This window comes from Streptomyces sp. NPDC005566 (genome assembly GCF_040605575.1).
Lineage (GTDB): Bacteria > Actinomycetota > Actinomycetes > Streptomycetales > Streptomycetaceae > Streptomyces.
The window spans coordinates 1-51,979 of record NZ_JBEXDB010000031.1; the positions used below are offsets into that span (position 1 = coordinate 1).

The window sequence follows — 51,979 nt, forward strand, 5'->3', positions numbered from 1 at the left end:
TCCGGCGCATGGACGAGGGGCCCAACGCGTTGGGCCCCTCGTCCATGCGCCGGACGCTGTTCCGGCAGGCCGTCAGTCGATGCCGCGGCAGATGTGCGGTTCGCTCCCGTCGTCGTCCAGGTCCCCGGCCAGCAGCAGGGGGACCCAGGGGGGTGCCTCGTCCAGCGGTGCGGGTGGCAGCGGCAGGGGCAACTCCACCATGGCGCGGTCCAGCAGCATCGTCTCCATCGACGACTCCTCCTTCGGTAGTGCGCGGTGTGCGAGAGGTACGAGGTGTGCGAGAGGTACGAGGTGTGCGAGAGGTACGCGTGGCGCGGTGTGCGCCGTACGGTCAGGCGTGGCAGGCCGGCAGCCCTCCGTGGAAGGCGACCATCTCCTTGAAGGACGCCGCCACATCGATGCGGGCACCCGGGGCGAGGCCGTCGAGCTCCGCGTACGCGCGGTGCAGGTTCCCGACCAGCCGCTCGGAGTCCAGGAGCCCTGCGAACACCCCGATGTCCGCCTCGCGCGCGGCCTGCAGCGGGCCCACGCCGCGGCGCAGACCGTCCTGGGCGAGCCCCTGGAGCAGCCGGAGGTACGCCTCCGTCGCGTCGATGAGCTCCGTTCCGCCGACCGGGCCGTGCCCGGGGACCACCACCGCGGGCCCGAGCGCCCGCAGCCGCTCCAGGGCCCGCAGCGAACCGGTGACCGACCCCATCAGGATGTACGGGGTCACCCCCGACCAGACGACGTCGCCGGTGAACAGGACCGCGCGCTCGGGCACCCACGCCACGATGTCGTTCGCCGTGTGGGCGGGCCCCACGTGCAGGAGTTCGGTGCGCAGCCCGTCGCCGTGCAGCGTGAGTTCGTCCCGGAAGGTGAGGGTGGGCAGCGTCAGCGGGGTCTCGCCCCACTCCACGTCCGGCCACAGGTGGCGCAGGCCGAGGCCCGCCTCCCGGGTGTCGGCCCGCGTTCCCGCATGGGCCACGACCACCGCGCGGGGGGTGAACTGGCCGTTGCCGAAGGTGTGGTCGCCGTGGAAGTGCGTGTTGACGACGTAGTCCGGACCGCCGGGCACGATCCGGGCGACCTCCTCCCGCAGCCGCCGGGTGCGGGACTCGGTCGCCGCCGTGTCCACCAGGACGGAACGGCCCCCGCCGGCGACCAGGCCCGCGTTGTTGAGACACCAGCCGCCCTCCGGCTGGACGAAGGCGTACACGTCCTCGGCGACCGGCACCAGGGAGCCCGGCGGTGCCACCCGCGGGGCCTGGGCCGTCGTCACGCGCCCTCCTCCTTCGCGGCGGCGGGCAGCCGGCCGAAACGGCCCTGGTGGAAGAGGAGCGGGTCGGGGGCGGACAGGCCGCCGGACAGGGCGACCACCCTGCCGATGAGGAGCGTGTGGTCCCCTGCGGCGTACTCCGCGTCCAGGACGCATTCGACGTAGGTCTCCGCTTCAGGCAGTACGGCGTTGCCGGTGACGCCCTCCTCGGCGGACAGCCGCAGCATCGCCGCCCGGCCCTCGGAGCGGTCGGGGCGGCAGAACTCCTGCGCCAGGTCGCGCTGCGCCTCCGTCAGCACGTTCACCGCGAAACTCCCGGCGCGCGAGATCCGCGGCCGCATCCGGCCGTCGGCCTTCACGGACACCAGGATCAGCATCGGGTCGAGCGACACCGAGGTCAGACTGTTGAGCGTCATGACGATGGTGTCGTCGCCGCTGCCCTGGGTGAGCAGGGTGACGCCCGTGGGGAATCGGCCCATCGCGGTACGGAAGGCGGCCACGTCGGGTTCGGCCAGCAGTGCGCCGGTGGTCACAGCGGTCATGTCAGGTACTCCGATTCTGCTCGTGCCATCAGGGCCATGAGGGGGTACGGGCGGGCTCAGTAGTTGCCGAGTCCGCCACAGACGTTCAGTGCCTGGGCGGTGATCGATCCGGCGATGTCGGAGGCCAGGTAGCCGACCAGGCCGGCCACCTCCTCGGGGGTGGAGTAACGGCCCAGCGGGATCTTCGCGTTGAACTTGTCCTGGATCTCCTGCTCGCTCACCCCGTAGTGGCCCGCGTAGCCCTGGCGTACGCGCTGCGCCATCGGCGTCTCGACATAGCCGGGGCAGACGGCGTTCACGGTGATCCCGGTCGGGGCGAGCTCCTTGCCCACGGCCTTGGTGAAGCCGATCACGCCGTGCTTGGAGGCCGAGTAGGGCGCGGCGAGTTCGACGCCCTGCTTGCCGCCGGTGGACGCGATGTTGATGATCCGGCCCCAGTCGCCGTCCCGCATCAGGCCGGCCTTGAGCACCTCGCGGGTGACGCGGAAGGTGCCGTTCAGATTGGTCTCGATCACGTCGTCCCAGAGCGAGTCCTCCATCTCGGCCGTCACACCGCCGCCGCCCCGGCCCGCGTTGTTCACGAGGATGTCGATCCGCCCGTACTCGGCGACCGCGGCCCGAACGGCCTCCTGGATCTGCTCCAGGGACGTCACGTCGCACACCGTGCCGGCCACTTCGAGGCCCTCTTCACGGAGCTGCTTGACCACGGTGCGTACGCTCTCGGCGCTGCGTGCCACACCGAACACCGCGACCCCCTGCCGGGCGAGCAGCTCGGTCACGGCCAGGCCGATACCGCTGGTCGCACCGGTGACGAAGGCAACTCGTCGTCCCGCGTCTGTCATCGTGCTCTCCCCATCGTTCGTGTCGAACCTGTCCAGGAGTTCGAAGGTGGGCCCGTCTCCTTGCGGGGTTCTCGCACGCCGGTGGACCCGGGGTGGAGGCCCGGCCCTCCAGCCGAACTCGACACGGGGCCTAGCGCCGGCCGTCAGCGTGGGCGCCAATTCGATGCGGCGACCGGGCGGACACCCGGCTGGAGCGAGGAGGCCCCGTGCCCGAGCAGACGCAGACCCTGCCCGACGTCAGGAAGTCGGTGACCGTGGCGGCGACGCCCGACCAATGCTTCAAGGTCTTCACCGAGCGTCCCGTGGACTGGTGGCCGCCGAGCCACATCCTGGTGCGCAAGGAGCGGGCCGGCCTGGCCTTCGAGGCAGGCGTGGGCGGGCGCTACTACGAGTGGGACGTGGAGGGCACCGAGATCGCCTGGGGACGGGTCCTGGAGTGGGTGCCCGGCCGCCGTGTCGCCATGACCTGGCGGATCGACCCCAACTGGCAGTCCATCCCCACCGACGACGGGGCGAGCCAGATCGAGGTGGACTTCGAGGCCGTCGACGGGGGCCACACCAAGGTGTCGCTCGCGCACGTCAAGCTGGACCGGCACGGCCCGGGCGCCGAGCGGATCTTCAAGGCGCTGGACGGACCGAGCCCGGGCGAGACGCTGGAGCGCTTCGCGCAGGCCGTCGCAGACGGGGCCGGAGCATGAGCATCGACGGAAGCGTCATCGACGCCCCGGCCTCCCCTGCGGCCGCGGACACGGGCCTGGTCCCGGCAGCCGACCGGCTGCGGCTCCTCGCGGCGCTGCACGCGGCCGACGCGGACACCGGGCGCAGCCTGTCCCGTGAGGTCACCGACGCGATACGCGAGGCCGGGTTCGCCCGGCACTTCGTGTCCGCCCGCTTCGGCGGCACGGAGGGCTCCTTCGCGGAGCTGACCCGGGCCGTCGTCTCCGTCGGCGAGGGCTGTGCCGCCTCGGCCTGGTGTGCGTCGCTCGCCGCGTTCTCGGCGCGCTTCGCCTCCCACCTGCCCGAGGAGGGCCATCAGGCGCTGTGGGGTGTCGGCCCCGACACGGTCGTGGCGACCGGCCTGATGCCCGCGGGGCGGGCCAGGCCCGTGGACGGCGGCTGGCAGGTCACCGGCCAGTGGGCGTACGTCAGCGGCATCGACTTCGCGGACTGGGCGATGGTCTGCGCGGCGGTCGGAGGCGGTGAGGGCCCGCCGCAGCTGCGCTTCTTCACGATGCCCCGGGGCGCGTACACCGTGCGCGAGACCTGGGACAGCGTCGGCATGCGGGCCACCGGCAGCCACACGGTCGTCGTCGACGACGTGTTCGTACCGGCGCACCTGTCCTTCGACCGCACCGACATGCTCACCGGTCGCAACGCCACCTCCCAGGTGGCCTCCCACAACGTGCCCTTCCAGGCCGTGGGCGGGCTCACCTTCATCGCTCCCGTCGTCGGCGCCGCCACCGGCGCCCTGGCGGCGTGCGCGGGATCCATCACCGGCCGGCGGCGCAACCAGACCGCCGAACTGACCATGGTCCGGGCGTCCGGGCGGGTCGACGCGGCACGTCACCTCGTGGCGGAGAACGCCCACGTCCTGGACGAGCGGCTGTTCACCCCCGAGCACATGGCGCGCAACGAGCGCAATGCCACCTATGCCGCGGAGACCCTCCGCGAGGCGGTCGCGCTGCTGGTCGGCGCGGCCGGCACCGGGGGCCTCGGCGAGGGGCACGCCCTGCAGCGGATCTGGCGGGACATCACGTCGGCGACCAGCCACGTCGCGCTTCAGTACGACACGGCGGCCCGGAAGAACTACTCGGCCGTTCTGCTCGGCCCCGCCGAGTGAGCTGAGCCACCGCACGGCGGGAGGGGGCGTCCGGGTTGTTCCGGGCGCCCCCTCCCGCGTGTTCTCCGGGCCCCACAAGGCCCCGAAGGCATCTCGACGGACTCCAGTTCGGGGCGACTTGGCCTCCATCGGCGGTCCGTACGTTGAGGCCCGACCCGTAACGCCCCAAGCGGAGGTTTCGTCGTGACAGTCACCCAGGAGACAGCCACCCAGGAGACGGCGCCCCAGGGCACCGGCTGCCCGGTGGCCGGCACGTTCCCCTTCACCGGATCCAGCTACCGCGGCCCGGCTCCCGCGTACGGCCGCCTGCGCACCGAACAGCCGGTGGTGAAGGTGCCCACCGCGGGAGGTGTGGACGCCTGGCTGATCACCCGGTACGAGGACGTGCGCCGGCTGTCCGCCGACCCCCGGCTCAGCCGCGCCCAGGCCTGCGGCGAAGGCGCCCCCCGGGTGGGCGGCACGATGCACACCACCCCCGAGATGATCATTTCGCTGGACGCCCCCGAGCACTCGCGGCTGCGCAAACTGGTCGCCGGCGCGTTCACCATGCGGCGGGTCGAGCGCATGCGGGAGAACGTCCAGCGGGTCACGGACGAGCTCCTCGACGACATGGAGGCCAAGGACGGCGCCGTGGACCTCGTCCAGCAGCTGGCGGTGCCGCTGCCGCTGACCGTCATCGGTGAGCTCCTGGGCGTGCCGTCCGAGGACCTGCGGGAGTTCGAGCAGTGGGCCCGTGCCTTCGCGACCGTCGACGACCGGGCCGGCGGCGAGGCGTCCCTGCACGCCCTGGGCAAGCTCAGCGAGTACATCGTCGGGCTGATCGCCGAGAAGCGGGCCAACCCCTCCGACGACATGCTGTCCGAGCTCATCGCGGCCCGCGACGACGACGACCGGCTCAGCGAGCCGGAGCTGGTCACCTTCGGCTTCACCCTGATCGGGGCCGGTTTCGACACCACGGCCAACCAGCTGGCCAACTCCGTACTGGCCCTGCTGGTCGACCACCAGGAGCAGTGGCGCTACCTGGTCGAGGACCACTCCCGCATCCCGAAGGCGGTCGAGGAACTCCTGCGTCACGTCAACCTGTTCGCCACCGACACCTCCGGCTTCCCGCGCATCGCGGCGGAGGACATCGAGGTCGGCGACGTGACGATCCCGAAGGGCGACGCGGTCCTGCTCTCCCTCGCCTCGGCCAACCGGGACGCGGACGTCTTCGACGAGCCGGACCGGCTCGACCTGGGCCGTGAGCGCAACCCGCACATCTCCTTCGGCCACGGGATGCACTACTGCCTGGGCAAGCACCTGGGGCGCATGGAGATGGAGATCGCCATCGAGGGCCTCGTACGGCGCTTCCCGGACCTGAAGCTCGCCGTCCCGGAGAGCGAACTGCCCTGGCACACCGGGGAGATCAACCACACGCTGACCAGCCTCCCGGTCGTGCGGGGCAACTGACCCGGCAGACCCTCGGGAACGGCTCCGTCAGACAGTCCAGGAGCGGTCCCGGCCCCCTCATCCTCCTTCACGGACAGGAAGGAGGACGAGGGGGCCGGGACCGTTCCCGTATGCCCGCGCGCACGGTGGAACGACCCACGCCCGCCACCCCGCTCGCAGGAGCGGGAGGCGGGCGCGTGGGGGTGAGATGCGGGCTTCGCGGAAAGGCGGTCAGGAAGCCGGGGCCGCGGAGACCCGGGTCGCGGTGGAGTCGACGTTGATCGGGCCCTGCGGCGGACCGGCCTCGCTGACCGTGACGAAGGCGTAGGCGGAGGTGCTGAAGGTCCTGCCGGATATCCTGCCCATGTGGACGGCCTGGACATTGCCCAGAACGGCGCCGCCCTCCGCGCCCCCGTGGGTGATGTAGAAGGCGATGGTTCCGTCCTTCTTCTCCGTCCAGAAACCGGTGGCCTCGTACAGCGGCTCGCCGTTCTCGTCCGGCGGGCCCTCGGCCGACAGCTGGTGGTCCGCGCGGAAGACGAACCGCGGGGTGGTGGTGGACACACCGTCGGGCGCGTGGACGTTGACCGTGAGATCCCAGACCCCGGCCAGCGACAGCGGGGCACGCGGGTGGCGTGCGGTCTCACCGGCGGCCGCCGACGCGGTGCCGAAGCCGGCCAGGACCGCGAGCACGGCCAGCCAGACGCCGAGGACCTGCAGGGTGACCGGACGGGGGCGCCGGGACGGCGCGGGGAGCGTCGCGCCCGCGGGCGCCGACGTGGTTTCAGGCATGGACGGACAGCCTTTCCTGGGTGGTTGTGCGGGACGGTGAAGCCGTGGGGGTGGTGGTGCCGCGGGGGAGTCTCTTGAGGTCGAAGCCCGGCTCGCGGACGGTCTCGGGCGACAGATCGGTGCCGGCCGTGAGCAGCCGCCGGGCTATGCCGTGGTCCGCGGGGCGGTTCACCGACTCGACGCCGGTCAGGCGGCCCTCGCGGAAGCAGAAGACGGAGAACTTTCCGTCGGCGCGGTCGCCCACGGTGACCGTCTCGTCGTGGCCCGCCGTCAGCCCCGCGATCTGCAGCCGCAGCGCGTACTGCTCGGACCAGAACCAGGGCACGGCGGTGTACGCGTAGGGCTCGCCGCAGATCGCCGCGGCCACGCACTTGGCCTGGTCGGAGGCGTTCTGGACGGACTCCACCCGGACATGGCGGCCGGCGTGCGGGCTCGGGAAGCGCGCGCAGTCACCGAGGGCGAAGATGTCCGGGTCGCTGGTGCGCAGCTGCGCGTCCACGACGACGCCGTCACCGACGAGAAGGTCCGCGGCGAGGGCCAGTTCGATGTTCGGCAGGACACCGACGCCGACCACGATGAGGTCCGCGGCGATCCGCTCGCCGCCGTCCAGCTCCATGACCTGGACCCGGCCCTCCCCGTCGCCGAAGAGTGCGATCACCTCGCGGCCCAGCAGGACGCGTACGCCCCGCTCGCGGTGCTCGGCGACGATCCGGTCCGACACCGTGGGGGTGAGCGCGCGGGCCAGGGCCCGGGGCTGCGCCTCCACCACCGTCACCTCGTGGCCGAGGCCGCGGGCGGTCGCCGCCACCTCCAGGCCGATGAAACCGGCTCCGACCACGACGAGTCTGCGGGGCGGCCCGCTGAGCCGCAGCCGCAGGTCCTCGGCGTCGGCCAGGCCGCGCAGCGACAGCACCCCGGTCAGCGAGGCGCCGGGCACGGGCAGGGTGCGGGGCCGGGAACCGGTCGCCAGGACGAGGTTGTCGTACGGCAGCCGCAGTCCGGAGTCCAGGAGGACGGTGCGGCGCTCGCGGTCGAGGGAGGCCACCCGGTCGCCGGGCAGCAGCTCGATGTCCTGCTCGGTGTAGAACGACGGGGGCCGCAGCGCGATCTCCTCGGCCGGCACCGTGCCCGCCAAGTAGCCCTTGGACAACGGCGGCCGGTAGGACGGCCCGGGCGGCTCGTCGCCGATGAGCGTGATCCGGCCCCGGAAGCCCCGGCTGCGCAGGGCGCAGGCGGTGTCGAACCCCGCCTGGCCCGCGCCGACCACGACGACCGCGTGCGCGGCCATCAGCTCTGCGCCTCGGGCAGGTGGACCAGCAGTCCGTCGATCTCGTCACCGACGGGCAACTGGCAGCTCAGCCGGCTGAACTCGGTGCGCTCGCAGGCCGTGCCGTACAGCACGTCGTCCTCGACGGAGTCCATCTCGGGGAGCGGCAGTGTGTTCGCCTCGTCGACGTACACATGGCAGGTGCCGCACTGGGCGGAGCCGCCGCACTGGGCCTCGATGCCCTCGACGTTGTTGAGCTTCGCACCGCGCATGACCGTGTTGGGCGCCTGGACGTCGACGATGGTGACGGTACCGTTCGGATGCTTGTAGGTGATTTTGGCCATGGCGAGCTCTCCTCGTGGAATGTCGGCCGGCCGTGCAGAAGTACGGCTCCGGACTGTGGGATACGTCCCTGCAGTCCCGGTGGAGGGGATCTCGACCGCGCGGGCCCGCACGACCTCGGCGCCCCGCGGCCCGCACGACCTCGGCGCCACGCGGGGCGGACCGGCGCTCCAGCGCGCGTCGACACGCGGTCCGGCGGCAGTCCATCGACGGGGCGCAGCGTGCCCGCATGACTGTGACCGATCGGACGCGACAGACGCCCGCCCCGCCCGGCAGGGCCGCCCCCCGGACCGGGCTGGTGCTCGTCGCCTGCTGTCTGGGCCAGTTCATGAACGTGCTCGACGCCTCGGTGGTGAACGTGGCGCTGCCCGTCATCGCGGGCGACCTGGACTTCGACCGGCACAACCTGCAACTCGTCAACAACGCCTACACCGTGGTCGTCTGCGGCTTCCTGCTGCTCGGCGGACGGCTCGCGGACCTGTTCGGCCAGCGCAGGATCTTCCTGTGCGGAGTCGCCCTGTTCACGCTCGCCAGCGCGGTCGGGGGAATGGCCGACGCCCCGGGGACGCTGATCCTCGCCCGTGCCTTCCAGGGGCTCGGCGCCGCCGTCATGGCGCCCGCCACGCTCACCGTGCTCGGCACGACCTTCACCGAACCGGGCGCACGGGCACGGGCCTTCGGATGGTGGAGCGCCGTCTCAGGGACAGCAGGGGCGGTCGGGGTGCTCGCCGGCGGGGTCATCACCGAGTGGCTCTCCTGGCGGTGGATCTTCCTGATCAACGTCCCCATCGGGATCGCCCTGCTCGCCGCCGTCCGCTGGGTGGTACCGGAGACCCGGCCGCAGGGCGAGGGCCGCGCCCACCGCCGTCTCGACCTGCCCGGTGCCGTCACAGTCACGCTCGGGCTGATGAGCACCGTGTACGGGGTCTCGGAGTCGCACCTGCACGGCTGGGGTTCCGTACGGGTGCTCGGACCGCTGCTGACCGGCGCCGCGCTGCTAGCCGCCTTCCTGGTGATCCAGGCACGGTTCGCCCGGCACCCCCTGGTGCCGCTCGGAATCTTCCGCAACCGCTCCGTGGCCGCCGCCAACCTCGTCGCCTTCTTCGGCATCGCCGCCCTCTTCAGCACCTTCTACTTCTTCACCCTGCTGCTCCAACAGGTGCTCGGCTACAGCCCGCTGGTCACCGGCCTGAGCTATCTGCCCCTGTCCCTGGGTATGGCGCTCGGCGGCTGGGGCATCGCCTCCGTGGTACCCCGCACCGGGCCGCGCCCGGTCCTGCTCGGCGGCCTCGGGCTGTCGGCCGCCGCGCTGTTCTGGCTCGCCCGGCTGGACGCGGGCGCCACGTACACCGTGGACGTCCTGGGCCCGGCCGTGCTGCTCGGCTTCGGCATGGGCGCGGTGCTCAACGCCACGACGAACGCGGCCACCGCCGGGCTCCCCGCCCATCAGGCCGGGCTGGCCTCCGGGCTGCTCAACACCACCCGGCAGCTCGGCAGCGCGGCCGGCCTGGTGACCCTGGCCGCGCTGTCCGCGGCCCGTATCGACGCCCGCGTCGCCGCCGGGGCGGACACCACGGACGCCCTCGCCTCCGGCTACGGACTGGCGCTCACCTGCGCGGCCCTGTTCGCGGTGGCCGGGCTGGTGGCGGCCCTGTTCGTGCCGGTCCGGGAACGTTCCAGTACCCCTCGAGGCACACATAAGAGTCTGGCGGCCTGACGAGAACGGAGGTTTGCGGTGGTGAGCGAGTTCCACACACAGCGGCCGGCATGGTCGCCCGCACCGGACGACGACCGGACCGAGCACGCGACGATCGAGGTCCCCCGCGACTACACCGACCCGGGAGGCGAGCGGATCACACTCGCCCTCAGCCGCCGCCGCGCCACCGACAAGGCGCGGCGGCGCGGTGTCCTGCTGGCCGTCAACGGCGGCCCCGGCGGCGACTGGGGGCACGGCCTCGGCCTGCCCGGCAAGTTCGCCGGAACCCCGCTGGAGGAGGTCTACGACCTCATCGGCTTCGACCCGCGCGGAACCGCCGGATCGACCCGGCTGTACGCCGAAGTGGCCGTTCCCTCACAGCCGTTCGACTCCCGGCCGCCGGACGGCGTGTTCGCCGGACTGGCCGAGGACATGCGGCTGCGCGAGGAGGCCTGTGCACGGGGCGGCGGGGACCTGCGCCCGCACATCAGCACCCCCAACACCGCCCGGGACATGGACGTGATCCGTGCCGTCCTGGGCGAGGAGCGGATCAGCTTCGTCGGGTACGCGTACGGCGCCTACGTCGGGGCCGTCTACGGCAGCCTCTTCCCGGCCGGACTGGACCGGCTGGTCCTGGACTCCTGCGTCGGCCCGCAGTGGACGTGGCGCGAGCAGTTCCTCCAGCAGGGCGACGCCGTCCAGCACAACGTCGACCTGTGGGCCCGCTGGACCGGCGAGCGGCACGGCAGCTTCGCCGTCGGCGCCTCGGCCGAGCAGGTGCTCACCACCGTCGAGGAGGCGGTCGCCGCCCTGGAGTCGCTGCCCCAGGACGCCGTACGGCTGCGGACCCTGTTCGACGGGGCCGTGGGCAACCGGGCGGCCGACCGCGGCAAGTGGGCCTCCCTCGCCGTCCTGGTCGCCGGGGTGCACCGGGCGGCCAGGGAGGGCGACCCGGACGCCTGCCGCGAGCTGCTCGCCGAACAGGGCACCTGGCGGCCCGCGGACAGCGAGGGCGATCTGCGCGTCGGCGTCCTGGAGGCCATCACGCTGGAGCACGCCTGGCCGTCCGACCTGGAGGTGTACTACCAGGACATGCGGGAGTTCCGTAAGCGGTTCCCGTACGGCTACGGGGTGCTCAGGGCCTCGCCGTGGGTGGGCGCCTTCCGCGCGTTCGAGGCCGCCGAGGAGCCGGTGCGGATCACCCGCGACGGCTACGCCCCCGGCCTGATCGTGCAGGCCGACGGCGACCCCATGGACCACTACGACGGCGGCGTCGCCATGGCCGAGCTCGTCGGTCACCATCTGCTCACCGTCGAGGACTCGGGGGAGCACGAGGTGTACGTGCTGGGCGGCAACCCGCACGTCGACGCCGTCGTGCACCGCTATCTCGTGGACGGCACCCTGCCGCCCGCACGCTCCGCCGTCCCGGGCCGCACCCCCCGCCCGGACGTCCCGGCGGACGCGGCCTGAGCGGGTCGAGTCCGAAGCAACCCCGTGTCCAGCAGCGCCTTCTACGGTGCCGCGCAACCGTGTCAACTGTGGAGGTGCTGTTGTGTCCGTGACCGAGTACGGGAGCGAGTCCGTGACCGATGAGGGCCGGGACATGAAGGTGTTCCCCCTCGCCGGCTCGTCCTACCGCTGCCCCGCCCCGCAGTACGCCGGGCTGCGGGCCGGGCAGCCGGTCGTACGGGTGCGTACCGAGGGCGGCGTGGACGCCTGGCTCGTGACCGCCTACGACGAGGCCCGGGAGGCGCTGGCCGATCCCCGGCTGAGCCGGGCCGAGACCGTGAAGCCCGGTGCACCCCGGATCGGCGGGGCGATGACCTCGACGCCCGAAATGATCATTTCGATGGACGGGGCCGAGCACTCCCGGCTGCGCCGGCTCGCGGCCGGGGCGTTCACCGCCCGGCGCATCGAGCAGATGAGGCCGGGCATCCAGCGGATCGCGGACGGGATGCTGGACGACCTCGCCGGGTCCGGCGGACCGGTCGACCTGGTGGAGCGGTTCACCGTACCCATGCCACTGACCGTCATCGGTGAGCTGCTGGGCGTGCCGATGAGGGTCCTGCGGCTGTTCGCCGCCAACGCACGGGACTTCGTCACCGTCGACGACCAGGGCGAGGACTCGGACTCCGTCAACGGACTGGCCAAGCTCAACGAGTACATGGTCGAGGTCGTCGCGGAGAAGCGCGAGAACCCCACCCAGGACCTGCTGTCGGATCTGATCACGGCCAGGGACAGCGGGGACCGGCTCAGCGAGACGGAGCTGGTGACGTTCGCCTTCACCCTGATCGGTGCGGGCTTCGACACCACGGCCAACCAGCTCGCCAGTTCCGTCCTGGCGCTCATCGCGCACCACCGGGACCAGTGGAACTGGCTGGCCGAGGACCGCTCCCGGATCCCGAAGGCGGTCGAGGAACTGCTGCGGCACGTCAACCTCTTCTCCACGGACTCGGCCGGCAACCCGCGCATCGCCGTGGAGGACATGGAGCTCGGCGGGGTGAAGATCGCCAAGGGGGACGCGGTGGTCATCGCCATCTCGGCGGCCAACCGCGACGAGAGGGTCTTCCCCGACCCGGACCGCCTCGACCTCGGCCGCTCCCACAACCCGCATCTCTCCTTCGGCCACGGCATGCACCTGTGCCTGGGCAAGCAACTGACCCGGATGGAGCTGGAGATCGCCATCGACGGCCTGGTCCGGCGCTTCCCCGACCTCAGGCTCGCGGTGCCCGAGAGCGAGGTCCCCTGGCACCTGGGCGGGATCAACCACGCCCTGGAGACCCTGCCGGTCACCTGGGGATCCTGATCCGGGAACACAGCAGTCGAGCCCCTGCCCGGGAAGGGCGGGGGCTCGACTGCTGTGCGGGGCGACGCGGTCAGCCGGTGGGCGCGTCCTGCTGGACCTGGGTGGGGTCCGCCCCGGCGATCCAGGCGTCCATGGACGGCTTCATCAGGGTGTTGAGCAGCTCGACGCGGATGCCGCCGAGCCCGCGGTGGTAGACCCACATCAGGGTGCCGTCCGTCTCGGTGTCGTTGGAGGCCTCCACCTCGAAGCCGAGCTCCACGAGCGCCGCGGAGGTCGCCTCGATCCGGTCGTTCTCGGCCCAGTAGCCCACGTGGTGGGCCCCGTTGCTGCCGTCGGACACCCAGACGGTGCCCGGGATGGCCTCGACGAGTTCGAGCCGCGGCTCCTCCAGCGAGAGCACGAAGCGCTGGTCGCCGTGCTGGAGGCCGCCCGGGGTACGTGCCGTCACCTGGAGCTCCATCACGCTGGTCCAGCGGTAGCCCGCCAGTTCGCTCAGCGTCTTCATCGCCAGGTCCAGGTCCTCCACGACCAGACCGGTGTGGAACAGGGCCTCGGGGCTGAGCACCGGGCCCGGTGCGGGGCTGCCGTCCTGCCGGTCCACTGTCTGCGACATCGGTGTGCCGTCCTTTCCTTCTCCGTGTTCGGTTCGTGGGCCCGGGTGGGCTCAGACCTGCTTCGCGCGTACGAGATCGGCGCCGCCGTCCATCGTGAGGATCTGGCCCGTCATCCACGCGCTGCTCGGCGCGGCGAGCAGAGTGATCCACTGCGACACGTCCTCGGGGACGCCCGTCACACCCAGCGGCACGCTCTTCGCCGCCTGCGCGAAGAGCTCGTCCACCTGCTCGGGGGGCATGCCGTGGCTCTCGTACACCTCGGTACGCACCCAGCCGGGAGCCACCGCGTTCACCCGGATGCCCTTCGGGGCCAGCTCCAGTGCCCAGGAGCGGGTGAAGGTGTTCACCGCGGCCTTGCTCGCCGCGTACACCGAAGCCATCGGGGTCGGGTTGTGGCCGGCCGGACTGGTGACGAACACGATGCTTCCGCCCGGCGAACGGAGCGCCGGGAGCAGCCGGTTGGTGAGGATCACGGTGCCGAGCACATTGACGTCGAAGAGCGCGCGGGCCGCCTCGGTGTCGATGCTGCCGGCCGCGCCGATGGTGTGGATCCCGGCGTTGTGCACCAGGACGTCGAGGGATCCGCCCAGCGCGCCGACCGCCTCGGCGACCGCGTCCGCGCCGCTCTGCGTGCTCACGTCGGCGCGGACCGGGACGATGGCCGGGTGCAGTGCCGCCACCTCCGCCAGCCGGTCGGCACGGCGCCCGGTGACGATGACGCCGGCGGCGCCCTGCTTGGCGAAGTCGAGGGCGGTGGCACGGCCGATGCCGGTGGCACCGCCCGTGACCACGACGTACTGGTTCGTGAACGGATGGTTGGTCATGCTCCGTCCTTTCAGGTCGGCTCGGGAGAGGGGGGATCAGACGTAGATGGACTTCGACGTCCAGTCCGGGGCGGGCAGTGCCTTGCGGTCCGCCTTGCCGTTCCCGGTGATGGGCAGCTCCGCCAGCGAGACGAAGGCCGCGGGGATCATGTGCTCGGGCACGCGCTCGCGCAGGTACGAGCGCAGCGCACGCCGGTCGAGGGTGTCGGCCTCCTGCACGACCCAGGCCACCAGCCGGCGGTCGCCCAGGTGGCTCTCCCGGACGCCGACCGCGGCGCCGCGCACCTGCGGATGGGCGGCCAGGACGCTCTCGAGCTCACCGGGCTCGATGCGGAAGCCCCGCAGCTTGAACTGGTCGTCGTTGCGGCCGAGGAACTCGATGACCCCGTCGGGGCGCCGCCTGGCCAGGTCGCCGCTGCGGTAGTACCGCCCGGCCGCGCCGTCCCAGGGGGCGGTGACGAAGGCCTTGTCCGTGAGGTCGGGGCGCCGCCAGTAGCCCCGGGACACTCCCGCGCCGCCGATCCACAGCTCGCCGGGGGTTCCGTCGGGCAGCGGCAGGCCGGAGTCGCCGACGATCCGGACGTCGACGTTCTGCAGCGGGGTGCCGATCGGCACGGAGTGGCCGAGGTCCTCCTGTACGCCGATCCGGTGGCAGACGGCGAAGGTGGTGGTCTCCGTCGGCCCGTATCCGTTGACGATTCCGCAGCCGGGCACCGCGGCCTGCAGTTCGCGGATGTGCGGGACGGAGAGCACGTCGCCGCCGGCCAGCACCGTGCGCAGCCCGCCGAAGGCCTTCACGTCCACATCGATCTGCCGGTGGAAGAGCGCGGCCGTCAGCCAGAGCACGGTGATGCCCTCGTCGCGCAGCAGTGCGCCGAGCTCCTCGGCCTGGATCTGCCGCGGCGGGGCGAGCACCAGCCGGGCCCCGTTGAGGAGGGCGCCCCAGATCTCGAACGTGGCGGCGTCGAAGGCGACGGGCGCGAGCTGCAGGATCCGGTCCTCGGGTCCCAGGTCCACGTAGTTGGGGTCCGTCACCAGGTTCGTGATGTTGCGGTGCTCGACCATGACGGCCTTCGGGCGGCCCGTGGATCCCGAGGTGTACATCAGATAGGCGAGGTCCTCGGGGCGGACCGTGGAGGTCTCCGGCGGCAGCGGCAGGTCCGCCGCGGGGCGGGCCGATACCCGCAGGACCGGGACGCCGTACGGGGCGAAGCGGCCGGCGTCGTCCGGCTCGCACAGGACGGCACGCACCTCGGCGTCCGCGAACACCTCGGCCACCCGTGCGGCCGGGTCCTCGAGACCGATGGGCACGAACGCCGCACCGGCTCCCAGCACGCCGAGCAGCGCGGCGACGAGTTCGGGGGAGCGCTCCAGGCAGACCGCGATCCGGTCGCCCGCCGTCGCCCCCGCGCGGTCCGTGAGCTCCCGCGACACCTGGCGCGCCCAGCGGTCGAGCTCCGCGTAGGTCAGGTGGTCGTCACCGGCGGAGACCGCCACGGTGTCGGGGGCGTCGGCGGCCCGACGGCGAAACGCTGCGACTACCGATGTCATCGGCCTGTCTCCTCTCGAGGTGCCCGGGGCGGCAGGGTCTGCGAACCGGCTCGAATGCCGGTGGAACCGGCCGTGTCGCCACCCGGGTCGAGGCATGCGCGAGTGCGGCCCTGTTCACTGAATTGCCGGCTCCGCTTAGGGCCCGTCCGACCCTGATCCGCCGGACGGGCCCGCAGGAACGACGTTCTGCGTCGGCCACCCCACCATCCGGGCCGGTACCGCACTCGACGGGAGTACCACCGTGACCATTCTCGTAACCGGGGCACGCGGCAACGTCGGCCGCCGCGTCCTCGACCGCCTGCACTCCGCGGGCCACACCCTGCGCGCATCCGGCCGTACGCCCGGGGAGTTGAGCGTTCCGGCCGGAGTGGACACCGTCCGACTGGACCTGAACAGTCCGGACACCTTCGAAGCCGCCCTCCGCGGCGTCGACAAGGTGTTCCTGTACGCCGAGTCCGACGGTGCGAAGGACTTCTTCGCCGCTGCGGCCGGGGCCGGTGTCCGGCACGTCGTCCTGCTGTCCTCGTCCACGGTCGGCGGCCCGGACGCCGAGACCGACGCCCTGGCCCTGCTCCACGCGGCGGTCGAGGACGCGCTCGCCGCGTCGGCGCTGCCGGGCACCGTCCTGCGGCCGGGCGCCTTCGACGGCAACGCGTTCGGGTGGAGCGACGCCATCCGCAGGGGACAGCCCGTCGAACTGCCGTACGCGGAAGCCCAGATCGCGCCCATCCACGAAGGCGACATCGCCGACGTCGCCGCAGCCGCCCTGACCGACGAGACGCATCTCGGCCGCACCCTCACCCTCACAGGGCCGCAGTCGCTGACCTTCCGTGAGCAGATCGGCATCCTCGGGGAACTCCTCGGGCGCGAGATCCCGGTGCGAGAACTCACCCGGGACCAGGCGGTCGAGCAGATGGGCCGGTTCATCCCGGCGCCGATCATCGCCTCCCTCCTCGGCCAGTGGGCCACGGCGGTCGGGCAGCCGGCCGCGATCAACCACACCGTGGAGGACGTCACCGGCCGGCCGGCGCGGACCTTCCGTCAGTGGGCCGGGGAGAACCTCGGCGCGTTCGCCGCCCAGGACTGATCGAGCGGGTCTCAAGAAGAGACTGCGAAGGTGCCCTCAGATTGCTCCTAAGCCGGTGGGCCGGGCGTCGTCCGCCCGGCCCACCGTCGAACCGAGGGGCATGTCCGTGACTTGGAGGTCCGGAATGTACGACGTCATCGTGGTGGGGGCTCGCGTTGCGGGTGCCGCCTCCGCTCTGCTCCTGGCGCGGGCGGGCCATCGGGTGCTGCTCGTCGACCGGGCGCGGTTCCCCAGTGACACGCTCTCCACGCACTACATCCACCAGCCCGGGATCGCACGGCTCGCCCGCTGGGGGGTGCTCGACGCGGTCCGCGCCACCGGCTGCCCGGCGCTGGACAGGACCATCTACCAGGTCGAGGACGTCCGGCTGGACGGCGGCACCGTGCCGCACGAGGGACAGTCGGCCGCGTACGCACCGCGCCGGTACCTGCTGGACCAGATCCTGGTCGACGCGGCCGTGGCCGCCGGTGCGGAGTTCCGGGACGGCTGCTCCGTGTCCGGCCTCGTCTTCGACGGGGACCGCGTCGTCGGGGTCAAGTGCCGCTCGGCGGAGGGCAAGCCGGTCGAGGAGCGGGCCCGACTCGTGGTGGGTGCGGACGGGATGCGGTCGGCGGTGGCCAAGGCCGTCGACGCCCCGTACACGGTCCAGGACCCGCTGATGTCCTGCATCTACTTCACCTACTGGCAGGGCATCAAGTCCCAGTTCGAGCTGTACGAGCGGCCCGGCCGCTGGATCGGCGCGATACCGACCAACGACGACGCCACCCTGATCGCCGCGTACTTCCCGCAGGCGGAGTTCAACCGGGTGCGCGGCGACGCGCTGGAGCACTACCTGGAGAACATCCGCACCACCGCGCCGGACCTGTACGCGCGGGCGATGGACGGCGGCGAACGCGTCGAGCGGCTGCGCGGCACCGGTGACCAGCAGAACTTCTTCCGCACCCCGGCCGGCCCCGGCTGGGCGCTCGTCGGCGACGCCGCCCACCACAAGGACTCGATCACCGCGCGCGGCATCAGCGACGCCTTCCTGCAGGCCGATCTGCTGGCCGCGTCGGTCGGCGGCGTCCTCGACGACCCGGTACGGCTCGCCGAAGGGCTGCGGACGTACGGGGAGGAGCTCCAGGACGAGCTCTTCGAGGGCTACCGCAACACCCTGTTCGTGAGCCGCCTGGAGGTCACGCCCGACCGGATGGCGATGCTCCGCATGGTCAGCGGATCCGCGGACCTGACGGAGCGCTACTTCGCGGTGGCCGCTGGCGGCATGTCCGTCGACGAGTTGTACGACGAGGAACTGCACAACCGGCTCGAGACCGAAGCGGCATGACGCCGACCGCGCCCCCGGACCGGGGCCACCAACCGACGCAGAAGACAACGGAGGCACCAGTGACCGCAACGGAGTGGGAGAGGGAGCTTTGCCTGCTGTTCGGCGAAGTCCTCGGCATGCCCGACGTCGATGTGGAGGACAGCTTCTTCGACCTGGGCGGGCACTCCCTCCTGGCGTCCAAACTGACCCGGCGCGTCCAGGAGGCGTTCGGGATCAAGATCCCGGTACGCCGCATCTACCAGGCGCCCACCCCCGCGACCCTCGCGGCGTACCTCTACGCGTCCTGAAGGAGAGACTGACATGCGCTGGAACAACCTGTACGTCGCCGGTGTGGGTGCGTATCTGCCCGAGCGGATCGAGACCGCCGAGGAGGCGATCGCCGCGGGCAGTTACACGGAGCAGAAGCGTGCGCTGAACGGCTTCCGCTCGGTCCACGTGGCCGCCGAGAACGAGACCGGCCCCACGATGGCGGCGATCGCGGGGCGCCGGGCGGTGGCCAGGTCCGGACACGAACACGACGAGTTCGGCCTGGTCCTGCACAGCTACATAGGACACCAGGGGCTCGACTTCTGGACTCCCGCGAGCTTCGTGCAGCGCGAGACGGTCGGCGGGACGGGACCGGCGTTCGAGATCAAGCAGGGCTGCAACGGCATGCTGGCGGCTTTCGAGGTCGCCTCCTCGTACGTGACCTCCCGCCCCGACGTCACCGCGGCCCTCATCACGGGCGGCGACGCCTTCCGGATGCCGTACATCGACCGCTGGGGATCGGACGAGCAGAACGTCGACGGCGACGGCGCCGCCGCCCTCGTCCTGTCCAGCCGCGGTGGGTTCGCCCGCGTCCGCGCGACGTACTCCCACGCGGACCCCTCGCTGGAGCCGATGGGCCGCAGTGGCGCGGGCTGGACGGACGCACCGTTCTCCGGTGGAGCGCCGGTCGGGGTCAGTGAGCGCAAGTCGGACTACCTGCTCGCCGAGGACATGGACTTCGACGACGCGATCGAGAAGATCTCCGCGAGCGTGCAGCTCTCGATGAAGCAGGCCCTCCACGAGGCCGAGGTGGAACTGCCCGACGTGCGGTACTTCCTCCACCAGAACCTCGCCCTGTCGATCGTGACCCACGGCCTCTACGGCCTGCTGGGCGTCGACCGGGAGCGGACGACGCACGAGTGGGGCCTGGGCACCGGCATGGTCGGCACCGCCGACCCCGTCCTCGGGCTGAACCGGGTCATGGAGAGCGGCGACGCGAAGCCCGGGGACCTGGTGGTCCTCCAGGCGGCCGGCGCCGGCTACGTGTGGACGACGACGGTCCTGGAGATCCTCGACACCCCGGACTGGTCGAGCTGACCACGTACGACGGCGGGGGAGGGACCGGGCTGTCCGGTCCCTCCCCCGCCGTCGTACGACGTCAGTCGAAGCGGATGTCGCGTGTACCGGCGGAGGCCGCGGCGAAGGCGAGCAGGCTGCTCCCCTCCTCGGCGACGGCGTCGCGGTCCTTCCTGCCCAGCGCGCCGAACGGCTCGATCACGAGGGTCGCCGCCTTGCGCGCCTGTTCGATCCGCCACAGCCCGCGTACGAAACCGTCCACCAGGAAAGTCGACTTGATCAGGCCGTTGCGGGTGAAGACCAGCTTGCGCTGCTCGTCGGTGAGGATGCGGCTGCGATCGGCGTGCGACAGCAGGATGTTGTCGAACTCCGGCAGGAAGCGCACCGGCACGGGCATCCCCGGGTCGGGCAGGGGAGCGTCGGCAAGGTCGAGCAGCTCCAGCCCGTTCTCGTCGCGGAAGGTACGCAGCCGGGGCCTGAGCCGGTTCACCGAGTCGGCCAGCCGCGTCATTCCGGACCAGGTCTGGATGTCCTTGACGGTGGCGGGCCCGAAAGCCGCGAGATACCGCTCGACCATCGCGTCGGGCGAGGTGCTCTCCGCGAGCGTCCCGCCGAGCCAGGACTCCGCCGTCGTGTGCACGGCCTGGCCGCTCTCGCCCCACAGACCCCGCGGCGGCACCTGCACGAGCGGCACCAGATTGCGTACGGCATTGGCCAGGGCGAACGGATCCCTGTCCGGCCAGCGTCCGGCGAGCAGAGTGCCGAGGCCGCCCAGCGTGAGCGGCTCCTTCTCGACCAGCTCACGGCCCAGCGCCACCACCTCCGCGGTGTCGAGCCCCGCCAGCTTCCGGCCGAACGTGCCCTTCAGGCCCTGCTCCAGGGCGCCCTGGAGCACCGGCCGGAGCGCCAGGCAGTCCTGCGCCGTGACCAGATGGATCGTGCCCCGCATCAGCACCAGCCGGACCACCTCGCGGGCCCTGACCCTGTCCGCCAGGTCCTCGATGCGGAATCCCGCCAGCCGGGTCCACAGGCCGATGTAGGGCGGGTTGGGCGCCTGGGCCTGCATCCCCACCAGATGTCCGACCGCCTGCACGGCCGTCAGTCCGGCACGCTCCAGCAGCAGCTGCCGGGCCAGCAGGCTCCGGTTGAGCGCCCGTCGGTCCAGCACGTTCGGGTCTCCTGTCACCATGACCGGATCCTTTCCTCGTATCCATGAAAAGACGGTGGTGCCCCGGGACACGCGGACCCCGGGGCACCACCGCAGCACAAAAGACCGCCGGTCTCAGCTCATCCTGACCAGCACCGTGCCGCTGTACTTCCGGCCGAGCAGAGCCACGAACGCATCCGGCAGCTCCGCGACACCGCCCTCGACGACCGTATGCGGGAAGACGATGCGCTCCTCACGGAGCCAGGTGCTGAACTGGGCGTTCCAGCCCTCGATCTGGTCGGGCGTGTGCAGCGTCGCGAAGCCACGCAGGGTCAGGTCCTTGGTGATGGCGGACATCAGGGGCAGCCGGGGACTGCCGCCGTCACCGGCGCCGTGCTGCCCGGACAGGGCACCGCACAGCGCGAAGCGCGCCCCGCGGGCCGCGACCTGGACCGCTGCCTCGAACTGCTCGCCGCCCACGTTGTCGAAGACCACGTCCAGTCCGTCCGGCGCCAGTGCGGCGAGCTGCTCCGCCACCGGCCCCTCGTGGTAGTCGAAGGCGGCGTCGAAGCCGAGCTCCTCGACCAGGAAGTCGATCTTCTCCTTGGACCCGGTGCTGCCGATGACCCGCTTGGCGCCCCGCAACTTCGCTATCTGCCCGGCGAGCGCACCGACACCGTTGGTGGCTCCCGACACGAACACCGTGTCGCCCTCGGCGACCGCCGCCGTACCGACCATGCCGTGCCAGGCCGTCGGCCCCTGGGACAGGAAGTACTCCGGGCCCGGCAGGAGGGAGCGGTCACGCTTGAAGAACCCGTGGGCGTTGCCGACGGCGTAGTCCCGCCAGCCGGAGAAGTGCTCCACGAGATCGCCGACGGCGAGGGTGTCGCTGTTCGACGCGACCACCGTGCCGACGGTACGGCCCCACATGGCGACGCCCGGCTGGAAGACCGGGATCGGCAGCTTCGTGTCGGGGTTCATCTGGTCGCGGGCCACCGAGCCGAGCGTCATCCAGTCGTTGCGTACGACGACCTCGCCGTCGGCAGGCGCGGACAGCTCGGTCTCACCGAACTCGAAATGCTCCAGGGTCACTTCGCCGACCGGGTAGGCCGCGAGACGGACCTCCCTGCTGACGGCGGGAAGCTCGACGCTGCTCATGTGGTGCTCCTTCTCAGGTGGACGGGGAGGCTGACCAGGTTGTGGTTCACATCGCCGGCCCTCCAGAGCAGCTCGCTCTCCGGCACGGCCAGCCGCGCGTCGGGGTAGCGGCCGGTCAGCTCCTCCAGGGCGACCGCGAGCTCCACCCGGGCCAGCGGCGCCCCCAGGCAGTGATGGATGCCGTATCCGAAGGCGAGGTGAGGGTTGACGGTCCGGCCGAAGTCGACGGTCTCCGGGTCGGAGAACACCGACCCGTCACGGTTGGCGGAGGCGAAGGAGAGGAACACGGCGTCCCCGGCGGGGATCACCGCGCCGCCGATCTCCACGTCCTCCGTGGCGATACGCGGCAGCCCGGAGGTGTCGTTGCCGGTCAGGTTGACCGTACGCAGGAGCTCCTCCAGCGCCGCCGGGACGTCCTCCGGGTGCTCGCCGAGCCGGCGCCAGACGTCGGTGTGGCGGTCGAGCAGCGTCAGGGCGAAGTTGGAGATCTGGCCGGCCGCCGAGTCGAAACCGCCGCCCAGCAGGGTGTAGCCGAGCCCGACCAGCTCCTCGAAGCCGAGCCGGTCCTCGCCGTCGCGGGCGGTGATCAGGGCGGAGAGCACATCGTCGGCGGGCTCCGCCTGCTTTCCGGCCACCAGCCCGGCGATATAGGCACCGAGGTTCTCGCGGCCCTCGACGGCCAGCTCCTCGGGACCCGACACGTCGGCGAACTGGCGTACCCACGTGAGGAACTGGTCCCTGTCCTGCTCGGGGACGCCCAGCAGCTCACAGATGACGGCCATGGCCAGCGGAGCGGCGAAGCCCTCGACCAGATCCACCGGTCCGCCGTCCGACTCCTTGTCCAGCGCGTCCAGCAGCCGTCCCGCCAGCTCCCGCACCCGGGGCCGCATCCCCTGGATCCGCGCCGGCGAGAACGCCGACTCGGCCAGGACGCGCAGCCTCGTGTGGTCCGGCGGGTCGAGGGAGATGATCATTCCCGGAGGGGCCTGGAACAGCCCGCTGAAGGTGGGGGCGTCCGGCGCGTAGGAGGCGGCGCGGCTGAAACGGGTGTCGTCCAGCACCGACTTGATGTCCTCGTGGCGGGTCACCAGCCAGGCATGACCGCCTCCGCTCCACTGCACCCGCGCGACGGGCCGCTCCGCGCGCAACCGCGTGAAGATCGGGTCGGGGCCCCGGTAACTCGTACCCGGGAACGGGAATTCGGGCAGGTCTTCACTCACCCCGGTCGTTCGGGCGGTCATGGGCAGTGCCTCCAGACGGAAGGTCTCGGGTCTCAGGTCAGGGTGCGGAAGAAGGAACGCAGCTCGTCGACGAGCAGCTCCGGCTGCTCCAGGGCGGGGAAGTGCCCGCCCTGCTCGTGGTCGGTCCAGCGCCGCAGATCGGTGAAGCGGTGCGCGCACCAGGCGCGCGGCATACGGGCGTCCTTGGGGAAGACGGAGCAGGCCGTGGGCACGTCGACGCGGCCGAGCGCCATCTTGTTGTGGCTCTCCCAGTAGATGCGTGCGGACGAGGCGCCGGTGCCGGCCAGCCAGGCGAGCGTCACGGCGTCCAGCAGCCGGTCGCGGGGGATGACCTTCTCGACGTCGCCGTCGTGGTCGCTCCATGCCCAGTACTTCTCGATCATCCAGGCCAGCTGGCCGACGGGCGAGTCGGAGAGCCCGTACCCGAGCGTCTGCGGACGGGTGGCCTGCAGGACGGAGTACGCGCCCTCGTGGGTCTGGAACTCCTTGAGCGCGGCCAGGCCGGCCAGATCCCGTTCGTCCAGCTCCACCTGTTCCTGCGGCGGCCGGGCGAAGGGCATCGCCAGGTGGATGCCCACCAGGTGCTCCGCGTCGCTCTCGCCCAGGATCCCGGTCAGGAAGGAGCCCCAGTCGGTGCCGTGCGCCGCGTACCGCTCGTATCCGAGCCGGTTCATCAGCTCCGCCCAGGCGGCCGCGGTGCGCTCCACCGTCCAGCCCGCCTCGTCCGGCTTGTCGCTGAAGCCGAAGCCCGGCAGCGACGGGCAGACGACGTGGAAGGCGTCCGCCGGATCCTCGGGGTCCGTCAACGGGCCTATGACGTCCAGGAATTCGATGACGGATCCGGGCCAGCCGTGGCTGAGCAGCAGCGGCTTCGCCTGCGGGTGGCGCGAACGCACGTGCAGGAAGTGGATGCCGAGACCGTCGATCTCGGTGCGGTACTGCGGCAGCGCGTTCAGCCGGGCCTCGGCCGCCCGCCAGTCATAGGTGCTCCGCCAGTACTCGGCGAGCTCCTGGAGGTAGGCCAGCGGCACACCCTGCGACCAGTCACCGACCGTCTCCTTGTCGGGCCACCGGGTCCGGGACAGCCGCTCGCCGAGGTCGGCGAGATCCGCGTCGGGGAACCCGACGCGGAAAGGCGTGAGTGCCGTGCTCATACGTCTTCCTCCTGGACTGCCGCCGGGGTGCTGTGCCATGGCACGCTACGGATGGCTGCTCGAGCACGGGTCGACCTCACCACGTGACCGGCAGCTCCCACAGCCCGTAGATCACTGCGCCCTCCTTACGGGGTATCTCCAGGAAGGGCTTGGCGAGCTGCAGCGTCGGAATGCGCTGGAACAGCTTGCTCCACACGATCTCCAGCTCCAGCCGGGCGAGGTCCGCGCCGATGCAGTGGTGCACGCCGTGCCCGAATCCCAGGTGCTTGCGGCTGCCGCGCGTGATGTCGAGCTTCTCCGGCTCGGGGAACACCTCGGGGTCCCGGTTCGCGGCGAGGCCGAGGCAGAGGATGCCGTCGCCCTTGCGGATGGTCGCGCCGCCGATCTCGATGTCCTCCAGGGCGACCCGCGGCACCGCGGTGTCGCCGATGGTCGCGAACCGCACCAGCTCCTCGACGGCCGGCTTGACCAGCGAGGGGTCGTTCAGCAGCAGGTGCAGCTGGTCGGGGTTCTCCAGCAGGCAGGCCGTGCCGAGCGAGATCTGGCTGGCCGTGGTCTCGTGGCCGCCGTTCATCAGGAGCCGGACCATGTTGAACAGGTCGCGGTCGGTGTACTCCTCGCCGGACGCCTCGTAGTCGGCCATCGCGCGGCTGAGCAGGTCCTCGCCCGGCTCGCGCTTCTTCAGCTGGATGAGGTCGCTGACGTACGCGTTCACCTCGACGATCGCGGCCTGGCGCTCCTCGGTGGAACTGTGCCCGCCGAGCAGCGCCGTGCCGTGCTTGATGAAGAACTCGTGCCGGTCCTGCGGAATCCCGAGCAGCTCGCAGATGACGGTCATCGGCACCGGCAGCGAGAACGCGTGGTGGAAGTCCACCCCGGGCTCCATCGCCAGCAGCTTGTCGAGGTGGTCGTCGACGATCTCCTCGATCCGGGGCCGGAGCCGGCGCACCTGGCGGCTGGTGAACGTCAGGGCCGCCTTGCGGCGGGTGTCGCTGTGCGCCTTGCCGTCGTAGCCGATGAAGGACGTCTCGGTGCGGTACTCCGGCGGGGCGATGAAGTAGAAGGGGAAGTTGTCGTGCCGGCGTGAGGCACTGACCCGGGGGTCGGTCAGCAGCTGCCGGATCGTCTCGTAGCCGGCGATCGTCCAGATGCGGAGGCCGGATCCGGACAGCGTGACCTGCGAGACGTCCTTCTCGACGATCTCCGCGTACTCCTTCGGAGGAGTGAAGGGGCACTGCCGTTTGTAGGGGAAGGTGCTGGTCTCCGCCTCCGCGGTGCCCGGCTCCGTAGCACTGGTTGTCACAGTGGATCCTTCCTCGTGGGGAATCGTTCCTCGTGAAGAACGTCGGGTTTCCGACGGCACAAAGTTCCCGGTGTACGGTGCCAGCGCCCGCTCGGGCACAGCTGGAGTCCGTGCGCCGCGGTACGAGCGCGGCCCGAGCACGGCCCGAGCCGGTTTCCGGACAGGCTTCCTAGCCTCCCGGGATGGGCATTGCAGCGAGAGAGGGCCGGTCCGCTGCGACCGGGCCCCTGAGCGGGCTGAGAGTGGTCGAACTGGCGGCGATCGGGCCGGCGCCCTTCGCCTGCATGGTGCTGGCCGACCTGGGCGCCGAAGTGATCCGGATCGACCGGGCCGACGGCCGCCGCTCCTTCGAACAGTGGCATCAGGTACTGGACCGCGGACGCCACCGCATCGCACTGGATCTGAAGAGCCCCGACGACATCGCCGAGCTCCTGAGCCTCCTGGAGAGCTCCGACATCCTGGTCGAGGGCTTCCGGCCGGGGGTGGCCGAGCGGCTCGGTATCGGCCCCGAGGTGTGCCTGGACCGCAACCCCGCCCTCGTCTACGCCCGGATGACGGGCTGGGGGCAGGAGGGGCCGCTCGCCAGGACCCCCGGACACGACATCAACTACCTGGCACTGAGCGGTGCGTTGTACGCGATCGGCGAAGCCGGCGGGCCGCCCGTCGTCCCGGTGAACTTCCTGGGGGACTTCGCGGGCGGCTCGATGTTCCTGGTCGCAGGGGTCCTCGCGGCCGTGTACGAGCGGCAGCGGACCGGCCGGGGGCAGGTCGTCGACGCGGCGATCGTGGACGGTGCCGGGGCGATGCTCGGCATGCTGGTCGGCATGGAGGCGGCCGGTCAGTGGCGGCACGAGCGCGGCGCGAACCTGCTGGACGGCGGAGCGCCGTTCTACACCACCTACGCGTGCGCCGACGGCGGCTACGTGGCCGTCGGCGCCCTGGAGGAACGCTTCTACGCCGCGCTGCTGCACGGCCTCCAACTGGCGGGCGCGGCCCTGCCCGACCGGGACGAGCCGCACAACTGGCCCGCTCTGCGCCGGGAGTTCGCGAGTCGCTTCATCACCGGGGACCGGGACCACTGGGCGCAGCTGTTCGACGGTACGGAGGCGTGTGTCACGCCGGTGCTGAGTGCCGCGGAGGCGGCCTCTCATCCGCACCACCTGGCCCGCGGAAGCGGCCCTGCCGCAGTGGCCCCGCGGTTCAGCCGCACTCCAGTGGAATTCCACTGACATCGGGCATCCTGCCGTCCGATGGTCCAAGGCTGTCCAGCCACCTGCGGAACCCCCCAAGGACTATCCCGGTCCCCCCAAGATCTGAGAGGTACACCATGGCTATTTCCTCCGAGCAGGCTCCGTCCACGGAGACGGAGGTGGCAAGGGACGAGACGGCTGCGGACAAGCGAACCGGTGCGGCGCCCGACCCGAAGCGCTGGATGGCCCTGCTGGTGCTGCTCGTCGCCGCCTTCATGGACATGCTGGACGGCACCATCGCGAACGTGGCGGCCCCGGCCATCCAGCAAGGCATCGGCGGCGGCTACTCCGTCATCCAGTGGGTGCTGGTGGGCTATCAGCTCAGCTTCGCGCTGCTGCTGATCCTCGGCGGCCGGCTGGGCGACATCTACGGCCGCAAGCGGATGTTCCTCCTCGGCGTCGTCGGCTTCACCGTGGCATCGCTGGGGGCCGGACTCGCCCAGGAGCCCTGGCAGCTGGTCGCGTCCCGCATGATCCAGGGTGCCTTCGCCGGCATCATGGTTCCGCAGATCCTCGCCATCATCCACGTCACCTTCTCCGCCAAGGAGCGGGCCGGCGCCTTCGCCATGTACGGCGGTGTGGCCGGTCTGGCCGCAGCGGTCGGCATGGGCGCGGGCGGACCGCTGGCCGAGTGGGACCTCTTCGGCCTCGGCTGGCGTCTGATCTTCCTCATCAACATCCCGGTCGGCATCCTCGGGCTGATCTACGCCCCGCGCGTGCTCCGTGAGTCCAAGGCACCGCACGCCCTGAAGCTCGACATCCGGGGCGTCGTCCTGGCCACCGCCGGTCTGCTCCTGCTGATCTTCCCGCTGCTCCAGGGCCGCGAACTGGGCTGGCCGCTGTGGGGCTTCGTGTCGATGGCCGCATCGGTGCCGGTGCTCGCCGCCTTCATCCTGTGGCAGAAGAGGAAGACCGTTCTGGACGGCTCACCGCTCGTGGAGCTGGCGCTGTTCCGTATCCGCAGCTTCTCCTCCGGGCTCGGCGTCAACCTGGCCTTCTACATCGGCATCGGCATGTTCAACATCGGCTGGACCGTCTACATGCAGGTCGGCCTCGGCTGGTCGCCGATGAGGGCGGGCCTCACCAGCCTCCCGTTCTGCCTCGGCGCCTTCCTCACCTCCTCGGCGGCCATGGTCGTCCTGGTGCCCAAGTTCGGCCGCAAGGTCCTGCAGGCGGGTGCGGTCGTCACCGTGATCGGCGCGCTGAGCTTCCTGTGGGCGGCCGGCGAGTACGGCAGCGGCATCAGCTCCTGGCAGCTCGTCGTGCCGATGCTCCTGGTCGGTCTCGGCTTCGGCCTGATCGCCGCGCCGCTGCCGCAGATCGTGATCTCCGAGGTGCCCCAGAAGGACGCCGGCTCCGCCTCCGGCATCGTCCACACCAACGCCCAGCTCGGCTTCGCCGTCGGCGGCGCCCTGGTCAGCGTCGTCTTCTTCGCCGGACTGGTGGGCAGCACCGGAACGGCGATCGACGACCAGTCCGCCGAACTGCGCAAGGAACTCGTCGCCTCCGCCCAGCTCACCCCGGGCGAGGCGGACACCACCGTCGCGGCCTACCGGACGTGCGCGGTCGACCGGGTCGAGGAGAAGGACCCGGCCGTCGTCCCCAAGAGCTGCGCCGTCCCCGCACTCCAGAACCAGCAGGCGGCTCCGGTCCTGGCCGGCTACGCCAAGGACGCCACCGGCACCTCCTTCGCCAGCAGCCTGCAGACCACCCTGTGGGTCTTCGGCGGAGTCGTCGTCCTCGCCTTCCTCCTGATGCTCGCGATCCCGCGGCAGATGCGGCTGGAAGCCCCCGAGGACGAGGAGGAGCCCGGCAGGGCCCCCGAGGCCGCCCCGGCTTCCTGACCCCGTATCACCCCGTAACACCCGCTCGCGGTGCGGCGGGAGCGGACGGCCCTTGCCGTCCGCTCCCGCCGCACCGTCGTGTGTGCACGGTCCATCACCGCTCCAGTCTTTCTCCGGCCCACCGCCGGACCGTGGGGGAAGTATCCGGACAGCGGCCGGCCATCGCCGGCGCACACAGGACAAGGGAGGGGCGATGGCCGAGCAGAGCTTCCAGCTCTACGACACGACCCTGCGCGACGGCACTCAGCAGGAAGGCATGGTGCTGACGGTCGAGGACAAGCTCGCCGTCGCACGCCGGCTCGACGACCTCGGGGTGGGCTTCATCGAGGGGGGCTGGCCGGGGGCCGTGCCGAAGGACACCGAGTTCTTCCGTCGTGCCCGCACCGAACTCGACCTGAAGAACGCCGTGCTCGCCGCCTTCGGCGCCACCCGCAGGCCCGGCGTACCCGCCTCCCTGGACCCGCAGGTACGGGCCCTGCTGGAGGCGGAGACCCCGGTCGTGACCCTGGTGGCCAAGAGCCACACAGGACATGTGCGCAACGCGTTGCGCACCACGCTCGCCGAGAACCTCGCCATGATCAGCGGGACGGTACGCCACCTCGTGCACGCCGGCCGACGGGTGTTCGTCGACGCCGAGCACTACTTCGACGGCTACCAGCTCAACCGCGAGTACGCGCTGGCCGTGGTCCGCGCCGCGGCTGAGGCGGGCGCCGAGACGGTCGTCCTCTGCGACACCAACGGCGGCTCGCTGCCCGACGAGGTGCGGTCCGTCGTCGCCGAGACACTCGCCCTGACCGGCGTGCAGCTCGGCATCCACTGCCACAACGACACCGGCTGCGCCGTCGCCAACACCATGGCGGCGGTGGACGCGGGAGCCGTCCAGGCACAGGGCACCGCGCACGGCTACGGCGAACGGTGCGGCAACGCCGACCTGTTCACCGTCATCGCGAACCTCGTACTCAAGCGGGGCCGCGAGGTCATTCCGCTGGAGAACCTGCGGGAACTGGCCGCGACCGGCCGGGCGGTCACCGAGCTGACCCAGGTGGCCGGCGACGTGGCCGCCCCGTACATCGGCGGCTCGGCCTTCACCCACAAGGCCGGACTGCACGCCTCCGCGCTGCGGGTCGACCCCGACCTCTACCAGCACACCACCCCTGAGCTGGTCGGCAACACCATGCGCACCCTCGTCTCCGACATGGGCGGACGCTCGTCGATCGAACTCAAGGCGCGCGAACTCGGGTACGACGTGGAAGCGGGCTCCGACGCGGTGGCCCGCGCCGCGACCCGGGTGAAGGACCTGGAGAACAGCGGCTACAGCTTCGAGTCCGCCGACGCCTCGTTCGAGCTGCTGCTGCGCGAGGAACTCGCCGGTGGCCCCGGGCCCCGCCCCTTCGAGGTGGAGTCCTGGTCCGTCGGGGTGTTCGGGGTGCTGAGCGGCGAGGTCCGCACCGAGGCCACCGTACGACTGCTGGTCCAGGGCCGCAGCGTCACCGCGACCGGGCACGGCAACGGCCCGGTCAACGCCCTGGACACCGCGCTGCACACGGCCCTGGACCCCTGCTTCCCGGCCCTCGCCCGACTCGAACTGGTGGACTACCGGGTGCGGGTGCTCAGCGGGGAGACCGGCAGCGGTGCCGCCGCCCGGGTGCTCATCTCCTACCGGGACGGGGAACGCCGCTGGGGCACCGTCGGCGTGGACGGCAACACGACGGCGGCCAGCTGGCAGGCGCTGCTGGACGCCGTCCACTACGTCCTGCTCGACGGACCGCCCGGCCTGGTCCACGACACCGCGCCCCTGGCCGCCGCCGCAACGGGCTGAGAGGCCGCCCCGACCTTCCTTGGAGTGACAGTGCGTCTGGAAGACGTCTACATACGGGGGACCTCCACACGGCTTCCCTCCCGCATCCCGATGGCCGACGCCGTCGCCTCCGGGGCGTGCCCGCCCCGGGTGGCAGCGGCCACCGGTATGGAATCGGTGGCGTACTCGCCCCACGAGTCGGCGGCGGAGATGGCCGCGGCCGCCGCCCGGACCGCCCTGGAACGGGCCGGCACCCACGGCGGCGACGTCGATCTGCTGCTGCACGCGGACACCTACCACCAGGGCCAGGACCTGTGGCCCGTCGCCTCCTACATCCAGCGCGAGGCACTCGGCAACACCTGCCAGGCCATCGAGATCCGGCAGATGTCCAACGGCGGGCTCGCCGCACTCGATCTGGCCACCGCCTACCTCACCGCGGGCCACGGGCACAGCGACGCGCTGCTCACCACCGCCGACCGGTTCTGCGCCCCCGGTATCGACCGCTGGAACACCGACCCCGGCACCCCCTACGCCGACGGTGCCACCTCACTCGTGCTCTCCCGGCGCGGCGGCTTCGCCCGGCTGGTCTCGCTCGCGATGTACGCGGACCCCGAGCTGGAGCCGCTGCACCGCGGTGACGACCCCTTCACCACAGCACCGTTCGGCCACCGCATGCCCGTGGACTTCGAGGCCGCCAAACGGTCCTTCGTCGGCCGCGCGGGGATCTCGTACGCCATCACCCGGGCGCACAACGGCCAGCAGACGGTCATCAAGCAGGCGCTCGCCGACGCGGGCAGCGAACTCTCCGAAGCCGACTGGGTGGTACTGCCGCACTTCGGGAAGCGCCGCCTGACCTCCATCTACTACAAGCCGTTCGGCATCGATCCCGCCCGCACCACCTGGGACTTCAGCCGCACGGTCGGACACCTCGGCGCCGGTGACCAGTTCGCCGGCCTGGACCATCTGATGGTCTCCGGCCGGGCGGCTCCCGGCGACCGGTGCGTCCTGGTCAGCGTCGGCGCCGGATACAGCTGGGGCTGCGCCGTCCTGGACATCCTCGAACGCCCCGACTGGGCCGCCGCGTAGGCGGGTCCACCGGTTCTCCAGTTTCGCTTGAGCACTTCATGTCAGCCTTGTGATCCGCCTTGCTGCGGACTGTCGAAGGGAAGGTCTGCCGTGGCGCCGACCGCTACGTCCGAAACCGAAGCACTCCATGTCACGGAGCACTCCATCACCGTGGCGGCAGCACCTGAAGCCGTCTACGCACTGGTGGCCGATGTCGCCGAGTGGCCGCAGGTGTTCGGCCCCACCGTGCACGTCGAAGTGCTGGAGGAGGCTCCCGCCGGCGGCGGCGAGCAGCTCCTGCGCATCTGGGCCGTCGCCGGTGACAAGGTCCGCACCTGGACCTCGCGCCGGGTCCTGGACCCGGCAGCCCGCACCATCACCTTCCGCCAGGTCGTCACGGCCGCACCCGTCGCCTCGATGGGCGGCGAGTGGCGCGTCCAGGAGCTCGAGGACGGCACCACCCGCGTCACGCTGCTGCACGACTACCGGGCCGTCGACGGCGACCCGGCCGCGGAGGAGCTCATCGAGAGTGCCGTCGACGGCAACAGCCGCGCCGAGCTCCTCGCCCTGAAGAACACCGCCGAGCAGGGCGACGCGCGCGAGGAACTCCACTTCACCTTCAGCGACTCCGAGACCGTGTTCGGGGCGGCCGGCGACGTGTTCGCCTTCCTGGACCGCGCCGACCTGTGGCCCGAACGGCTCCCGCACGTGGCACGCCTCGACCTCACCGAGGACGAGGCGGGCATCCAGCACATGGACATGGACACCCGCAGCCCGGACGGCTCCACGCACAACACCACCTCGGTCCGGGTCTGCTTCGAGGACCGCGACGTCATCGTCTACAAGCAGCTCCGGGTACCGGTCGCGATGGCCGGGCACACGGGCCGCTGGGTGATCGAGTCCCTGGGGGACGGTACGGTCAGGGCCACCTCGTGGCACACCGTGACCCTGGACCCCGCGGGCGTACGCACCGCGCTCGGCCCGCAGGCCACCCTTGCCGAGGCACGCGCACTGGTGCGCAAGGCACTCGGTACGAACAGCTCCACCACCTTGCGTCACGCCAAGCAGTTCGCGGAGGAAGCGCGTGCACAGTCGTAGTCAGGACACACCCGTCACCGTGGTCAACCGGTTCGAGGTGAAGGGCGACACCGAGCGGTTCGAGCGCGAGTTCAGGGATCACTCCCAGTACCTGCGCAGACGCCAGGACTTCGACTTCCTGGTGACCGTCCAGCTCGTCGAGCGCCCCGAGGTGTTCGTCAACCTCGGACACTGGCGGACCATGCGGGGCTTCCTGAACACCGTCCACGACGACACCTTCCAGGCCCACGTCAGACAGCTCGGCCCGATGGTCGACACCGAGGTGGACCAGGCCGTCAGCGTGGCGCGGGTACTGAAGGAGGACGCCGTGGTCGGGGCGGAGAACGTCGTCCTGACCCGGGCCCGGATCTTCCGGGACCCGGCGCTCTTCGAGCGGTGCTTCGCCGAGTCGGGCGAGCACTTCGGCCGGCTCGGCGGTTTCGGCGGCAGCGATCTGCTGCGCTCCACCCTCCGCCCCGACGTGTACACGGGCATCCAGTGGTGGCGCGACACCGACGACTGCGAACGTGCCCTGGCCGACGGCGGATACGCCGCCCTGACCCAGCAGATGCGGGAGAGCGCGGACGTCGTCGTGGAACGCACCCGCCACGTCGCGTACGAACGCGTCCTGGGCTGACACCCCGTACCGCCTCCACCCGCGCCGGAGCCGAGGGCCACCAGGTCCTCGGCTCCGGCGCGTCCCGGGCGCGAGCCCGCTTCGAGCAGGTGGGAGCAGGCTGTCGTCATGGCGAATCCGATGCGCATCACCGTGCTCCGTGGCCGGCCCGACGAGGCCGAACTGGCGGCCGTGACCGCCGTACTGCTCGCCCTGGTCCGCCGCTCGGGCGAACCGGACGAGGAGACCAGGGCGGCCTACGCCGGATGGACCGTCAAGCGTGGCGGCTACCGGCCCCCGGTCACCTGGACCGCGCCGTGATGCGGAATTCGCCGTACATCCACGGGCGAGGTCGAGGACCCCTCAAGGGACCACCCCTACCTTGCCCACAGCAGAGCCAGCCGTGGCCCGTCCCCGGGGGCGGCACCACGACATGGGAGGGGGAGGCGTGAGAGGTCACCGGACCTTTACGGAACACATCCAAGCCCAGGCCGCCGAGACGCCGGACCGGGAGGCGCTGATCCTCCTCACCGAGCGCGACGGCAGCCTGTGGCCGCAGACGATCGCGTACGCGGAACTCGACCGCTCGGCCCGCACCCTGGCGACCGCACTGCGCCGTCATGTGGAACCGGGGGAGCGGGTACTGATCGCGCACCGCTCACGCGCCCTGTTCGTCACCGGCTTCCTGGCCTGCCTGTACGCGGGAGCCGTCGCCGTACCCGTCGCCCCGCCCGGCGGCCGCGGCCACCACGACGACCGCATCGCCGGGATCGTCAAGGAGTCGGCCGCCGTCTGCGTACTCACCTCCACCGACGAGGCCGCGGAGGTCTCCCAGCTGCTCGCCCGCACCGGACACGGCGACGTCGTCTGCCTCCTGGCCGACGGCCCCGCCGCCACCCACGCCCCCGAGCCCTGGCAGCCCTTCGTGCCCGGACCGGACACGGTCGCCTACCTCCAGTACACCTCCGGATCCACCCGCGACCCGCGCGGCGTGATCGTCACGCACCGCAGTCTGCTCGCCAACCAGCGGGCCATCCAGGAGGCGCTCGGCACCCGCCCCGGCATCCGGATGGGCGGCTGGCTGCCGCTCCACCACGACATGGGACTCGTCGGCCAGCTCCTGCACGCCCTGTGGCTCGGCGGCACCGCTGTGCTCATGTCGCCGGCCGCGTTCGTCAAGCGGCCCGCGAACTGGCTGGAGGCCGTCTCGCGGTACGGGCTGACGGTCAGCGGAGCCCCGGACTTCGCGTACGAGCTGTGCGTGCGCAGGATCAACGACTCGCAGCTGGCGGGCCTCGACCTGTCCCGCTGGGAGGTCGCCGTCAACGGTGGCGAGCCCATCGACCCCGCCACCCTGACGGAGTTCGCCGAGCGCTTCGCCCCGGCCGGACTGCGCCCGGGTGCACTGGCGCCCTGCTACGGCCTGGCCGAGGCGACCCTCCTCGTCTCCGGCACCCGCACCGCCCCGGCCGCCGCCGCCCGCACTGTCGACGCGGCCGCGCTGGAGGCCGGCCGGCTCACCGCTCCCACCGGGCCCGGCCGCACCCTCGCGCACTGCGGCCCCGCCGCGTCCGCCGAGCTGCGCATCGTCGACCCGGAGACCTGCCGCGAGCTGCCGGACGGCCGGATCGGGGAGATCTGGGTCCGCGGCGAGAGTGTGGGACCCGGCTACTGGGCCCGGCCCGCGGAGACCGCCGCGGCCTTCGACTGCCGCATCGACGGCGGTGGCGGCGGCTATCTCCGCACCGGCGACCTCGGCGCCCTGCACGACGGTCTGCTGCACGTCACCGGCCGGCTCAAGGACATGATCGTCGTCGCCGGGCGCAATCTCTATCCGCAGGACCTGGAACGCACGGTGCAGCAGGTCAGTGGCCTCTTCGGGGCAGCCACCGCCTTCGCGGTGCCCGGTGCCCGCGAACGCATCGTCATCGTCCAGGAGCTGCGGGCCCGGAGCCGGTACGACATAGACCTCGGGGCCCTGGCCGCCGCCGTCCAGCAGCGTCTCAGCGAGGAGTACGAGGTCCGTACCGCCGGAGTGCTGCTCGTACGGCCCGGTACGGTACGCCGGACGACGAGCGGCAAGGTGGAGCGGGCGGCCATGCGCCGGCTGTTCCTGCGCGGAGAGCTCACCCCGCTGCACCAGCGGATCGAGCCCGAGGTCGAGCTGCTGCTGGCAGCGGGGAGGCAGCGATGACCACGGCAGAGGAGCGGATCGACACCCTGGAGCGGGCGTTCGGCCCCCTCGACGATCCCGCGAACCCGCTCGGCACGGCCGCCCTGCTCGCCGCCGACGCGGCGGGCGAGGTGCTGCCCGAGGCCGAACAGGTGCTGGACGCGTTCGACCTCAACGCCGAGTTCGTGCCCGCCGACGTGGGCGGCCGCCTTGAGCGGATGGACATGCTCGGGCGGATCCTCCGCCCGGTCTTCCGCCGGGACGCGTCCCTCGGCTTCGGCTACGGGCTCAACTGCTTCTTCGCCACCACCCCGGTGTGGACCGCGGGCGACCTCGGACAGCGCAGCCACGCCGCCCGGCTTCTCCTCGGCGGCCGGCGCGTCGCCGTGGCCCGGCACGAGGTCGCACACGGCAACGACTTCGTACGTGACGAGTTCACCGCGCGCACCGTCCCCGGCGGTCTGGTCCTCGACGGCAGCAAGTCCGCCATCGCCAACGCCTCACGCGCCACCGGCCTCGTCATCTTCGCCCGCACGGAGGGCGCCGCCCGCGGGCGCAGCCACACGGTGCTGCTGCTCGACCGCGACGAGCTGCCCGCCGACCGGGTCGAGGACCTGGCCCGCCGCACCACCACGGGCATGCGCAGCACGGAGTTCGGCGGACTGCGGATCACCGACTGCCCCGTGCCCGGGAGCGCCGTGCTCGGCGCGGTCGGCGACGGCTACGAACTGTCGCTGCGCTCCTCGCTGCTCATCCGGGGGCTGATCCCGTCCATCGTGCTGGCGGGCGCCGACACCGCGTTGCGCACCGTCGCCCGGTTCGCCAACCGGACCCGGGCGGACGGCCGTTCGTCCCTGGACGTGCAGCATGTGCGCGATGTGCTCACCGGCGGATTCCTCGACCTGCTGGTCATCGACTGCCTCGCCCTGGTCGCGACCAGGGCGCTGCACCTGCTGCCCCGGCAGATGAGTGCCTACGCGGCGGCCGCCGCCTATCTGGCGCCCAAGCTCGTGGCCGAGAGCATGGACGAGATGTCGTCGGTGCTGGGTGAGGAAACGTTCGCCCAGGACGGTGCGTACGGGATGTTCCAGAAGCAGCGCCGCGATCTGCCGGTCACCTCGCTCGGCCACGCCGGCAGCGCCGGCCGGCAGGTCAGCATCCTGCCCCAGCTCCCGTACTTCGCACGGCACGCCTGGTTCGCGGATCCGGAACCGCCCCCCGGCCTGTTCCGCCCGCACGAGCCGCTGCCCCCGCTGGACCTGTCCCAGCCGGTCCTGCTCGGCGACGGCGACCCGCTCGCCGCGACCCTGGTCGCCTGCACGGACCTGCTCGAAGCGGCAGGAGGGCAGGGCGAGGAGGAGGAGGGCGGCCCCACGCTGCGCTTCCTGGCCAGGGCACTCACGGGGGAGCTCGTCGAGCTCAAGAAGGCGTTCGAGAAAGTGCAGCAGGGCGACCGGGACGCGCTCTCCAGCCCCTACAGCTTCGGCCTCGCGGACCGCTACACCCTGGTGCTCGCCGGGGCGGCCGCGCTCGGGGTGTGGCGCGAACAACGGCATGCGCCCGCCGATCGTGTCGACTCCTTCCTGGCCTCCCCCGCCTGGGCCACCGCGGTGCTGTACCGGCTGGTCAGACGGCTCGGGCTGCCGCTGCCCGACCGGCCGGCCGACTGCGAGCGCCTGACGCTCGACGAGGTCATGGCCCGGCTGCACAACCGACGCAGCTACGACCTCTACAGCTCACCGCTCGCCTGAACACCCCCGGCAGCCACCCCCGTACCCCCGACCGCCCCGGGCGCCCCCCGCCCCAGAGCCCGACAGGGAGCAGACACATGCAGGACCAACCGCCCCGTGCGCAGGACGACTTCGCCGTGGCCCACCGCGAGTGGCTGAGCGAACGGGTCGCGCACTACATCGGCCGCCCGGTCCAGGACAATGTTCCGCTGGCCGAGGAGGGCCTCGACTCGGTGGCCGCGCTCAGCCTCTACGGCGACATCGAGGAGGAGTTCGGCTCGCTCATCGAGCCCGACGACATCTGGGCCTACCCCACCGTCCGCCAGCTCGCCGACTTCCTCGCGATGCGGGACGTGAACCAGGGCGGCAGCCAGATCCGCGCCGCGTTCGTCTTCACCGGACAGGGATCCCAGCACCCGGGGATGACCTCCGGGCTCTACCTGAACTCCACCGGCTACCGCGCCTTCCTCGACGAGGCCGACGCCGCGATCACGCCGTGGACCAAGCAGTCCGTCGTGAAGCTGATCCTCGCCGACGACCCGGCCGTCCACCGCACCGCGCTGACCCAGCCCGCCCTGTTCGCCGTCGAGTACGCCCTGGCCAGGACCCTGGAGGAGGCCGGGGTGCGCCCGGTCGCCGTACTCGGCCACGGCATCGGGGAGTTCGCGGCCGCCACCGTCGCCGGGGCGCTCACCCTGGCCGACGCCGCGAAGCTCGTGTCGATGCGCGGTGCCTTCATGCAGTACCTGCCGCCGGGCGGCGGCATGATGGCCATCGGCATCACACCGTACGAGGCCGCCGAGCTCGTCGCCGCCGAACCCGCCGTGGGCATCAGCGCCATCAACGCGGCGAAGGCGATCGTCCTGTCCGGAGACCGTGCCGCCCTGGAGCGCATCGAGGTCCGGCTCGGGGAGCGCGGCATCCGCTGCCGCCACCTGGCCGTGTCGCACGCCTTCCACTCCCCGCTGATGGCCCCCGTCGTCCCCAAGTTCGAGGCGATCGTGCGACGGATGCCCGGCGGAGCCGCCCGGGTGCCGTTCTACTCGACGGTGTACGGCCGGCTGGCCACCGAGCCGCTCTACGCCCCGTACTGGACCGAACAGATCACCGCACCCGTCCGGTTCGCCGACGCCGCTCGCAGCCTGCTGGCCCAGCAGGCACCCACGCATGTCGTCGAGATCGGACCCCAGGCCGTGCTCACGCCGTTCCTGCGCCGGATGGGCGGCGGGCCGCGCGGTCCCGTCTGCCTGCCCGTGTGCCAGGGGCCGGCGAGTGACGCCGTGGACCTGGCAGGGGTGATCTCCGCCCTCGACGCCGGGCCGCTGGCCGCAGCCCTCTCCGGAGCCTGAGGTGAGGGAACGGGTGGGACGCCCGTTGCTCGCCGAAGGCCCCGGCGGCCCCTGGGGCGACATCCACGGGGAACTGTCCCGTACGGGCAGCGTCGTGATGTACGCGACGATGCCCGCCTGGCTTCCGCGGGGAGACACCGAGGCCGAGCTGCGCCGGCAGCTGGGACGGGACTGGCGCCGCTACGAGAGCCTCTCCCAGCCCCGGATGCGCGAGAGGTTCGTCGCCTCCCGGCTGTTCCTGCGGCATGCCGCGGCGGCGGTCCTGCGCACCGGCCCCGACCTGGTGGACCTGGCGTACCAGCCGGGCGGGCGTCCGTACGTGCGCGGCTGCGACCAGATCGACGTCAGCCTCAGCCACACCGAGGAGATGATGGTCGTCGGCATCACCCGCAGGGGGCGCATCGGCGTCGACGTGGAGCGCGCCGACCGGCGGCTCGCGCACACCGGTTCCGAGCGCCAGGCGTGCACTCCGTACGAGAAGGAGCGGCTGGACGCCGGCGGGGACGGGGCGCGCAACGACACCATGGTGCGGCTGTGGACGCTCAAGGAGGCGTACAGCAAGGCACTGGGCCAGGGACTGCGTTTCCGCTTCACCGAGTTCGGCTTCGCTCTGGACGGTGACCGGGGCGGGGGCGGCGACGGTACCCGGCTGGTCAGGCCGGACGGCTCGCCCGTTCCCGGCTCGGAGTGGCAGTTCGGTACGTTCCGGGCAGGGGCGGGCTATGTCGTGAGCGTGGCGGTCTGTGACACCGGGTTCGGTGAGCTGGCTGACCTGTCGGTCGGCACCACCCTGGATGACGGCATGCTCGACACGCTGCTGGGCGCACCCGGTGCGGTCCGCGGTCCTGCGCGGGCGCGGTCAGGGGAGCCAGCCGGCTTCCTCGGCGATCCGGATGGCGTCGATGCGGTTGCGCGCGCCGAGCTTGCCGACGATGGCCGTGAGGTAGTTGCGGACCGTGCCCTTGGACAGGTACAGACAGCCGGCGATCTCGGCGGCGTCGGCGCCGCGGGTGGCGAGCCGTAGGACCTCGAGCTCCCTCGGGGACAGCGGGTTCTCCGGGGAGTCCCAGGCGGTCAGCGCGAGCTGGGGGTCCACGACCCGGCGTCCGGTCGCCACCGACCGTACGGCGAGCGCGAGCTGGTCCGGCGGCGAGTCCTTGAGCAGGAAGCCCGAGACATGGGCGGACAGGGCGCGCCGCAGGGTGCCGGGACGTCCGAGGCTCGTGAGGATCAGGGTGCGGCAGCTGGGCAGCTGTTCATGGAGCTCGGCCGCCGCCGTCAGACCGTCGATGCCGGGGAGATCGATGTCGATCACCGCCACGTCCGGTTTGGACGCGAGCGCCGTCGCGACGATCGTGTCGCCGCGGTCCACCGCGGCGACCACATGAAGGTCCGGCTCCAGCTGGAGCAGCGCCACCAGCGCGCCACGGATCATGTGAACATCCTCGGCGAGGAGGATTCTCACGGACAGCATCGTTACCCCCGGTCAGATGATGTGAAGTCAGGCTACGGCGGATCTCTCAGGGGCCGCGGGTTCGAGCACCAGCAGTTCGTTCTCGTGGTTCTGGGGCCTGATCGGTGCCCAGACCTCGAGATGGAACCGTCCGTCGCCCTGAAGTCCCGCGGTCAGCCCGCCGCCGATGGCGGCGAACCGGCACCTCAGATTGTCCAGCCCGCTTCCGCCGCCGGCCCGCGCGGAGAAGACGTCGGCCTGTTCGTGCGGGTGGTCGTTGGTCAGGCCGAGACGGACCGTTTCTTCGTCCAGCTCCGCCTTGATGGTGCAGACCCGCACCCCGCTGTGCCGCAGAATGTTGGTGACTCCTTCGCGCAGGGCCGTGGCGAGCACGGTATCGACGACCGGATGAAGCCGTCCGCACTCCACCGTGACATCCGCCCTGATGTCCGCGGCGGCGAGCACGGTCCCCGCCGATTCCGCCTCCTCGGACAGCGACATGTCGCGGTACCCACTGGACACCAGCCTTACGTCGGCCAGGGCCTGCCGTGCCACGCGCAGCACCGAGGCGGTCTCCTCACGTGCCTTGTCCGGGCGGCTGCTGATCAGCCGCTGGATCAGTTCCCCCTTGAGCGTGATGGCGGAGAGGCTGTAGCCGAGCAGGTCGTGCAGATCCCGGGCGAACCTCAGCCTTTCCTGCGTCACGGCCATCCTGGCCAGTTCCTCCCGGGTGGCGTGCACCTCGTGCACGAGGTCGGTGAGACGGGTCAGGCCGTAGATGACGAGACCGGTGAGAATGCCGGCGATCGTGAAGTACAGCACCAGGTCGATGGTCGCCCCGGCCATCAGGTTGTACACCGGGATGAAGGCGATCAGCAGCCCGTAGACGGGCCAGGCCCAGCGCGCCGGGAGCGTGAGCAGTATCGAGGCGGCGAGCGGCCCCTCCATGCTGCCCCAGTTGGTGCCGAACCAGACGAGCGGCGCGAAGGTGAGCACAGCCTGCACGCCGAGAACAAGCGCTTTCCAGCCGGTGGGCCAACGCCGGGCCTGCGGGGAGGAGACGGCCAACTGCACGCCGAACACCGCAAGAACCAGTCCGATACAGATGACGAGTTGTGTTGTTTCGGGTCGGGTCCGCACCACATTGAGCACCGTCATGGTGCCGTAACAAACAAGAGCCACCACGATAATCGCGCGGGCCAGCCGTGGGGCCGGTGCCTGCGACCGGGGTGAGAACGGAACGACGTTCCTCGTCGGCATCGCCGCCTCCTCGCCAAGGACCAACAGTGGCGGACGCATGCTATGTCTTCCGGTTGTCCGTGAGCTAGCGGATCCGGTCGGCAGCCGGATTCAGACGAACAGCGGTACGGGGTTGATTTGTTCGTATGGGACCGGGCGTTCAAGTAGTCCGAGTTTCACAGGTATGTCGAAGAGGCGGCCCGGGGCGAATCGGGCCCAGAAGTGACGCATCCCCGGAATGATCACCTTCACTACGGGAAGTCCCACGTCGGGCCGGGTTTGGTCGAGAATGAGCATCTCCATTCCGTGACTCCGTACGAGTGTTTCGGCCAACTCGATGTCCTCGCGCAGATCCCCTCGCGGGGTGAAGGAGTAGCACTCGGGAGTGCGTGGGGTTTCGGCTGGATCTGCGCTGAGGTATGGCTGATTTTCCACCGTCGCACCCCGCCACCAGGAGGAGAGATCCCGGTCCGCGGAAAGGAGTTCGGCGGAGTTCTCCTCCGGAGGCAGTAGTTGGGCCATCTCCGTCACCGCTCTGCGCAGTGCCAGCCGGGGATCGAAATGAGCCCCGAAGCCGAAGGAAATTCCCTCGGCCGTCCGATCGGTGCGCCGGGACAGCGCGGCCATCACGGGGATGCCGAAATCCGCGGTGAGATCGATAACCCAGATGTCCCGGTGCAGCCGCGCATATGCCTGCCGGGTCCTGGCCAGCCACGGCTCGTCGAACGCGTCGAGGTCCACTGCGGGCTGCCGGGTGCGGTTGTACCACCACAGGGCGACCGCGTCCCGCTCCACCACCTCCAGGAAGCCCTGGACGACGGCGTCCTCCGGACTGCTGCCCGCCGCGTTGCCGTTGGAGTCGGCCCACGGAGCGGCCGGTACGCCATCCGGTCCGGGGCCGAAGTAGAGCATGGAGGTGGGCAGCAGCCGCTGGGTGCCGGAGGTGAGGGACCAGACCGGGGTCCAGTCGACAGGTGCCTGCGAGTCGAACGGTGGCGGGACCTGCTGGAAGCGGGAGTGCCGGGCGTTCCACCGGTCCCGCTCCCGGAACTGCCGGCCGGCGAACAGCTGGCAGGAGTTGGGATGCAGGGCCGCGTCCCCGAGCCCGGTCAGGGTGTCCCGCACGGTGGGCTCATCACCCTGCCGGGTGCCGCAGTAACGTTCCAGCGCCTCGCACAGGGCGCCCACCTCGGCCTCCTGAGGCGTCGTTCCCTTGCCGCCGCTCTGCCCCCGCAGCCCGCCGCGCAGCCCCGCCAGTGAACGGCTGTCGCCCAGAGCCATGTTGCGCCCGGCGACGTACCGGTTCAGGCCCTCCGGCGAGCCGGGAGCCGGGCGGAGTCCGGAGACGATGCCGGTGACCGGATCGGCCAGGTGCCGGTAGCGGGCGAGCACCGTTTCCGCGCTCTGCGCCCGGTGGTTGCCCCCCACCGTGTGCACCTTCGGACTGGACACCGGCACGAAGGGTCTTCGCACCCGCTCGGGGACGAGCTCCGGATCCCCGCACGTCGAGCACTGCGGGCGGCGGGCCACCGGATGCCGGCTGGTGTGCAGGGTGCGGGTGTCCAGCGTGCACACCGCCTGCTGGCCCTCGTACCTCATGCCGGCCACCCACTTCGTGGCCTCCAGCACCGCCGTGTGCAGCCCGAGCGCCCGCACGGTGGCGAACGACGCCTCCGGGACCTGGACCGTACCCGCGAGCCCGAGGGCGTGCAGAACCGGTGCCCGGGAGGCCCGGTGGCCGCGCAGACGGTGCGCCAGACACTCCCAGCAGGCACCCTGCTCCGACCCGAACACCGGGCCCACCCAGGTCTCCGCGCCGCTCGGCTTGGCCAGCAGCCAGGCCCGGCCCGACTCCCGGTGCCGGGCGTCGACCTCGGCCAGCCGGGGATCCAGGTAGTCGTCGCACAGGACGAGCGAGAGTGCTGCCGGCGCCCCCTCGTCCGGTCCGGTCACCCGCAGCCCGGCGGCCAGGCACTCGGCCCTGGCCGCCCCGGGGTCGGCCCGTCCGAGGGCCACCAGCTCCACCGCTGTCGTACGGAACGATGCGGAGGCGCTGGGGCCGTCGATGCCTGCGAACTCCCAGTACGCCTCCGTGCAGGCGTCCGTGGCCGGGTCGTGATAGCCGATCAGATCGGCCCGTGCGAGCTCCGCGATCATGCGGGCCGCGGTGGCGGGCGACAGCGTCGGCGCCGCGTCCCGCAGCACCCCGGCCAAGGTCCTGGTGCCGTCCAGCAGGGCCGCGAGCTCCTGAACCTCACGCCCCTGCAAGGCTGTTGTCCCCTGCTCCGACAGCAGGTAGACGGCATCCCCCTCGATCGCCTCCACCCGCAGATGCCTCTTGAACCCCACGGGCAGTTCGGTGCCCGTCCCCCCGGTCATGGTCATGCAAGCGCCGCCCCGGCCTCTTCCCCGGGCAGGGGCGCCATACCGCTGTAGCACCCGTAGAGCGTGGCGGTGCCCGGCCGGTCGAGGTGGTCGATCACCAGGTCCCGCCCCGAGGCGCCGGGCGTGCTGTTCTTGAACGCGTCGCCGACCAGGTCCCCGACCATGTCCCCGTAGACCGGCTCCATCGCCGGGAGGCCGAACTCCGCGAGTACGGAGACCGGGTCGCTCGTGTAGCGCAGTGCCAGCTCGGGCTCGAGGCCGGCCCGTGCCGTCAGCAGGGCGAGGCGGTGATCGGACGAGAGCGGCTGGGTGGCCGTGCCGGCCGGGGCGTTGTGCGCGGAGACGTGCATGGTGATGTTCATGGAGTTCCCCCTCCAGGGTCCGTGATACGAGACCGCGTTTCCGTCGTTCACTCGTTTCCCGAGTGCCAGGATTCTGCGTCCCGCCGCGCCGCACAGCACAGTGCGAGGCTCACCACCGGGGCATGACATTTTCATGTGCGCCCTCGTGACCACCTCACTGGGACTCGAACGTCGCAGGTGTCAGGCTCGGCCCAGACTCCACAAGCTCATGACGGCCCACCACCGGGCCGGCCGCACAGCGCACGAAAGGGAGGGCGCAATCATGGAGATCAAAGTCCTGGGACCGCTGACAGCCCGTGAGAACGGGGTGTCCGTCGTGCCCACCGCGGCCAAGCCGCGCCAGATCCTGTCCCTGCTGGCCCTGCAGTCCGACCACGTCGTGACCGTGGCGACGCTGATGGAGGAGATCTGGGGCGAGGACATCCCGCGCAGCGCGGCCACCACCCTGCAGACCTACATCCTCCAGCTCCGCCGCAAGATCGCGGCAGCGCTCGACGGGGACCCGTCCCGCCAGGCCAAGGACGTCCTGATCACCCAGCACGGCGGCTACCTGCTCCAGGTGCAGCCGGGCCAGGTGGACGCCCACGAGTTCAGCCAGCTCACCGCATCCGGGCGGGCGGCGCACGAGGCGGGCGACCACTACGCCGCCTCCGACCTGCTGGGCCGTGCCCTCAAGATGTGGCAGGGTTCCGCACTCGTCGACGTACGCATCGGCACCGTGCTCGAACTCGAGGTGCTCCGCATGGAGGAGGACCGGATGGCCGCCCTGGAGCGGCGCATCGACGCCGACCTCATAATCGGCCGGCACACGGAGATCGTGCCCGAACTGCGGGTCCTGGTCGCCAGGCACCCGATGCACGAGAACTTCTGCGCCCAGTTGATGACCGCACTGCACCGCTCGGGCGGCGCCTGGCGGGCACTCGAGGCCTACCAGCGGCTGCGCGTCACGCTGGTCGACGAGCTCGGACTGGAGCCCTCGGCCCGGCTGCAACGCCTCCACCAGGCTGTTCTGTCCGCGGACCCCGCTCTCGACCTCCCGGTCCCGGCCTCCGGTTGACCTCCTGGCGCGAGCACTCCCGTACGTCAGGCAGGAGCTCTCCAGTACGTCTCTAGCCGGCGTTCCTACGTTCGGCCGATGACGATCCTTGACGACCTGACGGTCGCACCGGCCGCACCCGACCTGCGACGCGCCGCCGCTGAACTGCGCCGGCTCAAGGAGGAAGTGAGCCGCGGGCCGGACCCCGCAGCCACCCGGCGCCAGCACGAGAAGAACAAACTCACCGCACACGAACGGCTGGAACTCCTCTTCGACGAGGACACGTTCACCGAGATCGAGCCGCTGCGCCGGCACCGGGCCTCCGGCTTCGGTCTCGAAGCACGCAAACCGCACGGCGACGGCGTCGTGATCGGCTGGGGGCTCGTCCACGGCCGGACGGTGTTCGCCTACGCGCACGACTTCCGCGTCTTCGCCGGCGCCCTGGGCGAGGCCCACGCCGCGAAGGTGCACAAGGTGATGGACCTCGCGGAGGCTGCCGGCGCACCGCTGGTGAGCCTCAACGACGGGGCGGGCGCCCGTATCCAGGAGGGTGTGACGGCGCTCGCGGGTTACGGCGGGATCTTCCGCCGCAATGTCGCGGCCTCCGGGGTCATCCCGCAGATCAGTGTGATGCTCGGCCCGTGCGCCGGGGGAGCCGCCTACTCGCCGGCGCTCACCGACTACGTCTTCATGGTCCGCGACTCGGCGCAGATGTTCATCACGGGACCCGATGTCGTACAGGCGGTGACGGGCGAGAAGATCACCCACAACGGCCTGGGCGGCGCCGATGTGCACGCGAGCGTCTCGGGCGTCAGCCACTTCGCGTACGACGACGAGGTGACCTGCCTGGAGGACGTACGGTTCCTCATCGCGCTGCTGCCGTCCAACAACCGCGAGATGCCTCCCGTGGTGGCCTGCGAGGACCCTGCCGACCGGCGCACCGACGCCCTCACGGACCTGGTGCCGGCCGACCCGGGCCGCAGCTACGACATCCGTACGGTGATCGAGGAGATCGTCGACGACGGGGAGAGCTTCGAGGTCCACGAGGCGTGGGCGCCGAACATCGTGTGCGCTCTCGCCCGCCTGGACGGCCACCCGGTGGGCATCGTCGCCAACCAGCCCGCGGCCCTGGCCGGGGTCCTGGACATCCATGCCAGCGAGAAGGCCGCCCGCTTCGTCTCGACGTGCGACTCCTTCAACATCCCGCTGGTCACCCTCGTCGACGTGCCCGGCTTCCTGCCCGGCGTCGACCAGGAGCACAACGGAATCATCCGGCACGGCGCCAAGCTCCTGTACGCGTACTGCAACGCGACCGTGCCGCGTATCTCCCTCGTCCTGCGCAAGGCCTACGGCGGCGCGTACATCGTCATGGACTCCCGGTCCATCGGCGCCGACCTGGCCTTCGCCTGGCCGACGAACGAGATCGCCGTGATGGGGGCGGAGGGTGCCGCCAACGTCATCTTCCGCCGGGAGATCGCCGCGTCCGACGACCCGGAGGCGCTGCGGGCGCAGCGCATCGACGAGTACAGGACCGAGCTGATGCACCCCTACTACGCGGCCGAACGAGGCCTCGTGGACGACGTGATCGACCCAGGGGACACCCGTCGGATCCTCATCCGCTCGCTGGCCATGCTGCGCTCCAAGCACGCCGAAGTGCCGTCCCGTAAGCACGGGAATATCCCTACATAGTGGGGTGATTCGACAGATCCACGCACACGCGAGTCCCGGTCTAGGGCACAGACGTTCCATGGCTGCACCGGAAACGGCGGCCCGCTACGAGCGAGCGGCCGACCGGTCCGGCCGGCCGGGGAGGCTCACAACCCGAACCGCCCCGGCCGCCGATACCGACTCACGATCAGCAGTGACACGGACGAAGGGATCGACAGTGACCCCCACAGTGCCAACCGGCAGGTGCGCAGAGCCGCACCCGGCCCCGTCGAAGGCCAGGTAGACCATGCGCAGAGTCGCCATCACCGGCCTGGGCGTCGTGGCCCCCGGTGGGGTCGGTGTCAAGGAGTACTGGAACCTGCTCACGGCGGGCCGAACCGCCACCCGCAGGATCTCCTTCTACGACCCCTCGCCGTTCCGTTCGCAGGTCGCCGCCGAGTGCGACTTCGACCCCCGGGCCGCCGGACTCTCCCACCAGGAGATCCGCAGACTCGACCGGGCCTCCCAGTTCGCGGTCGTCTCCACCCGGGAGGCCCTGGCCGACAGCGGCCTCGACCTCTCCGCCCTCGACCCGGGCCGCATAGGCACCGCGGTGGGCAGCGCGGTCGGCTGCACCACCAGCCTGGAGCGCGAGTACGCCGTCGTCAGTGACGGCGGCCGCAAGTGGAACGTGGACCACGAGTACGCCGTACCCGAGCTGTACCGGCACTTCGTACCCAGCTCCATCGCCGCCGAAGTCGGCCTGGCGGCAGGTGCGGAGGGCCCGGCAGCGGTCGTCTCCACCGGATGCACCTCCGGTCTCGACTCGCTGGGCCACGCGGTCGAACTCATCCGCGAAGGCACCACCGACATCATGATCGCCGGTGCCACCGAGGCCCCGATCTCGCCGATCACCTCGGCCTGCTTCGACGCCATCCACGCCACCACCCCTCGCAACGACACCCCGGAGAGCTCCTGCCGGCCCTTCGACCGGACCCGCAGCGGACTCGTCCTCGGCGAGGGCGCGGCGATCCTGGTCCTGGAGGAGCTGGAGAGCGCGCGGCGGCGCGGCGCGCACATCTACGCCGAGATCGCGGGCTTCGCCTCCCGCTGCAACGCGTACCACATGACCGGTCTCAAGCCGGAGGGCCTCGAAATGGCGGAGGCCATCGACGTCGCCCTGGCCGAGGCCCGCCTCGCACCGGACACCGTCGACTACATCAACGCACACGGCTCAGGCACCAAGATGAACGACCGCCATGAGACCGGCGCGTTCAAGCGCAGCCTCGGGGAGCACGCGTACCGCACCCCGATCAGCTCCATCAAGTCGATGATCGGGCACTCGCTCGGCGCCATCGGCTCCCTGGAGATCGCCGCCTGCGCCCTCGCGATGGAGCACAGCATCCTGCCGCCCACCGCGAACCTCCACGAGCCCGACCCCGAGCTCGACCTCGACTACATCCCGCTGGTCGCCCGCGAGAAGAAGACCGACGTGGTCCTCAGCGTGGGCAGCGGCTTCGGCGGATTCCAGAGCGCCATGGTGCTGGCCCGCCCGGAGAGGAGCACCTCATGACCGCCGCAGTGGTGACCGGCCTGGGCATCACCGCCCCCAACGGCCTGGGAACCGAGGACTACTGGAAGGCCACACTGGCCGGCGAGTCCGGCCTCGGACCCGTCACACGCTTCGACGCCACCCAGTACCCCTCCCGGATCGCCGGGGAGGTCAGCGACTACGTCGCCGAGGACCACATCCCCAGCAGGCTGATGCCGCAGACCGACCACATGACGCGCCTCGCGCTGACCGCGGCCGACTGGGCACTGGCCGACGCGGGCATCGACACCACCGAACTGCCGGAGTACGGCATCGGCGTCGTCACCGCCGCGTCCGGCGGAGCCGTCGAGTTCGGCCAGCGGGAGCTGCAGAACCTCTGGAGCAAGGGCAAGGAGTACGTCAGCGCCTACCAGTCGTTCGCCTGGTTCTACGCCGTCAACACCGGCCAGATCTCCATCCGGCACAAGCTGCGCGGACCCAGCGGCGTGCTGCTCACCGAACAGGCCGGCGGCATCGACGCCCTCGGCCACGCCCGCCGCCACATCCGCAAGGGCTTCCCGGCCGTCATCTCCGGCGGTATCGACGCGGCCATCTGCCCCTGGGGCTGGGTACCGCAGATCGCTTCCGGTCTGATGAGCACCGTCGACGACCCGGCCCGCGCCTATCTGCCCTTCTCCGAGGAGGCCGGCGGATACGTACCCGGCGAGGGCGGCGCGATCCTCCTCGTCGAAGACGCCGAGTCGGCCCGTACCCGCGGTGCCGCCACGGTCTACGGCGAGATCGCCGGATACGCGGCGACCCTCGACCCGGCCCTCGGAACAGGCAGACCGCCCGGTTTGCGCAGGGCCGCCGAGAACGCCCTCGCCGACGCCGGGATCACCGCCGCCGACATCGACGTCGTCTTCGCGGACGCCGCCGGCGTACCCGAGCTCGACCGGGCCGAGGCCCAGGCCCTCACCGAGATCTTCGGCGCGCACGGGGTCCCCGTCACCGCACCCAAGACCATGACGGGGCGCCTGCTCGCCGGGGGCGCCGCCCTCGACGCGGCGACCGCACTGCTCGCCCTGCGCGACGGTGTCATCCCGCCCACCGCCAACGTCGGCGCCGCCGCCGCGGGCCACGCCATCGACCTGGTGACCGAGGCGCGCGAGGCCGGACTGCGCAACGCGCTCGTCCTCGCACGCGGCCACGGCGGCTTCAACGCGGCACTCGTCGTACGCCGCCCGCGCTGAACAGCCACATGAACCCCACGCGCACCACAGGCACCCCCACCCGTACCACCGGCACGCCCGACCGACCCATACGCCCAACCGAGAGGACGGCACCGACCATGAGCACCACGACCGCCACAGTGACCCTGGCCGACCTGACCCGCATGCTGCGCGAGAGCGCAGGCGAGGAGGAGGGCATCGACCTCGACGGTGACGTCATCGACACCCCGTTCATGGAGCTCGGCTACGACTCCCTCGCACTGCTCCAGGTCATCGGGCAGATCCAGCGCGAGTACGGCATCGAGATCCCGGACGACGCCGTCGTCGACGCCGAGACCCCGGGTGCCCTCCTCGCCCTCATCAACTCCGGCCAGGCGCCCGCCGCCTGAGCCGGCCCCATACGGCCGCCCCGCCTTCCGTCCCCCCGGGGCGGGGCGGCCGTCACTGCGCCGAGCCACCCGAACCACCTTTCATTGCCCCCTTACTGCCCCCTTACGCACCGAATGGGGCCGGAGCCGCGGCCCACGAGGAGGGAACCATGTCGCTCACGAACCGGAGTGCGGTGGTCCGCCGGCTGATCGTCAGCCCAGGCTCCGCGCCCCAGCAGCACGCACGAGCCGTGGCCTCGGCCGCCGGCGTATCGGCGGTGCTGCGCGCCTTCGGCCGTCCTCCCGAGGACCTGCCCGCCCGTACCGTCGTCCTCCTCGGAGCGGCCGCCTTCGAACCGGGCATCAGGCCCGAACACGAGGGCTTCACCGTCCGTACGGCATCCACCCCCGGCCGTGCGCTGCGCCAGGCCCACCGGGAACTCCACGAGGGAACCGCCGACCTCGCCCTCGTCGCAGGCTTCGGCGAACCCGACCCCCAGACCATCACCGTGTACGCGGTCAAACGCGCCGCCGAAGCGGTGGCGGAGGGCGACGCGGTCCTCGGCGTACTCGACGTCACCACCCCCGCAGACGAGGACACCGCCCCGGCGCTGCGCCCGATGCACCAGAACCCGCGAGGCACCGACCCCGACCGGCACCGCCTCATCCTCTGGTCGGGCCGGAACGCCGCCGACGAGGAACGAGTACGCGGCGAACTCCTGCCGATGCTCAGCGGAGTGCACCGTGAGGTCTTCCCCGCCCTGCCGACCACCGTGCCCTGCGGCACCGCCCCCGGCCCGGTACGCGGAGCGGCCGTCACCGTCTCGGCCCTCGCCTCACGTGCCGTGCACAAGGCCCGCACCACCGACGCCTCACGCCCGCGGCCCATCGCCCTCCTCTTCCCGGGCCAGGGCTCCCAGCACGCCGGGATGGCAGCAGGCCTCTACCGCCGCGAACCCGTCTTCACGGCGGCGGTCGACGCGGCCCTCTCCCACATGGGTGAGGAAGGACCCCGTATCCGCGCCGACTGGCTCGACCCCGCGCGTGCCTCCATCGGCATCGACGACGTACGCCGGGCCCAGCCCCTCCTGTTCGCGATCGACTACGCGCTCGGCCGCCTCGTACTCAGCTGGGGCGTCCGCCCCACAGCCTTCCTCGGCCACAGCGCGGGGGAGCTCGTCGCCGCGACCTTCGCCGGGGTCGTATCCCTGAGCGACGCGGCCCAGATGGTGCAGGCCCGGGTCCGGGAGGCCGTGAAGATCCCCGCGGGTGGCATGCTCGCGGTCGCCGCGAGCGAGGAGCAGTTGCTCCCGTACCTGACCGAGGACGTCGGCATCGCCGCCGTCAACGCCAACCAGCAGGTGATGCTGGCGGGTTCGAAGGGGCCCCTCACCGAGGTCGCCGCCCGACTCAAGGCGGACGGCCACACCGTGGTCACGGTCCCCGCGACCAGCCCCTTCCACTCCCCGGCGATGGCCCCCGCCTCCGACGCGGTGGAAGTCGCCTACCGCGACGTCCCGCTGCGGGAGCCGAAGCTGCCCCTGTACTCCGGCTACACCGGAGCCCTGATGAGTCCCGAGGAGGCGCGCAGCCCCCGCTTCTGGGCCCGCCAGATCACCGACACCGTCTACTTCCGCAACGCCCTGGACGAGCTCCTGGCAGCCGACGACGTCCTGCTCGTCGAGGCGGGCCCCCGCCAGACACTCACCGCCTTCGCCCGCAGGCACCGCTCGCTCCGCCTGGGCGCCGGCGCGGTGACCCCGCTCCTCCCGGCCCGCGCCGGCACGCCCGAAGCCGACCGACAGTCGGTGCTCACGGCAGCTGCCCGCATCTGGACCGAGGGCCACGACCTGGACCTGAACGCGGTGGCCAGGATGTGGACCTGGAGCGAGGAGGAGCAGTCCGCGGGCACCGCGGCGCCCCGTGTCCACGCAGAGGCGGAGGTACAGCTCGCATGAAGTACGTGAACAGAGCCCTGCGCGAGATCTACAGCTCGCTGACCGCGGCGGGCTGGATCTGGCTGGGCCTTCCCATGATGGGACCACCCGTACCGATGGCCGCGACGCGCCTGAAGGAACCGCCGGAGGGCCATCCGGAAAGGCTTTGCCCGGACGTACCGCTCACCCGTACGGAACTCGCACTGCAAAAACAACTCATGGCACCGATCGGGGAGCGGGAGTGAACGAGATCCGCCGTCTGGACCGGGTGATCATTCGCTTCGCGGGTGACTCGGGTGATGGTATGCAGTTGACGGGTGACCGGTTCACGTCGGAGACGGCGTCGTT

46 protein-coding genes and 1 pseudogene are annotated in these 51,979 nt (G+C 71.4%); 28 read left to right on the forward strand and 19 right to left on the reverse strand.

Annotated elements, in window-relative coordinates:
- Positions 1-72 precede the first annotated feature (72 nt).
- The 4 genes from ABZS61_RS32820 to ABZS61_RS32835 form a co-directional block, all read right to left on the reverse strand.
- Positions 73-228 (reverse strand): hypothetical protein, encoded by a 156-nt coding sequence (locus tag ABZS61_RS32820; RefSeq protein WP_356429519.1) that lies wholly within the window; start codon positions 226-228, stop codon positions 73-75.
- 103 nt (positions 229-331) lie between these two features.
- On the reverse strand, positions 332-1,261 hold the full coding sequence (locus ABZS61_RS32825) for an MBL fold metallo-hydrolase (RefSeq protein ID WP_356429521.1): 930 nt from the start codon (positions 1,259-1,261) through the stop codon (positions 332-334).
- Positions 1,258-1,800, reverse strand: a complete 543-nt coding sequence (locus ABZS61_RS32830; protein WP_356429523.1) for a flavin reductase family protein — start codon at positions 1,798-1,800, stop codon at positions 1,258-1,260. The genes ABZS61_RS32825 and ABZS61_RS32830 overlap by 4 nt, the downstream gene beginning before the upstream one ends.
- Positions 1,801-1,856: 56 nt before the next feature.
- Positions 1,857-2,642 carry an SDR family NAD(P)-dependent oxidoreductase gene (locus ABZS61_RS32835; RefSeq protein WP_356429526.1) on the reverse strand — a complete coding sequence of 262 codons (786 nt, stop codon included), beginning with the start codon at positions 2,640-2,642 and terminating at the stop codon, positions 1,857-1,859.
- Positions 2,643-2,848: 206 nt separating this feature from the next.
- On the opposite strand from ABZS61_RS32835, the gene ABZS61_RS32840 reads away from it, so the two are divergent.
- The 3 genes from ABZS61_RS32840 (at position 2,849) to ABZS61_RS32850 (ending at position 5,931) form a co-directional block, all read left to right on the forward strand.
- Entirely contained in the window at positions 2,849-3,340 is a 492-nt protein-coding gene (locus ABZS61_RS32840; RefSeq protein ID WP_356429529.1) for an SRPBCC domain-containing protein, read from the forward strand.
- On the forward strand, positions 3,337-4,482 hold the full coding sequence (locus ABZS61_RS32845) for a hydrolase (RefSeq protein ID WP_356429532.1): 1,146 nt from the start codon (positions 3,337-3,339) through the stop codon (positions 4,480-4,482). The genes ABZS61_RS32840 and ABZS61_RS32845 overlap by 4 nt, the downstream gene beginning before the upstream one ends.
- 183 nt (positions 4,483-4,665) lie before the next feature.
- Positions 4,666-5,931, forward strand: a complete 1,266-nt coding sequence (locus tag ABZS61_RS32850; RefSeq protein WP_356429534.1) for a cytochrome P450 — start codon at positions 4,666-4,668, stop codon at positions 5,929-5,931.
- Between the two features lie 210 nt (positions 5,932-6,141).
- Here the strand turns inward: ABZS61_RS32850 and ABZS61_RS32855 are convergent, their stop codons facing one another.
- The 3 genes from ABZS61_RS32855 to ABZS61_RS32865 are packed head-to-tail and all read right to left on the reverse strand — an operon-like array spanning position 6,142 to position 8,313.
- Positions 6,142-6,702, reverse strand: coding sequence for a hypothetical protein (locus tag ABZS61_RS32855; protein WP_356429537.1), 561 nt, complete (start codon positions 6,700-6,702; stop codon positions 6,142-6,144).
- Positions 6,695-7,990 carry an FAD-dependent oxidoreductase gene (locus ABZS61_RS32860; RefSeq protein ID WP_356429540.1) on the reverse strand — a complete coding sequence of 432 codons (1,296 nt, stop codon included), beginning with the start codon at positions 7,988-7,990 and terminating at the stop codon, positions 6,695-6,697. Before ABZS61_RS32860 ends, ABZS61_RS32855 begins: the two co-directional genes overlap by 8 nt.
- Positions 7,990-8,313 carry a 2Fe-2S iron-sulfur cluster-binding protein gene (locus ABZS61_RS32865; RefSeq protein ID WP_356429542.1) on the reverse strand — a complete coding sequence of 108 codons (324 nt, stop codon included), beginning with the start codon at positions 8,311-8,313 and terminating at the stop codon, positions 7,990-7,992. The genes ABZS61_RS32860 and ABZS61_RS32865 overlap by 1 nt, the downstream gene beginning before the upstream one ends.
- Positions 8,314-8,540: 227 nt before the next feature.
- Here ABZS61_RS32865 and ABZS61_RS32870 point away from each other — a divergent pair, with 227 nt between their 5' ends.
- The 3 genes from ABZS61_RS32870 to ABZS61_RS32880 all read left to right on the forward strand — a co-directional run bounded on the left by ABZS61_RS32870 (position 8,541) and on the right by ABZS61_RS32880 (position 12,813).
- Entirely contained in the window at positions 8,541-10,028 is a 1,488-nt protein-coding gene (locus ABZS61_RS32870) for an MFS transporter (RefSeq protein WP_356429545.1), read from the forward strand.
- A gap of 21 nt (positions 10,029-10,049) precedes the next feature.
- Complete coding sequence (locus ABZS61_RS32875; protein WP_356429548.1) at positions 10,050-11,477, forward strand: alpha/beta fold hydrolase; 1,428 nt, start codon at positions 10,050-10,052, stop codon at positions 11,475-11,477.
- 82 nt (positions 11,478-11,559) lie between these two features.
- Positions 11,560-12,813: a cytochrome P450 gene (locus ABZS61_RS32880; RefSeq protein ID WP_356429552.1), complete on the forward strand. Its 1,254-nt coding sequence runs from the start codon at positions 11,560-11,562 to the stop codon at positions 12,811-12,813.
- A 70-nt stretch (positions 12,814-12,883) separates the two neighbouring features.
- On the opposite strand, the gene ABZS61_RS32885 is transcribed toward ABZS61_RS32880, so the two are convergent.
- The 3 genes from ABZS61_RS32885 to ABZS61_RS32895 are packed head-to-tail and all read right to left on the reverse strand — an operon-like array spanning position 12,884 to position 15,802.
- Entirely contained in the window at positions 12,884-13,426 is a 543-nt protein-coding gene (locus ABZS61_RS32885; protein WP_356429555.1) for a VOC family protein, read from the reverse strand.
- A 51-nt stretch (positions 13,427-13,477) separates the two neighbouring features.
- Positions 13,478-14,251: an SDR family oxidoreductase gene (locus ABZS61_RS32890; RefSeq protein WP_356429558.1), complete on the reverse strand. Its 774-nt coding sequence runs from the start codon at positions 14,249-14,251 to the stop codon at positions 13,478-13,480.
- A 36-nt stretch (positions 14,252-14,287) separates the two neighbouring features.
- The gene (locus ABZS61_RS32895) at positions 14,288-15,802 is read right to left on the reverse strand and encodes an amino acid adenylation domain-containing protein (RefSeq protein WP_356429562.1); all 1,515 of its coding nucleotides are present in this window, start codon (positions 15,800-15,802) and stop codon (positions 14,288-14,290) included.
- Positions 15,803-16,043: 241 nt separating this feature from the next.
- Between ABZS61_RS32895 and ABZS61_RS32900 the strand changes: the two genes are divergently transcribed.
- The 4 genes from ABZS61_RS32900 (at position 16,044) to ABZS61_RS32915 (ending at position 19,557) form a co-directional block, all read left to right on the forward strand.
- Entirely contained in the window at positions 16,044-16,889 is an 846-nt protein-coding gene (locus ABZS61_RS32900) for an NAD(P)H-binding protein (protein ID WP_356429565.1), read from the forward strand.
- 106 nt (positions 16,890-16,995) lie between these two features.
- Complete coding sequence (locus ABZS61_RS32905) at positions 16,996-18,213, forward strand: FAD-dependent oxidoreductase (protein ID WP_356429568.1); 1,218 nt, start codon at positions 16,996-16,998, stop codon at positions 18,211-18,213.
- A 59-nt stretch (positions 18,214-18,272) separates the two neighbouring features.
- The gene (locus tag ABZS61_RS32910) at positions 18,273-18,500 is read left to right on the forward strand and encodes an acyl carrier protein (protein ID WP_329207405.1); all 228 of its coding nucleotides are present in this window, start codon (positions 18,273-18,275) and stop codon (positions 18,498-18,500) included.
- 13 nt (positions 18,501-18,513) lie between these two features.
- Complete coding sequence (locus tag ABZS61_RS32915; RefSeq protein WP_356429571.1) at positions 18,514-19,557, forward strand: ketoacyl-ACP synthase III family protein; 1,044 nt, start codon at positions 18,514-18,516, stop codon at positions 19,555-19,557.
- Positions 19,558-19,618: 61 nt separating this feature from the next.
- On the opposite strand, the gene ABZS61_RS32920 is transcribed toward ABZS61_RS32915, so the two are convergent.
- From ABZS61_RS32920 to ABZS61_RS32940, 5 genes are all read right to left on the reverse strand, one after another.
- The gene (locus ABZS61_RS32920) at positions 19,619-20,725 is read right to left on the reverse strand and encodes a winged helix DNA-binding domain-containing protein (protein ID WP_356429574.1); all 1,107 of its coding nucleotides are present in this window, start codon (positions 20,723-20,725) and stop codon (positions 19,619-19,621) included.
- Between the two features lie 93 nt (positions 20,726-20,818).
- Positions 20,819-21,841 carry an NADP-dependent oxidoreductase gene (locus ABZS61_RS32925; RefSeq protein ID WP_356429577.1) on the reverse strand — a complete coding sequence of 341 codons (1,023 nt, stop codon included), beginning with the start codon at positions 21,839-21,841 and terminating at the stop codon, positions 20,819-20,821.
- Positions 21,838-23,082, reverse strand: a complete 1,245-nt coding sequence (locus ABZS61_RS32930; protein WP_356429580.1) for a cytochrome P450 — start codon at positions 23,080-23,082, stop codon at positions 21,838-21,840. The genes ABZS61_RS32925 and ABZS61_RS32930 overlap by 4 nt, the downstream gene beginning before the upstream one ends.
- Before the next feature lie 32 nt (positions 23,083-23,114).
- Positions 23,115-24,236 carry an epoxide hydrolase family protein gene (locus ABZS61_RS32935; protein WP_356429583.1) on the reverse strand — a complete coding sequence of 374 codons (1,122 nt, stop codon included), beginning with the start codon at positions 24,234-24,236 and terminating at the stop codon, positions 23,115-23,117.
- Between the two features lie 76 nt (positions 24,237-24,312).
- Positions 24,313-25,539, reverse strand: a complete 1,227-nt coding sequence (locus ABZS61_RS32940; RefSeq protein WP_356429585.1) for a cytochrome P450 — start codon at positions 25,537-25,539, stop codon at positions 24,313-24,315.
- 182 nt (positions 25,540-25,721) lie between these two features.
- On the opposite strand from ABZS61_RS32940, the gene ABZS61_RS32945 reads away from it, so the two are divergent.
- From ABZS61_RS32945 to ABZS61_RS32995, 11 genes and pseudogenes are all read left to right on the forward strand, one after another.
- Positions 25,722-26,768 carry a CaiB/BaiF CoA-transferase family protein gene (locus tag ABZS61_RS32945; protein WP_356429588.1) on the forward strand — a complete coding sequence of 349 codons (1,047 nt, stop codon included), beginning with the start codon at positions 25,722-25,724 and terminating at the stop codon, positions 26,766-26,768.
- Between the two features lie 98 nt (positions 26,769-26,866).
- Positions 26,867-28,633: an MFS transporter gene (locus ABZS61_RS32950; protein ID WP_356429589.1), complete on the forward strand. Its 1,767-nt coding sequence runs from the start codon at positions 26,867-26,869 to the stop codon at positions 28,631-28,633.
- A gap of 193 nt (positions 28,634-28,826) precedes the next feature.
- Positions 28,827-30,452, forward strand: coding sequence for a citramalate synthase (cimA, locus tag ABZS61_RS32955; RefSeq protein ID WP_356429592.1), 1,626 nt, complete (start codon positions 28,827-28,829; stop codon positions 30,450-30,452).
- Positions 30,453-30,482: 30 nt separating this feature from the next.
- Positions 30,483-31,517, forward strand: a complete 1,035-nt coding sequence (locus tag ABZS61_RS32960; RefSeq protein ID WP_356429635.1) for a ketoacyl-ACP synthase III family protein — start codon at positions 30,483-30,485, stop codon at positions 31,515-31,517.
- A 90-nt stretch (positions 31,518-31,607) separates the two neighbouring features.
- Positions 31,608-32,594, forward strand: a complete 987-nt coding sequence (locus tag ABZS61_RS32965; protein WP_356429594.1) for an aromatase/cyclase — start codon at positions 31,608-31,610, stop codon at positions 32,592-32,594.
- Positions 32,581-33,210, forward strand: a complete 630-nt coding sequence (locus tag ABZS61_RS32970; RefSeq protein WP_356429596.1) for a hypothetical protein — start codon at positions 32,581-32,583, stop codon at positions 33,208-33,210. Before ABZS61_RS32965 ends, ABZS61_RS32970 begins: the two co-directional genes overlap by 14 nt.
- A gap of 108 nt (positions 33,211-33,318) precedes the next feature.
- Positions 33,319-33,510, forward strand: coding sequence for an acyl-CoA carboxylase subunit epsilon (locus ABZS61_RS32975; protein ID WP_356429599.1), 192 nt, complete (start codon positions 33,319-33,321; stop codon positions 33,508-33,510).
- 127 nt (positions 33,511-33,637) lie between these two features.
- Positions 33,638-35,383: a fatty acyl-AMP ligase gene (locus ABZS61_RS32980; RefSeq protein WP_356429601.1), complete on the forward strand. Its 1,746-nt coding sequence runs from the start codon at positions 33,638-33,640 to the stop codon at positions 35,381-35,383.
- Complete coding sequence (locus ABZS61_RS32985) at positions 35,380-37,113, forward strand: acyl-CoA dehydrogenase (RefSeq protein WP_356429603.1); 1,734 nt, start codon at positions 35,380-35,382, stop codon at positions 37,111-37,113. Before ABZS61_RS32980 ends, ABZS61_RS32985 begins: the two co-directional genes overlap by 4 nt.
- A 77-nt stretch (positions 37,114-37,190) precedes the next feature.
- Positions 37,191-38,441 (forward strand): acyltransferase domain-containing protein, encoded by a 1,251-nt coding sequence (locus ABZS61_RS32990; RefSeq protein ID WP_356429606.1) that lies wholly within the window; start codon positions 37,191-37,193, stop codon positions 38,439-38,441.
- 370 nt (positions 38,442-38,811) lie between these two features.
- Positions 38,812-39,057, forward strand: a pseudogene (locus ABZS61_RS32995) (4'-phosphopantetheinyl transferase superfamily protein); the annotation flags it as partial.
- 243 nt (positions 39,058-39,300) lie between these two features.
- On the opposite strand, the gene ABZS61_RS33000 reads toward ABZS61_RS32995, so the two are convergent.
- The 4 genes from ABZS61_RS33000 to ABZS61_RS33015 form a co-directional block, all read right to left on the reverse strand.
- The gene (locus tag ABZS61_RS33000; RefSeq protein ID WP_329207379.1) at positions 39,301-39,915 is read right to left on the reverse strand and encodes a response regulator transcription factor; all 615 of its coding nucleotides are present in this window, start codon (positions 39,913-39,915) and stop codon (positions 39,301-39,303) included.
- A gap of 27 nt (positions 39,916-39,942) precedes the next feature.
- Positions 39,943-41,154 carry a histidine kinase gene (locus ABZS61_RS33005; protein WP_356429610.1) on the reverse strand — a complete coding sequence of 404 codons (1,212 nt, stop codon included), beginning with the start codon at positions 41,152-41,154 and terminating at the stop codon, positions 39,943-39,945.
- A 90-nt stretch (positions 41,155-41,244) separates the two neighbouring features.
- Positions 41,245-43,518, reverse strand: coding sequence for a TOMM precursor leader peptide-binding protein (locus tag ABZS61_RS33010; RefSeq protein WP_356429613.1), 2,274 nt, complete (start codon positions 43,516-43,518; stop codon positions 41,245-41,247).
- Positions 43,515-43,880: a hypothetical protein gene (locus ABZS61_RS33015; RefSeq protein WP_356429616.1), complete on the reverse strand. Its 366-nt coding sequence runs from the start codon at positions 43,878-43,880 to the stop codon at positions 43,515-43,517. The genes ABZS61_RS33010 and ABZS61_RS33015 overlap by 4 nt, the downstream gene beginning before the upstream one ends.
- A gap of 262 nt (positions 43,881-44,142) precedes the next feature.
- Here ABZS61_RS33015 and ABZS61_RS33020 point away from each other — a divergent pair, with 262 nt between their 5' ends.
- The 7 genes from ABZS61_RS33020 (at position 44,143) to ABZS61_RS33050 (ending at position 51,876) form a co-directional block, all read left to right on the forward strand.
- Positions 44,143-44,937, forward strand: coding sequence for an AfsR/SARP family transcriptional regulator (locus ABZS61_RS33020; protein ID WP_356429619.1), 795 nt, complete (start codon positions 44,143-44,145; stop codon positions 44,935-44,937).
- 78 nt (positions 44,938-45,015) lie between these two features.
- Positions 45,016-46,605 (forward strand): acyl-CoA carboxylase subunit beta, encoded by a 1,590-nt coding sequence (locus ABZS61_RS33025; protein WP_356429622.1) that lies wholly within the window; start codon positions 45,016-45,018, stop codon positions 46,603-46,605.
- Between the two features lie 265 nt (positions 46,606-46,870).
- Positions 46,871-48,136, forward strand: a complete 1,266-nt coding sequence (locus ABZS61_RS33030; protein ID WP_356429624.1) for a beta-ketoacyl-[acyl-carrier-protein] synthase family protein — start codon at positions 46,871-46,873, stop codon at positions 48,134-48,136.
- The gene (locus tag ABZS61_RS33035; RefSeq protein ID WP_356429626.1) at positions 48,133-49,347 is read left to right on the forward strand and encodes a ketosynthase chain-length factor; all 1,215 of its coding nucleotides are present in this window, start codon (positions 48,133-48,135) and stop codon (positions 49,345-49,347) included. The genes ABZS61_RS33030 and ABZS61_RS33035 overlap by 4 nt, the downstream gene beginning before the upstream one ends.
- 98 nt (positions 49,348-49,445) lie before the next feature.
- On the forward strand, positions 49,446-49,715 hold the full coding sequence (locus ABZS61_RS33040) for an acyl carrier protein (protein WP_329207366.1): 270 nt from the start codon (positions 49,446-49,448) through the stop codon (positions 49,713-49,715).
- Between the two features lie 149 nt (positions 49,716-49,864).
- Positions 49,865-51,652: an acyltransferase domain-containing protein gene (locus ABZS61_RS33045; protein WP_356429629.1), complete on the forward strand. Its 1,788-nt coding sequence runs from the start codon at positions 49,865-49,867 to the stop codon at positions 51,650-51,652.
- Positions 51,649-51,876, forward strand: coding sequence for a DUF6059 family protein (locus ABZS61_RS33050; RefSeq protein ID WP_356429632.1), 228 nt, complete (start codon positions 51,649-51,651; stop codon positions 51,874-51,876). Before ABZS61_RS33045 ends, ABZS61_RS33050 begins: the two co-directional genes overlap by 4 nt.
- Positions 51,877-51,979 lie beyond the last annotated feature (103 nt).

Excerpts from the sequence above, each read along its gene's own strand:
- cimA (WP_356429592.1), top strand. The coding sequence starts at position 28,827 with ATGGCCGAGCAGAGCTTCCAGCTCTACGACACGACCCTGCGCGACGGC.
- ABZS61_RS32855 (WP_356429537.1), bottom strand. The coding sequence starts at position 6,702 with ATGCCTGAAACCACGTCGGCGCCCGCGGGCGCGACGCTCCCCGCGCCG.
- ABZS61_RS33020 (WP_356429619.1), top strand. The coding sequence starts at position 44,143 with ATGGAGATCAAAGTCCTGGGACCGCTGACAGCCCGTGAGAACGGGGTG.
- ABZS61_RS32890 (WP_356429558.1), bottom strand. The coding sequence starts at position 14,251 with ATGACCAACCATCCGTTCACGAACCAGTACGTCGTGGTCACGGGCGGT.
- ABZS61_RS33015 (WP_356429616.1), bottom strand. The coding sequence starts at position 43,880 with ATGAACATCACCATGCACGTCTCCGCGCACAACGCCCCGGCCGGCACG.
- ABZS61_RS33000 (WP_329207379.1), bottom strand. The coding sequence starts at position 39,915 with ATGCTGTCCGTGAGAATCCTCCTCGCCGAGGATGTTCACATGATCCGT.
- ABZS61_RS32985 (WP_356429603.1), top strand. The coding sequence starts at position 35,380 with ATGACCACGGCAGAGGAGCGGATCGACACCCTGGAGCGGGCGTTCGGC.
- ABZS61_RS33040 (WP_329207366.1), top strand. The coding sequence starts at position 49,446 with ATGAGCACCACGACCGCCACAGTGACCCTGGCCGACCTGACCCGCATG.
- ABZS61_RS32950 (WP_356429589.1), top strand. The coding sequence starts at position 26,867 with ATGGCTATTTCCTCCGAGCAGGCTCCGTCCACGGAGACGGAGGTGGCA.
- ABZS61_RS33045 (WP_356429629.1), top strand. The coding sequence starts at position 49,865 with ATGTCGCTCACGAACCGGAGTGCGGTGGTCCGCCGGCTGATCGTCAGC.
- ABZS61_RS32930 (WP_356429580.1), bottom strand. The coding sequence starts at position 23,082 with ATGACCGCCCGAACGACCGGGGTGAGTGAAGACCTGCCCGAATTCCCG.
- ABZS61_RS33035 (WP_356429626.1), top strand. The coding sequence starts at position 48,133 with ATGACCGCCGCAGTGGTGACCGGCCTGGGCATCACCGCCCCCAACGGC.
- ABZS61_RS32885 (WP_356429555.1), bottom strand. The coding sequence starts at position 13,426 with ATGTCGCAGACAGTGGACCGGCAGGACGGCAGCCCCGCACCGGGCCCG.
- ABZS61_RS32920 (WP_356429574.1), bottom strand. The coding sequence starts at position 20,725 with ATGGTGACAGGAGACCCGAACGTGCTGGACCGACGGGCGCTCAACCGG.
- ABZS61_RS32870 (WP_356429545.1), top strand. The coding sequence starts at position 8,541 with ATGACTGTGACCGATCGGACGCGACAGACGCCCGCCCCGCCCGGCAGG.
- ABZS61_RS33030 (WP_356429624.1), top strand. The coding sequence starts at position 46,871 with ATGCGCAGAGTCGCCATCACCGGCCTGGGCGTCGTGGCCCCCGGTGGG.
- ABZS61_RS32975 (WP_356429599.1), top strand. The coding sequence starts at position 33,319 with ATGGCGAATCCGATGCGCATCACCGTGCTCCGTGGCCGGCCCGACGAG.
- ABZS61_RS33010 (WP_356429613.1), bottom strand. The coding sequence starts at position 43,518 with ATGACCATGACCGGGGGGACGGGCACCGAACTGCCCGTGGGGTTCAAG.
- ABZS61_RS32865 (WP_356429542.1), bottom strand. The coding sequence starts at position 8,313 with ATGGCCAAAATCACCTACAAGCATCCGAACGGTACCGTCACCATCGTC.
- ABZS61_RS32845 (WP_356429532.1), top strand. The coding sequence starts at position 3,337 with ATGAGCATCGACGGAAGCGTCATCGACGCCCCGGCCTCCCCTGCGGCC.
- ABZS61_RS32935 (WP_356429583.1), bottom strand. The coding sequence starts at position 24,236 with ATGAGCACGGCACTCACGCCTTTCCGCGTCGGGTTCCCCGACGCGGAT.
- ABZS61_RS32835 (WP_356429526.1), bottom strand. The coding sequence starts at position 2,642 with ATGACAGACGCGGGACGACGAGTTGCCTTCGTCACCGGTGCGACCAGC.
- ABZS61_RS32945 (WP_356429588.1), top strand. The coding sequence starts at position 25,722 with ATGGGCATTGCAGCGAGAGAGGGCCGGTCCGCTGCGACCGGGCCCCTG.
- ABZS61_RS32915 (WP_356429571.1), top strand. The coding sequence starts at position 18,514 with ATGCGCTGGAACAACCTGTACGTCGCCGGTGTGGGTGCGTATCTGCCC.
- ABZS61_RS33005 (WP_356429610.1), bottom strand. The coding sequence starts at position 41,154 with ATGCCGACGAGGAACGTCGTTCCGTTCTCACCCCGGTCGCAGGCACCG.
- ABZS61_RS32925 (WP_356429577.1), bottom strand. The coding sequence starts at position 21,841 with ATGAGCAGCGTCGAGCTTCCCGCCGTCAGCAGGGAGGTCCGTCTCGCG.
- ABZS61_RS32990 (WP_356429606.1), top strand. The coding sequence starts at position 37,191 with ATGCAGGACCAACCGCCCCGTGCGCAGGACGACTTCGCCGTGGCCCAC.
- ABZS61_RS33050 (WP_356429632.1), top strand. The coding sequence starts at position 51,649 with ATGAAGTACGTGAACAGAGCCCTGCGCGAGATCTACAGCTCGCTGACC.
- ABZS61_RS33025 (WP_356429622.1), top strand. The coding sequence starts at position 45,016 with ATGACGATCCTTGACGACCTGACGGTCGCACCGGCCGCACCCGACCTG.
- ABZS61_RS32860 (WP_356429540.1), bottom strand. The coding sequence starts at position 7,990 with ATGGCCGCGCACGCGGTCGTCGTGGTCGGCGCGGGCCAGGCGGGGTTC.
- ABZS61_RS32820 (WP_356429519.1), bottom strand. The coding sequence starts at position 228 with ATGGAGACGATGCTGCTGGACCGCGCCATGGTGGAGTTGCCCCTGCCG.
- ABZS61_RS32895 (WP_356429562.1), bottom strand. The coding sequence starts at position 15,802 with ATGACATCGGTAGTCGCAGCGTTTCGCCGTCGGGCCGCCGACGCCCCC.
- ABZS61_RS32830 (WP_356429523.1), bottom strand. The coding sequence starts at position 1,800 with ATGACCGCTGTGACCACCGGCGCACTGCTGGCCGAACCCGACGTGGCC.